We start from the raw sequence: 56,238 nt of genomic DNA on the forward strand, positions 1-56,238 counted from the left end.
ACACCTCACACCTCACACCTCACACCTCACGCCTCACGCCTCACGCCTCACGCCTCAGCTAGATAAATGCTATGATGCGCCCCAATTAATTAGCCAGCCATCACCGTTTGTGATGGGCGGAATCGAGGTGAAGTGGTGAGTGAAACGGTACCTACGTCATGGTTAGTTTACTGCCGTCCTGGGTTTGAGAGTGATGCGTTGACAGAGCTACAGCATCACGCAGCATTACAGGGCATCGCCTGTGAGTCATCTCATGGTGAGGGGTGGGTAAGCTTAACGCGTGTTGATGGTGAAGCGGTAAATGATTTACACCGCCAGGCAGCGTTTAAAAAGCTGATTTTTGCGCGCCAGAGCTTAGCGGCTTTACCTGCGCTCACTCTTTCACGTGACGATCGTCTTACCGCTATCTTGGAACAGGTCAAAGCCAGCCGTTGGAGCTTTGAAGAGATTTGGCATGAAACGCCGGATACCAACGATGGCAAAGCACTGGCCGGGCTGATTAAGGCGCTTACCAAGCCGCTGGAAAGTATGTTGAAAAAACGTGGTGCGTTAAGGCGCAGCGCGGGCGCACGACGTTTACATATTTTCTGGACTGACGGTGATCAAGTGCAGCTGGCGATGAGCTTCCCAGGCAATCGTAGTGATTTGATTAATGGTATTCGGCGGCTGCGCTTCCCCTCCCGTGCGCCTAGCCGCTCAACGCTGAAGTTGGAAGAGGCGTGGCACGAGTTTATTCCTAGGGATGAGTGGGATGTGCGGCTAGCACCGCATATGCAAGCAGCTGACTTAGGGGCCGCCCCAGGAGGTTGGACGTGGCAGTTGATTCAGCGCGGCATGTACGTGTATGCCATCGATAATGGCCCGATGGAATCACAGTTGATGAAGACTGGGCAGATTGATCATCTCAAAGAGGATGGCTTTACCTGGGAGCCACCACAGCGCTTAGACTGGCTGGTCTGCGACATTGTTGATAAACCAGTGAGAGTGCTAGCCATGGTGGAGCGGTGGCTGATTCGTAAATGGTGCAAAGAGGCGATCTTCAACCTCAAGTTGCCCATGAAAAAGCGCTGGGATGAGGTGACACGTTGTCTAACGGCGCTGGAAGAGTCGCTGGAAAAAGCGGGTGTGCATGCCAACGTATCATGCCGTCACCTCTATCACGATAGGGAAGAGGTAACGGTGCATGTAAGGCTTAGGGATTAATGCTAGTGAAACCCATGTTTAATAGCTTGGCTCGTAAATCCGGATAGTTTCATCTTCGGTTAACAGCGGTAAAATACGCTGCATGGCCATTGCCCGCGCTTCGCTTGAGTGCCACTCCTTCCAAGCGCGGAGGTCACGCCATTTGGTAATCATCAGTCGGCGATCGGTATGGCCCAGTTCTACCAATGTTTCACCACTGATAAAGCCCCTTACGCCTAGAGAAACACGCATTGCCTCTCGCGCTGCTTGCTCAAATTCTTCTTCAAGACCGGGCATAATTCGCCGTTCGATGATAACTTTAATCATACTTTCTGTTTCCTACATTGAGGATATTGATGGCTGATAATACGGGTACGTTACCCAACGTTGATGCGGTATTGGACACCACAGGACTCTACTGCCCAGAGCCGATTATGCTGATGCATAACAAAGTGCGCGACATGACCCCAGGCCAAGTGCTCAAAGTGATTGCCACAGATCCAGCCACCACGCGAGATGTGCCCAAGTTTTGTCAGTTTTTAGGGCACGAGCTGCTAGAGCAGCACACCGTCTCTGAGAGCAACTACCTCTACTTTATTCGTTTAGCATAACCTTTTGAGATAGACCTTTGAGATAGTCCGTCGAAATAGCCCTTCGAAATAGCCCGAAAAGCCATGCGAGGCTCAAATCAAAATCGTTGATGTTGGCCTCGCTCACAAAGCGACATTAAGGCACTCGATTAATCACTGGCCACAACCATCATGGCTAGCGCATCAAGCGTCGCTGGATCTTCTTCCAGGATACGGTTGGCGATATGGCGCTGGAAAAAGTAAACGGTCTGATGGCGGGCGTGAGCGCTGTACAGGCATTCATCCCCTAACAAAATCGGTGTCATCGCCGCTTTGTTCTCGTCGGCAAGGAGCGCGTCAAGGCTACCGTCGCTGTAGAGACGCCAACCGTAAACGGGCTTCATATGCCAGGGTGAATCGGGGTGATTCATGCACAGCGCGTGGGTGCCCAGAGTGTCGGGGATTTGCTGAATAAGGGTGACTTCGCCAGAAGCCTCGTAATCAAAGTATTCAGCCGCCGCAACTAGCTCGTGGTATTTGTGATCCGGTGGCGTATCAAAAATTTCTTCCGTTTCAGGATCGCGATAACCTACGAAGTAGCCATTTTCCTGGCTGTTCAGATCATGGCAGGCTGCCAGGCTTTCCATCCACGGCACCAAACCGATGACGCTACCGTCCTCTCTTAACCCCCAGGCCAAAATAGGTAAGCCATAGTAGGCGTCGGGACTCGCAGCGAGCTGGTACACCATCTCTAAGCCATCTAGCTCAGGGGCTAAACGGACAAGGCACTTTTGCGCCTGCTGACGCTGGCGCACAGTTTCCAGGTCGATGACCTGGGCAGAGCGGGGTGACAAGGATGCGCCCATTGTGTCCCTCCTTATGCTGCGTGGTCATCAGATTGGCAAAGCTGATTCATTTGCCTCTCATATCCACAAATAGCACAACTTGCTCATAAGGTTAAGGGTTCTGCGCTTTTTAATTATCTGAACAAGTTGGAAAGCGAGCTCGCAGCGCTTGATGCTCAGAGAGCGCTTGCTGAAACTGGCCCCAGGGCGCTTGGGCATTATCCAGCGAAAGCCAGCGTTCCTGGTAGCGTTGAATCGCTATTGGCTTGCCTACCTGCTGTGCGTCAATTAAGCGATTGATCGCTGTTAGCCATTGCTGGGCAGCGTTCTCCAAGCGCTCAAGCGACGGCGATTCCCAACGGCTTAAGCAACGTGTGGTATCACTCTGCCGAGCTAACAATGCATTCGCTTCTGTTAAGCGTTGAGTGGCGAGTAGCAGGGCGCGCAACACCTCAGCGGTCAATGGCCGCTCTTGCAGGGTTTTCAAATGGTTTTCAAGGGTTGAAGAGTCCTGCTGCCAGTCGAGGTCAAACTGGTGATCCGTCATTTGCTGCAAGTAATCGATCGCTTCAAGCTGGCCAGCAATAGTAGTTTCATCGATGTTAGATAAAGGCTGGCTTGCTCGTGAGAAGCTTTTAACCCACTCGCTGGAATCAAAAATAGCGTTCCAGCTTACCGCGGGTAACTGTGTCGTTTTAGTCGTGGTTAATCGGTTTAGGCGCGTTCTATCTGCATTGCTTAACTGCTCGGGAACTTCGCTATTTAAGCAGGTGCTTAGCCGCTGCCATAGAGTGCGCTCATATAACCACTGTTGGCTAGGCGGTGCTACACGCCCCAGTTGATTGTTACGTGCAGCGACTAGCGACGTGATTTGGCATTCGCGTAGCGCGTATACATTCAACAGGCTGTCCCGGGTTTCGGGGATATCTATAATTCGATCGGGGCGCTCAGGGAAGTCGCCAATATTACCCGGGTCAGCTCTTTGAATGTTTGATAGTGCAAGGTCATTGGCGAGTTGCTGATGATAACGCTGCCACTGCTGCTCAGCGGGGTTGTCCCCACAGCCAGACAGGAGGGCGCTTAGGATGATAGCTAGAGAAAAGTTTCTCCATCGAGCCATGCTTACCCCCGAATGCTAATACGCTGTAAACGCCAGCCAAGTAGCAGTGCTGCGGTGCTCAAGCCCGCAATCAACCCAATCCAGTAGCCATGAACACCTAGCGGGGCGACCTCACCCACTCCATAGGAGCCCAGCCAGTGGCCGCCACCCAAGCCTACAATCCAGTAGGAGAGCACCGTAATCACCATCACAATGCGGGTATCTTTATAGCCGCGTAAAGCACCCGCTAAATTGACCTGCAACGAGTCTGAGAGCTGAAAAATAACGGCTAAAGCAATGATCGAGAGCGCTAGCGCCTGTATCTCACTATTGGAGGTGTAAAGTGCGATTACCGGCTCGGCGCTAACCCACAGTACGAGGCTGTTAATAGCGGCAATGATGACGCTGATGACAATTCCATTCCAAGCGACTTTACGGGCTAGTGCTAAGCGCTGCTGACCCAGCGTATTACCCACTCGTACGGTCAGTGCCATACTCAGCGACAGGGGCAGCATAAACAGAATGGAGGTGAAACTTAGCGCTATTTGGTGAGCTCCCACCGTGACTTCACCAAAGCTGGCAATGAAGAGCGCAATGAGTGTGAACAGAGTCACTTCAACAAAAATGGCTACGCCAATGGGAACGCCCACCACCACTAATTCACGTATACCTAGCCACTGGGGCGGTGTCAGTTTTTGCCAAATCGCAACGCTTTTATAAGTACTTCCCCTGCGCGTGTAGTAGGCCATCGCGAGTGCCATCGTCCACATGGAGAGCGCCGTCGCAATGCCACAGCCAAAAGCGCCCAAGGCAGGTAACTGTTGCAAACTAGTGGGAACCCAGGCGCCAAATAGATCAACTAAACCATCGCCGCCGTAGATCAAGAGGTAGTTGGCAGGAATGTTCACGCTTAAACCGACCAAGCTGATCCATAGCGCCGGGCGGGTATGATTCATACCATCTGAAAACGCTCTAAGCGCCTGAAATAGGGCGATCCCCGGCATGCCAAAGGCGACGGCTGACAGATAGGCGGCAGACTGGCTGGCGACCGCTGGGGGTACACTCATTAATTCAAATATCGGCATGATAGCCGACCAAAGCAGCACAGCCGCGATAGCGCCTAGTAGCAGCGCGACCCAAAGCGCCTGATGAACGGCTGGACGAATAGCCTCATTGCGCTTCCCACCCAGCAAATGCGCCACAATTGGGGTAAGCCCCATTAAAGTGCCCGTCATAAATAGCATGAGTGGCATCCACAGGCTCGAGCCCACCGATACAGCGGCAAGTGAGGTGGCGTCATGCCGACCGGTCATCATAACGTCGACGACACTCATCCCTGCCTGAGCCAACTGAGCACCGCAAATAGGCAGTGCCAAGTGCATTAACATTCGTGTTTCTGGCCAGTAAACCGATTTAATTTGCTGAGTAAAGCCGCCCACTTGTTGGCTCCTGAAGGGGAAAAGTTGCTGTGAAAGGCCGCTATATTAGCAGGAGCGACTCACTTTTGGGGTTAGCCGTTAGCTTGTATTAATCGTGTGGGTATAATGCCCCAAAACCAGTATCAAACGAGGTCAATGTGAGTGACAGGCAGGAGCGATGGACGCTCGAGGATATTACCGCGCTTTTTGACGGGATTTTTGCTGAGCGGTATCAAACCCGGTTGATTCGGGGCGGGGATGAGCCTCTCTATCGGCCCGCTAACAGTGAAACCCCTTATCATCAGGTTATCTTTGCGCGGGGTTACTATGCCAGTGCGCTGCACGAAATCAGCCATTGGTGTATTGCGGGAGCACAGCGGCGCCAACAAGAGGATTACGGCTACTGGTACTGCCCTGATGGGCGCGATGCTGAACAGCAAAAAGCGTTTGAGCAGGCTGAGATTGCGCCACAGGCGTTGGAGTCTATCTTCGCCCGTGCCTGTGGTCGCGTGTTTCATGTCAGCGTGGACAATCTAGGCGGCGATATAGAGGTAGATATAGAGGCATTTGCAGCGCGAGTGGAGGCCCGTGCCCAGCGCTACTTGAAGGAGGGCTTTCCAGCCCGCGCAAACGCCTTCCAGGTGGCGCTTAAACGCTTCTACTCTGACCAGGCGACGCTAGCGGAAGCCGTGGCACAGGCGCATGCCACGTTGGATAAAATGGATAAAGCGCTGCCGGCTTAATCCTCTTCGGTCAGGCGCTGATGCATCGATAGCATCACTTCCAGCTCATGCTCTGGGCGCATCGGCTCTAAACCCAGCTCGCTGAACGTTTCGCGCCGTTGGCGGTGCCATTCGCCTGGGGTAAGTGAAGGGTAGAGCACCGACGCTGGGGCTAGCTCAACAAAAGGATCAAGCCCGTAGGTGTCAAAAAGGCGCGCTAGTGCCGCTTCGTCGTCGCCATTGTCGCTGGTATACAGCGTGGCGGAGAAGTGGTCGTTCTCAAGCTCGCGAATTACCTCAAGCGGACTAACCCCTAAGCTCTCCAGCTCTTCCATGCTGTAAGCGCCCATGGCATTGGTATCCTCTTTGATCCAGCTATCGTCCGGCTGAATCAATGTTTGCTTCACCCGGCCATCGGGGAGCGACCAGGCAATGGCTAGCGGGAGCCCATCGTCTTCGCCTGTTTCAATGGCTATAAACCCTGGATAATCGGCCACGCTAATACTCCTTTTAAGATTCCGTGGGAAGACGGAAAAAACGCTGGGCGGTCTGTGTGGTTGCCGCACCTAGCTCTGTTTCGCTAATACCATGCCACTGGGCGATCTCGCGGACAATCCACGGTAGCAACGCCGGTTCGTGTCGGCGACCCTTTAATTTCGCCGGTAGGTTACGGGGTAACAGATAAGGGCAGTCGGTTTCTACCATCAAGCGCTCTAAGGGTATATCGCTTACCAATGGGCGCAGGTGATGACCGCGCCGCTCGTCGCAAATCCAACCCGTCAACCCTATATGTAAGTCTAGGTCGAGATAACCAAACAGCGTATCGCGGTCAGCGGTAAAACAGTGCACCACCGCGTGGCTAATGTCGTCTCGCCATGCATGCAGGATTTCGCGCATACGCTGGCCAGCATCTCGTTCATGTAAAAACAGCGGCAAACCGCTTTCTACTGCGAGAGCCAGCTGCGCTTCAAGGGCACGCTCCTGCTCCTTGGGCGTCGAAAAGTTGCGATTAAAATCCAAACCACACTCGCCTACGGCGACCACTTCCGGCATGGCATGCAGGGCCGCCATGGCATGTTCAAGGTTCTTATCCCAGCGACTGGCATCATGGGGGTGCACTCCCGCCGTGGCGTAGAGGCCAGGATACTGCTTGGCCAGGGCAACCGCTTGCTTGGCGTGGGCAAGGTCGGTGCCAGTAACGATCATGGTCGTTACCTGCGCCGCCTGGGCGCGCTGGATAACCGCCTCAAGATCACGCTCGAAGCTTTCATGGGTCAAGTTAGCGCCGATATCCACCAAAGGAGCGCTAGGCCGAAACTGTAGTGCTTCGGGTAAAAAGTCATCGGCATCAGCAGTGGCCAAAGGTCTCTCCCGTTCAATTATACAAAGGCACCATTCATTGTAACGGCATGCGCGAGCATCGACTAATGGTGTATTGAAGAAGGTGAGCGCAAGGAAATGGCACGAATTGCAAAAAATCTGGCTCGATAGGTAAACAGCTAGGGCTTATTACCGCCTAAGATGAACGCAAGCTATTAAGTGCTAAGTCACTACGATTGATTCAATAACACCCTTTAATAACAACAAAAGAGAGTCACATAATTATGCAACAATCTTATCGTTCATCTCATCGTGCATCTTACCGCTTTGCTACTTCCACTCTCGCCGCTGCCATTCTGGTGGCCTGCTATGTGCCAACTACCGTCGCTGCTGAGGGTATCTCTGATAACGAAATCCGTATTGGCTATTTAGCCGATATGTCCGGCGTTTATCGCGACCCCATTGGCCCGTTGGGCGAAGACGCTATCCATATGGCGATTGAAGATATGGGTGGCAGTGTCAATGGGGCCAATATTGTGGTGTTTAGCGCCGATGACCGTAATAGCCCGGATGTAGGCTCAAGCGTCGTGCGTGAGTGGATCGATGAGCGCAACGTCGATATGGTCACCGGGCTGGTGGCATCTTCTGTCACTCTGGCGGCGGTGAGCCTGCTGGAAGAGGCGGATAAACTTGGGCTGATCAATGGCGCTGTCTCTTCAAGCATTACCAACGAGCACTGTTCGCCCAATCATATTCACTGGGTTTATGACACCTGGGCGATGTCCAACGGTACGGCAAAGGCGATTACTGATGAGGGCCACAAAAATTGGTATCTGTTAAGCGCTGACTACTCTTTTGGTCACGCACTGGAGGCCGACGTCACGCGCGTAGTGACTGAAAATGGCGGCACTATCGTAGGCAGCGCTCGCCACCCTTTCCCCAGTAGTGACTTCTCCTCCTTTATGCTTCAGGCGCAAGCCTCTGGCGCTGATGTCATCGCGCTGAATAACGCTGGTGGCGATACGATCAACGCGGTGCAGACAGCAGGTGAGTTCGGCATTACCCAGGCAGGGCAGATTCTGGCGGGAATGGTGCTGTTTAGTACCGATATACGCAGCATTGGCTTGGAGAACGCTCAGGGGCTGCAGTTCACCAAAGCATGGTACTACGATTTAAACGATGAAACCCGCGCATGGGCGGAGCGCTTCCGTGAGCGTACCGGCAGCATGCCCACCATGGTACATGCGGGTCTCTACTCCAGTACTCGCCACTACCTTGAAGCGATTGAAGCCACCGGTACTGATGACACTCAAACCGTTCGTCAGCAAATGGCCGATACCCCCATCAACGACATCTTCGCCACCGGTGGCTACATCCGTGAGGATGGCCGCATGGTTCACGATATGTATTTAGTAGAAGTGAAAACACCTGAAGAGTCGCAAGATGAGGATGATCTCTTTCATGTTATTCGCACCATCCCTGCAGAAGAGGCCTTCCGTCCGCTTTCAGAGAGTGTCTGCCCGTTGGTAAACAGTTAAGAAACCTCTGATTAACTATTGCGCTCGGCCATACGGCGTTAAAAATCGTCTCGTGCGCGAGTCCGATCAAAATGCTCATTTACAACCCGTAAACTCCGCTTTTTCGTTGATTTTTGCCTTGTCTGGCCTTCGCTCATTACGTTAATCAGAGGCTCCTTAAGTCTCTGCTAATAACAACTCAGAGGATTTGGCATGCCGGAAACGTCGGTTATTCAGCAAAACAGTATCGGGGCTGCTTTAAACCGCAGCGCTCGAAAATACTCACAGCAGCTGGCGCTGGTATTTGGCGAGCGCCAATGGCGCTATCAAGCGCTCAACCAGGCAGCCAACCGCGTAGCCAATGGCTTGCTGGCAGCTGGGCTTTCGCCAGGTGACCGGCTGGCGGTATATGGCAAAAACTCCGATACCTATGTCATCGCCTGGCTAGCCGCTGCTAAAGCGGGTTTGGTACATGTGCCGATCAATTTTGCCTTAAGCAGCGATGAGCTGCGTTATATCCTTGACCAGTCTGGGACAACGGGTTTGCTCAGCGATATCAGCCTCGCCGACAAAGTGAGTGTCGCGACCGAAGGCTTGGATCTAGCTCTGATGGGAACCCTGCACGCGGATCAGGGGCAGGATGCAGCAAGCTTTGATGTACTCGCTCATGCTACGTCAGGATCCAATAGTGAAGAGCCCAATGTGACGGTCGACGGTGCCAGCCTTGCTCAGTTGCTCTATACCTCGGGCACCACCGCCGCGCCGAAGGCCGCGATGATGACCCATCAGGCACTGATGGCCGAATATATGGCCTGCATGGTTGAGCTGGATATCAAAGGCAGCGACGCCATGCTCGCCGCGCTGCCGCTCTACCACTCAGCACAAATGCACGTCTTTCTCATGCCAGCACTGTTGCTCGGTGCGCCCGTCTATTTGCTAGAGGCGCCGCTTCCCGAGCTGTGTTTAAGCGCCATAGCTGATCACCAGATCGCGTCATTTTTTGCCCCGCCCACGGTCTGGATCAGCCTGCTGCGCCACGCTGAATTTGATCGCTTTGACCTTGGCGCTCTCAATAAAGCCTATTACGGTGCCTCGATTATGCCGGTGCCGGTACTGGAGGAACTCCAGCAACGTATACCGGGAGTAGGGCTCTATAACTGTTATGGGCAGAGCGAAATTGCTCCCTTGGCGACCGTGCTGCGCCCTGAAGAGCACGCCGAGCGCCCAGCGTCCGCTGGGCGGCCGATTCTGACGGTGGAAACCCGTATCGTCGATCTCGATATGAATGACGTCCCACCCGGCGAGCATGGCGAAATCGTCCACCGCTCACCTCAGCTTATGAACGGGTACTGGGATAAACCGGCGATGACTGAAGAAGCCTTCCAGGGTGGTTGGTTCCACTCCGGGGACGTGGGCTACTTCGATGAAGCGGGCTATTTATACGTTGTTGACCGTATCAAGGATGTGATCAATACCGGCGGCGTGCTGGTGGCTAGTCGTGAAGTAGAGGAGGGGCTATTCAAGCACCCGGCGGTATCCGAAGTGGCGGTGATCGGCCAGCCGGATGAGAAGTGGATTGAAGCCATTACGGCAGTGGTGGTACTGAAAGAGGGTCAAGAGGCAAGCGAGGAGGAACTGATCCATCATGCAAAAACGTTGATGGCGCCTTATAAAGTACCTAAGCGCATCCTCTTTGCCGATGCGCTACCCAAGAGTACCGCAGGCAAAATTCTCAAGCGCCATCTACGTCAAGACCTCAAGGGGTGAGCATGGACGAGCAAACGACCGACCTGTTTCACGCCATGATCAAACGCTGCCTAAGCCAGGAGGTTGCCCCGTACTACGATGAGTGGGAGGCAGCGGGTGAAATACCCCGTTCACTATGGCATTCATTGGGCGCTGCGGGGCTGCTCGGCATTGACCTTGACGAACAGCACGGTGGTTCAGGAGCCGATATCGCCATCACCCAGCTGGCGCTGGAAGAGCTCTCCCGCCAGGGGTTTGGTGGCCTTGCCAGTGCCTATAATATCCACGCCAATATCGTTATGCCCTACCTGCAGAATCTGGGGACAGCGGCTCAATGTGAGCGTTGGCTACCTGCCATGGCCCGTGGCGATGCGCTTGGGGCCATTGCCATGACCGAACCCCATGCGGGTAGTGATCTTGCGTCAATGAGAACTAGGGCGAAGCGCACTAACGATGGCTGGGAGTTAAGCGGTAGCAAAATCTTTATCACCAATGGCCAGTTTGCCGACCTGGTGATCGTGTGTGCCAAAACCGACCCTTCCGCCGGGTCAAAGGGCGTGTCACTTTTTTTGGTCGACACCCGCTTACCCGGCTTTTCGCGGGGGAAACCGATTAAAAAGATCGGCCAGCACGCCAGCGATACCGCCGAGCTTGCCTTTGATCAAATGCAGTTGCCCCATGATGCGCTGTTGGGAGAGGAGGGCGCCGGGTTCCGCTACCTAATGCAGGAGCTGCCCCGTGAACGCCTGGGCGTTGGTGCACAGGCGCTGGGCGCCGTGGAGGGAGCGCTGGTGCTGACGTTGGAGTACGTACAGCAGCGCCAAGCGTTTGGACAGCGGGTGGCGGATTTTCAAAATACCCGCTTTACCTTGGCGGAGATAAAAGCCCAGCTGGACGTGGCCCGTGCCTACTTTGAGCACTGCGTCGAAAAGTACCGCCAGGGCACCATGAGCAGCACGGATGCAGCGATTTTAAAACTGCAGCTCAGCGAGCTGCAGTGTCAAGCGGTGGATCGCTGCCTGCAGCTATTTGGCGGTTACGGCTACACCCACGAATATCTCATTTCACGCTTTTATCTGGATGCCCGAGTACAAACGATCTATGCCGGCAGCTCAGAGATCATGAAAGAAGTTGTCGCCCGCTCGCTGCTGGGCAAAGTGGCGTAACAAGACGATGCGTTTGAACACAGGAGAGAGCCATGCGGTTGGATGATGTAGTGATTTTAGGCGGTGCACGAACCGCGATCGGAAGTTTTGGCGGTTCGCTCTCAACCAAGGCGCCGTTTGAGTTGGGGGCGATAACCGCCAAGGAGGCGTTGCGCCGTGCTGGCGTTGGGGGCGGAGATATCGATCACTCGGTATACGGCCACATTATTACCACCGGCCCCCAGGATGCCTATCTGGCGCGTCATATTGCACTGGAAGCAGGCGTGCCGAAAGAAGCGGGGGCCTTCAACGTCAACCGACTGTGTGGTTCAGGTGTACAGGCGGTGGTCTCAGCCGCCCAGCAGATTGCTATGGGCGACAGCCGCTTAGCGCTGGCAGGTGGCGCTGAGTCGATGTCGCGCGGGGCTTATCTGCTGCCTCCTCAAGCGCGCAACGGCGTGCGTATGGGGGATGTGAACGTTGAGGATTTAACCCTAGGCATTTTGAGCGACCCCTTTGGCAGCGGCCATATGGGCTGCACTGCCGAGAACATCGCTAAACAGTATGGCCTAAGCCGTGAGCAGTTGGATCAGTTTGCCCTTGAGAGCCATCAAAAAGCGGCGCGTGCCATCGCGGAAGGCCGCTTTGACGAGCAAATCGTAGCGGTGGAAGTCAGTCGTGGTAAGCAAACGGTTCATTTTTCCCGCGATGAACACGTGCGCGATGGTGTCCAACTTAGCGATTTGGCGCGGCTCAAGCCTGCCTTCCAAAAAGACGGCATGGTGACCGCAGGCAATGCCTCGGGTATCAACGATGGCGCCGCCACGTTGGTGCTGGCCCATGCCGATGAAGCCTCACAGCGGGGCTTAGCGCCCAGGGCGCATCTTCGTGTTGCCACAACAGCAGGCGTTGAGCCAACGCTGATGGGCCTTGGCCCGATTCCTGCTGTGAAACGCTGCCTGCAGCAGGCAGGGCTAAGCATTAATGATATTGATGTGATTGAGTCCAATGAAGCCTTTGCTGCCCAAGCCATGGCGGTGGCCGACACGCTAGGTTTTCCGTTAGAGAAACTAAACCCTAACGGCGGCGCGGTTGCCTTGGGGCATCCGGTGGGGGCCACAGGAGCTGTTCTGATTCTCAAAGCGCTACACGAATTGGAACGTATTAACGGTCGCTACGGCTTGATAACGCTGTGTATTGGTGGAGGGCAGGGCATCGCCCTGCTTATCGAGCGCGGCTGATCCGACTTGATTGCCACAAGAACAAGCTTATAGGAGTGTTTATGCCTTCAGTTACCCCGAAAATTTTACCCGCCGCGGCCTCTGCGACAAATCCTGCCTTGATGATTGGCGACCTGCTGGAGGCAGGCGTGCGAATGGCGGGCGACAATCAGATTGTCTACCGGGATCAGAGCCGCCATAGCTACGAGCGTTTTCGTGAGCGGGTGCATCAACTGGCCCATACGCTGACATCACAGGGCGTGCAAGCCGGTGATGTTGTGGCGGTGCTGGATTGGGATAGCCATCGCTACCTGGAGTGCTTCTTCGCCATTCCGATGATCGGCGCGGTACTCCACACGGTGAATGTGCGCCTGGCTCCGGAGCAAATCCTCTATACCATGGATCACGCCGAAGACGTTTTCGTCATCGTGCACGAAGAGTTTGTGCCACTGCTTGAGCCGCTGGCCGATAAGCTACCCCAAGTACGTGGCTACCTGCTGTGTCAGGAGACCCCGCAAACAGTCGATACCACTCTGCCGCTGGTGGGCGAGTTTGAATCGTTATTAAGCCAACAGCCTACTCACTACGATTTTCCCACCTTTGATGAAAACGCCGTCGCCACACTGTTCTACACCACCGGTACCACGGGTAATCCCAAAGGGGTTTTCTTTACCCACCGCCAGTTGGTGCTGCATACCTTGAACGAGTCTAGCGCTTTCCAGGCGCCCGGTTTTGAGCTGCTCAACCGCGACAAGGTCTACATGCCGATTACCCCCATGTTTCACGTTCACGCCTGGGGTGTGCCATATACTGCCACGCTGATGGGGGCTACCCAGGTCTACCCTGGCCGCTACGAGCCGGAAATGCTGGTCAAGCTGCTGGTCAGCGAGAAGGTCGACTTCTCCCACTGCGTCCCCACCCTGCTCAACATGGTGGTCAGCGCCGAGGCGATTACCTCAAAACAGGTCGACCTCGCCGGTTGGAAAGTATTGGTCGGCGGCAGTGCGTTAACCGAGTCGCTAGCAAGCAAAGCATGGGCGTTGGGGATTGATACCCGTAGTGCTTATGGCATGTCGGAAACCTGTCCGCTACTCACCGCCGATATTCTGCCGCAGGATATCGGCGACGCTGATTTTGAGACCCAGCTACCCTGGCGCTGTAAAGCGGGCCTGCCGATACCATTGGTTAAACTTCAAGTGGTCGATGCGGACGGCGAGCCGCTACCCAATGATGGTAAAAGCGTTGGTGAAGTGCGCGTTCAAGCACCCTGGCTGACCCAGGCCTACTATAAAGAGGAGAAACGCAGTGAGGAGCTATGGCGCAACGGCTGGCTGCATACCGGGGATGTGGGCTCGCTTGATGAGCGGGGCTTTCTGACCATTAGCGACCGCATAAAAGACGTGATTAAAACCGGCGGCGAGTGGCTCTCGTCGTTAGAACTGGAGAGCTATATCAGCCAGTGTCCAGGCATTGCCGAAGTGGCGGTGATCGGGGTGACGGACGATAAATGGGGAGAGCGGCCAGCGGCGTTAGCTGTCCCCGCCGATCTGAACAACCCGCCCACCACTGAAGCCGTGCAGGCGTTTTTAGAGCAGTTTGTCGCTCAGGGAAAACTCAATCGCTGGGGGATTCCCAGCATGATTCGTTTCGTCGATGAGATACCCAAAACCAGCGTGGGCAAGCTGGATAAGAAACGTATCCGCACCGAAATATAGCCTATCGGGCTGGCTAGCGAACGTTGCCCGCCGTGCGCGCTTTGCGATACGCGGCGGGCGAATTTCCTGTCCAGGTTTTAAAGGCACGACTAAAGCAGGCAAGATCCTCAAAGCTCAACGCCTCCGCGATGCTAACCAGGGGCTTCTCACTACAGGTGAGTGCCTGAATAGCGACATCGCGGCGGTACTCATCCTTGACCGCTTGAAAGTGGGTGCCCTCCCTTTTGAGATGCCGCGCCAGCGTGCGAGCAGACATATGCAGCGCATCGGCTACGCTATGCACGGTGCCAGACGTAGTCAGATGACGTGAGAGGTGTTCGCGCACCCGGTGGGTGAGCAGGCGATCTGCAAACGACACATAGAACCAGTCTGCGGGGGCGCGCTTTAAAAAAGCGCCCAGGTGTCTCTTGGTCTGGCGGATAGGATGATCAAGAAAACCGCGATCTATATAGATCGCGGTTTGCGGCTGCCCAAAGCGTACTGTACCAGGATAAAAGTAGAGATAATCAGCGCTGTGCGGCGGCTGGGGGTAAGCGCACTCCATTAAAATGGGTGGTATTTTACGCGCTATCATCCACGACGCGATGCCGTGAAACAGCTTGAGCATCAGCTCATGAATCAGAGTGCGGCTGCCCGTCAAGGGGGCATGTTCCACCAGGGCCATACGGGCAAGATCCCCTTCGAGCGTAAATGCATAGCCAAAGTCGTCGAGAAGAATACGGAAAAACTGCGTATAGCGGTGCAGTGCTACCTGCAAATTGGGCGCATCCAGCATGCTTAAACACAGCAGCTTCAGGGTGCCACCCCGCAGCGGGCGGGAAAAAAAGCCGGGCGTTTCGTCGTCCAGTTCGTTCACCAACCCACGATACAGTTCGGCAAACTGGTCAACCGTGACGCGGCCATGGGGGGCCGAAAGTAAAAAGGGCGAAATGCCCGCCCGTTCCAGGTAGCGTGTGGGCGATGTTGAGCTGTTGGGTAAGCCTTTAAACAGCTCATTTACAAAATGCATCGAGACGGTCACCGTCACTGTCAGCCCGCCTTTAAAAGTCGTTTTTTGGTTGAGATATTGTAGTTGCTAGCAAAACGGTATCACGCTGGTGGTTTCCGCTCTACGATTCCCCTCTATATGGTTCCCCCTCCTGGGCCGCTCATGCGTTACACTGTGCGCCTCACGATTTAGGAGGACACCGCGTGACCCTGTTACGACTCGAACAGCTGCAACTCGCCTACGGCACCCATGTACTACTCAATCGCGCCGACCTGACGGTTGAAAAAGGCGAGCGGCTGGCGCTGGTCGGGCGCAACGGCACCGGCAAATCCACTCTGCTGAAGCTGGTAGCGGGGGATATCCTGCCCGATGATGGCTCAATTTGGCGGGCACCTGGCCTCAAGATCGGTGTGCTGGCTCAGGAGTTACCCGAGTCATCTGGCTTGACCATTTTCGACATGGTCGCCCAAGGCCTGCCAGAAGCCGGTGAGCTACTCTCCGAGTACGATCATCTGATCAATGATCCCGACCCCGATATGGATCGCATGGCGACCCTGCAAACGCGCCTGGAAGCCATTGATGGCTGGTCGTTCCACCAGCGTATCGACACCGTGCTGACCCGCTTAGGCCTGCCCCCCGCGGCTGAGATGAGCTCGCTCTCCGGTGGCTGGCGCCGCCGGGTGGCGCTGGCGCGTGCCTTGGTCGCCGAGCCTGATCTACTGTTGCTTGATGAGCCTACCAACCACTTGGACTTAGACACCATTGCCTGGTTGGAAGAGCAACTGCTGGCGTTTAACGGCGCGGTACTGCTGATTACTCACGATAGGGCGTTTCTTTCCAAGCTGGCCACCAATATTCTGGAGCTAGACCGTGGCCAGCTAGGGCGCTACCCCGGCAAGTACGAAGAGTATCAGGCTCGTAAGCAGCACGAGCTTGAAGTAGAGGCGCGGGAGAACGCCGAATTTGATAAAAAACTTGCCCAGGAAGAAGCCTGGATTCGTCAGGGCGTTAAAGCACGGCGTACCCGCAACGAAGGCCGGGTTCGAGCGCTCGAGGCAATGCGTAACGAGCGTAGCCAGCGCCGCGAGCGTCAAGGCAATGCCAACCTGACGGTGGATCGCGGTGAGCGTACCGGCAAGCGCGTTGTGGAGCTGCAAGGTGTCACCCAACGGTTTGGCGATGAGGTGGTACTGCGCGATATCAATCTTGAGGTACTGCGCGGTGACCGTATTGGCTTCCTGGGGCGCAACGGTGCGGGCAAGACAACCCTGCTGAAAATCCTGCTGGGCGAGTTGGAACCCACTGAAGGCAAGGTGCAGATGGGCACCAATCTGAAAGTGGCTTATTTCGACCAACTGCGCGCCGGGCTTGAACTGGAAAAAACCGTTTACGACAACGTTGCCCAAGGCAGTGATCGTGTCAGTGTGGGCGGTAAAGATCGCCATGTGATGAGCTATCTACAGGACTTTCTTTTCACCCCCGAGCGGGTGCGCCAGCCGGTGAAAGCGCTCTCCGGTGGCGAGTCCAACCGCCTGCTGCTGGCCAAGTTGTTCACTCAGCCAGCTAACGTGTTAGTGCTCGATGAGCCGACCAACGACCTCGACATGGAAACCCTGGAGCTGCTCGAAGAGCTGCTGCTCGATTTCGATGGCACGCTGCTACTGGTCTCCCACGACCGAACCTTTATGGACAACGTGGTGACCAGCATGCTCGCCTTTGAAGGCGATGGCGTTGTACGTGAATACGTGGGGGGCTATACCGACTGGATTCGCCAGGGGGGCAAGCTGCCGCCAGCACCTTGGGAAGGGGCGGCGCGTCAGCGTACCGAACCCACCTCAGAAGCGCCCAAGAAAGTGGCTGAAGCACCTGCCGCAACGGTCAAGAAAAGCGTCAAGCTCTCGTATAATTTGCAACGCGAGTTAGATGCACTGCCCGCCGAAATCGAACGTCTTGAAGAGCAAGTAGAGGCGTTAGAGAGTGAAATCGGTGACCCCGCGTTTTATCAGCAGGATGCCGACGCCGTTACGGCTAAACTGCAAACACTTGAAAAAGTGCAGAAGGCGCTAGAAGTTGCCATGGAGCGCTGGATGGAGCTAGAAGCGATGGCTGCCGGTGAGTAGCTTGAAAACGTTAAAAGGCGCCGTATGGGCGCCTTTTTTATAAACGTTATCGTGCCTTAGGTTACTCGTCGCTTTCTTCGCCTTTTTTACCGACGCGAACGGCTAGCACATCGCATTGGGCACCGTGCAATACGCCGGTAGAGGTTGAGCCGAGCAGTAGAGCAAAACCGTGGCGGCCATGGGAGCCCACTACGATTAGATCCACATCGTGCTCTTCAGCAAAACGGTGAATTTCAGTGTCGGGCATACCCACCACTACGTGCTGGTCAGCCTCGGCAATATGTGGGGCGGCGATTTCGGCTAGGCGTTTTTTGGCGTGTTCATCTAGCTGGTCTTGGATGCTGGTCAAGTCCATGGGGATATCGCCACCGTAGGCAAACCCAAGCGGTTCCAGGGTATGCATAATGGAGATTTTGGCTTGGTCGTTGCGTTCAGCGATCGCAACGGCACGTTCCAGAATCTTGTGGGAGTCTTTGGTTAAGTCAACGGCAACTAAAATGTGGTGATAGCTCATGGCGTATCTCCTTGGCAGTAGGTAACAAAGAGGCTCTTTGTTCAATAACCGTTACTTTAGATGGCGTGTCCTGTTTTAACAATAGCAAGCGTTTTAACAATGACTTGGGTCAAAACAGCGACCTGAGTCATGGTTTTTAGATTAGTTTATACAGTGTGGCTTATGTGGGAGGAAATGTAGAGATGGAATGGTTGATTATCGTGTTTATTATGCTGTTTGTAATTGCGCCGGTGATGTGGCTAAAGCCTAGCCCGCGTCAAAAACGCCAGCAGGCGCTGCGCACTCAAATCGCCAAACAGGGCGTCAGCATTAAACTGGAAAAGCCGCCACTACACCATTTTAGAGGTACCATGCCAGCTTATCGCTGGCACTATCCCCAGGAAGGGCCGGGGCCTGATTTTCTATTGGTAAGAGACAGCAATGCCAGTGAAGCCTTAACGCCATTTCATGCTGGCTGGCGCTGGCGGATAGCCCCTTTGCGGCCTTTACCTGATGCCGCCACAGCAGCGTTAAAAACACTGCTTGAACGCTTACCGCAAGACGCCTTGGTGGTGCAGTCAACCCCTTATGCATTGACGCTTTGGTGGTGGGAGTCGCAAACCGCGGAGCGATTCGCGACCTACCTACCTGAATTTCAGCAACTGCGGGAGGCGCTGCGTGGTCGTGCCGACCAGCCTTTCAGCCAGCCGTTAAAGGGCACTGAGAAGTCGTCTTCCAAAGTAAGCGATCAAGATACTGGGCTATCCTGATCCCGTGCTTGTATCGCTAAGCCGTTGGATTCAATCACCGCCAACCATTCGTTGAGTTGTTCGAGGTTCTCTTCGCTTAAGCCAGCGAACATCTCTTTGCGCGCTTGTTGCGCAACGCTGTCGATCTGTTCCAGCAGCGGCATAGCGGCAGGGGTAAGATAAATCCGCTTGCTGCGACGGTCGTTGTCGCAGGCTCGACGCTCAACTAAGCCTTGCTCTTCGAGCTGGCCCAAGGTGCGCACAAGAGAGGGCGCCTCAACGCCAATCGCACGGGCGAGATCGCACTGTGGATGGCCTTCGCCAAGACGCCACAGGTGGTACAGCGTCACCCAGCGTGTTTGGGTTAATCCCAAGGGCGCCAAGCGGCGATCCAAGATGGAGCGCCATAGGTGGGGCAAGCGTGCGATGCGAAATCCAATCGTTGAAGCCATAGGTAACTAGCTGCCAATAAATGTGAGTAGTCGAATTGTCATAAGCTACGCCGCTGAATGCAAGGCGCTTAAGCCTTCAATCTTCCGGTCGCGCCTCTTCATCGTTAGGTCGACCCGGCACAAACCGCCGTAAGTTTAATCCACTTAGACCACTAGCGCGTATCTCTCCATCTGCCAGCGTGGCTTCCTGAGCATCGTCTGAGACCTCAAAACGTATTAATCCCAAGCGCTGGCCAGTACCTGTCATGATATCAATGCGCCAATCGCCGCTAGGGTCTTCGGGAAAGTTTTGTTTGTGGCTCCATGCGCGGTAACCCTGCTCGCGTCCGCCATCGATATTAAGCTCCACGACATCCATTGGCACACCATTGTGATGCCAGGCATGGGTAATAGTTTCACTTAATCCACGCGGTGCCCGAATAGCGGTGTAAACATAAAGGCCATTTTCGCTGATGGCTTGCGGCGTTAACGCCATTGAGCCTTGGGGCAGGCGCTGCTCAACATTAAAGCCAGGAGAGAGCGCGCTACTGGTCATCCAGAGGCTGGCAGGCGGTACCCATATACGTCCAAGCCAAGCCCCGTAGGCGAGTAGCAGCGTCAACACAAAAAAAGCGCACCAGCGTTTGAGCGAGCGTTGCTTAAGCAAGTGCCAAAAACTCGGCAAGGCCACCAGAATGGTAATCCCCAGGGCCAGTAGCAGACTCTGGCCGGTGGTAAGGTGCACCATGATGGGGAGTGTGACCAGTAGTACCAGGAAGACGCACTGGGCATGAAAGACGAAATAGAGGCTGCGCCAGCGCTCCGCGACTTTGAAGTAGAGAGGATCGATAATCGACAGTATTGCCATGCCGCCCACCAGTAGCGCAAACAGCGTTTGTCCGCTATTCCACACGGTAGTGACTAAGATAAACGGCAGGGTGAAGAAAAGTGTCTCCTGGTGAATCATCTGGGCAATAAAGGTGGTTACGCCCCGGGTTGGTGTGGGGTGGCCCCGGCGCGACAGCCAGCGGCTGATCAAACCTTCCGAAAGCAGTAGCGTCCAGGCAAACAGTAATCCCAGTGCCAGCGCTGCGCCTAACCATTGTTGGCGATCAACTAAAAAGAAGCTGCTTAGCCCGGCAGCAAAGGCCATCGGAGGCCAAAGCCAGCTCCAGGGTTTGAGGCGTTCGACAATGCGTTCAATTCGCCGCTGAATGGCTTCAATACGCGTAGGCGTGAGCAGTGCGCCCATAACAAGATAACCTGCAAAGTAAAAGGAAGCGCGATTCTAACAGGCTGTCAGGCTTAACGCTGATCTAGTGTAAATCCGTGCTTCTGGCGTGATCCGTTACATTCATTAAGACGACGCTGTAGGAACGGATGCCGGAGAGCGCTGGTCTCAGTGAATAAGCAAATTAGCCAAAAGTCTGGGCTTGACGTTATCAGGCAACTCAACCAAGCTAAGGCAATCAAACGACCGTATGAAAGTCGTGTGGAAGCCGTATGAGAAATGTGGCGGGTTCTCTTTTCAGAGCCAGCCCGAAAATGTGGAGAGAGCGCGGATGATCTATCAAGGCAACGCCATCACGGTGACACGTCGTGACACCCCGAATGGTAATGATATCGCAATGCTCACTTTCGATCTGAAAGATGAGTCCGTCAACAAGCTTTCCAGCGCGGTGGTCGCAGAGCTGGGCGAAGCAGTAAAAGCCATACAAGCTGAAAATAGCTTAAAAGGCTTACTTATTGCGAGCGGGAAAGACGTGTTTATCGTGGGCGCCGATATCACCGAGTTTCACAGTCTATTTGATAAAGGTGAAGCCTACCTTGAGGAGATGAACCTTAAGGTTCACGGTATTTTTAACGCTATTGAAGATCTGCCGTTCCCTACGGTAACGGCGATCAATGGTCTGGCGCTGGGTGGTGGCTGCGAAGTATTGCTGACCACCGATTTTCGCGTGATGGGCGACAAAGCCAAGATCGGCTTGCCCGAAACCAAGCTCGGCATCCTGCCTGGTTGGGGTGGCTGCGTGCGTCTACCGCGCATTATCGGCGCCGATAATGCCATTGAGTGGATTGCCGGTGGCACCGAAAACCGTGCCGATGCCGCGCTAAAAGTGGGTGCCGTAGATGCGGTGGTGACGGCTGAACAGTTGGAAGAGGCCGCACTGGATATTCTTGACCGTGCGAATGCCGGTGAGCTGGATTACCAGGCCCGCCGTGCTGAAAAGACCAGCCCACTGAAGCTCAACCCGATTGAGCAGATGATGGCGTTTGAAACGGCGAAGGGCTATGTCGCTGGTAAGGCGGGGCCCCATTATCCGGCGCCGGTTGAGGCGATCAAAGTGATCCAAAAAGGCGCAGGTGAAGAGCGTGGCCGTGCCCAGGCCATTGAAGCCAAAGCTTTCGCCAAACTGGCGCTAAGCAGCGTAGCGTTTAACTTGGTGGGTCTGTTCTTGAACGACCAAGTGGTCAAGAAAAAAGCCAGCAAGTATGAGAAACAGGCGCAGCCGGTTAAGCAAACGGCCGTGCTGGGTGCGGGTATCATGGGCGGTGGTATCGCTTATCAGAGTGCCTCTAAAGGCACGCCCATTCTGATGAAAGATATCAAGGATGACGCCATTGAGCTGGGCCTGAAAGAAGCCCGTAAGCTATTTGCCAAGCAGGTAGAGCGCAAAAAGCTGACCACCGAGCAGATGGCGGAAAAGCTGACCAATATTCGCCCGACGCTCTCCTACGGAGATTTTGGCAATGTCGATCTCGTTGTCGAAGCGGTGGTTGAAAACCCCAAAGTCAAAGACGCCGTACTGACCGAAGTGGAAGGGATGGTGAGCGAAAATACCATTCTCACCTCGAACACTTCGACGATTTCCATCAACCGCTTGGCGCAAAACCTCAAGCGGCCGGAAAATTTCTGCGGTATGCACTTCTTCAACCCCGTACACCGCATGCCTCTGGTAGAAGTCATCCGTGGTGAGAAGACCTCGGATGCCGCCGTTGCTGCCACCGTGGCCTATGCTCGGGCAATGGGCAAAACGCCGATTGTGGTTAACGACTGCCCCGGCTTCTTGGTCAACCGGGTACTCTTCCCTTACTTTGGCGGCTTTAGCTTCCTGGTTGAACAGGGTGCTGACTTCCAGCACGTCGATAAAGTCATGGAGAAGTTCGGCTGGCCCATGGGCCCGGCCTACCTGCTGGATGTGGTCGGTCTGGATACTGCCGTTCACGCCAATGAAGTCATGGCGGAAGGCTTCCCAGATCGGATGGCCCGCGACGGTAAAACCGCTATTCAGGTCATGTATGACAACGACCGTTTAGGCCAGAAGAACGACAAGGGCTTTTACGCCTACGAAGAAGACAAGAAGGGTAAGCCGAAGAAAGTCACTGACGAAGCGGCTTACGCTTTAGTTAAAGAGGTGGTGAAAGAGCATAAAGAGTTTTCCGATGAGGATATTATCGCTCGTATGATGGTACCGCTCTGCTTGGAAACCGTGCGCTGCCTGGAAGATGGCATTGTGGCCACGCCAGCCGAAGCAGATATGGCGTTGATTTATGGCATCGGCTTCCCGCCTTTCCGTGGTGGTGCGCTGCGCTACATCGACGCCATGGGCGTTGCAGAGTTCGTCAAGCTTGCGGAAGGGCTAGCTGAGGAGTTGGGCCCGCTTTACGCGCCCACCGACAAGCTGCGTCAGATGGCTCAGAACAACGAGCAATTCTATTCCAGTGACAACTCTGCCACCCAGGCCTAACCACCACGCACAGGAGATATAAGATGAGTTTGAATCCGAGAGACATTGTGGTGGTAGACGGTGTTCGTACCGCCATGGCGAAAGCCAAAAATGGTGCTTTTCGTAACGTACGCGCAGAGAATCTCTCTGCTGCGGCTATGCAGGCGCTGTTTACCCGCAATCCTAATCTAGATCCTTCTGAAGTGGATGATGTGATCTGGGGCTGTGTGAACCAGACGCTTGAGCAGTCGATGAACATTGCTCGTAATGCGGCGATTATGACCGGCATTCCGCGCTCGGTGCCCGCGCAAACCGTTAACCGTTTGTGTGGCTCTTCAATGACGGCGCTGCATATCGCCGCCGCCAATATCAAAGCGGGTGTGGGCGACTTCTTTATCATCGGCGGCGTTGAGCACATGGAGCACGTACCCATGGCCCACGGCGTTGACGTTAACCCGGCGGCCAGCAAATACGCAGCCAAAGCAGCGATGATGATGGGCCTAACCGCTGAACTGCTGGGTAAAATGCACGGCGTTTCCCGGGAAGAGCAGGATAAGTTCGGCGTCCGCTCTCACCAGCGCGCCCAGGCGGCCATGGAGAAGGGCTACTTCGATAACGAAATTATCGGCGTCGAAGGCCACGATCAACGCGGCTTTAGAGTCATGGTTCAGCGTGATGAAGTGATTCGCGGTGACGCTAGCCTGGAGTCTATGGCGAATCTGAAGCCGGTGTTTGACCCGCGCAACGGTACGGTCACGGCGGGTACCTCCTCGGCGCTTTCCGTGGGTGCCTCGGCAATGGCAGTGATGAGCTACGAGCGTGCTCAAGCGCTTGGCTTAGAGCCTATTGCGAAGGTGCTCTCTACAGGCGTCGCGGGTTGTGATGCGTCGATCATGGGCTATGGTCCAGTACCAGCGTCTAAGAAAGCGCTGAAAATCGCCGGTCTTTCCGCGGCGGATATCCAAACCGTTGAACTCAACGAAGCCTTCGCGGCGCAGGGTATTCCGGTGCTGAAAGATCTCGGTTTCCTGGATGCGATGGACGACAAGGTTAACCTCAATGGCGGTGCAATCGCTCTGGGGCACCCGCTAGGCTGCTCGGGTTCACGTATCTGCACAACGCTGTTGAACGTTATGCAGCAGCGCGATACCACCCTGGGTTTAGCCACCATGTGTATTGGTATGGGGCAAGGTGTAGCGACGGTGTTTGAACGCTTGAAATAATCACCTAGCTTTTTATTGCTTTAAATCGGCAATCGGCATTGCAAAACGGCACCGCGATGTGCCGTTTTTATGAGCAGCGAAATTATTCGGATTGAAAAGCCGTGCGGTGGAAATCCGCCGCGGCTTGGACTTCCGCAACGCCGCAGGTATCGGGTTCAGGTACGGCATTTCCAGCTAGTACTGCTAGCACCGCTCGGGTGCCGTTCGCCAGTGACTCCAGGTTGTAGCCGCCCTCTAATACGAACACCAAGCGGCCATCGCAGTGTTGTTCGGCCAGTTGTTGCAAGAAACCGGTCAGTGCGCCAAAACCCTCATAGGAAACGTTTAAGGCTAAATCGTGCCAATGGGGGTCAAATCCTGCCGAGACTAAAATGATGTCGGGCTTAAACCACGCTGCGGCCGGGGCAAGAATGTCACGAAATGCCTTGAGATACGCTTCGTCGCCAGCGCCAGCCGGTAACGGAACATTAATCGTGGTGCCTTCAGCTAAACCGGCGCCCACCTCTTCCAGGTGACCTGAGCCGGGATAGAAGGGCGCCGCGCGGTGAATATCGAAAAACATCACGTCCGGCTCTGCCCAAAAAATATCCTGGGTGCCGTTGCCGTGATGGGCGTCCCAATCAACAATCAGCACTCTCTCACAACCCAGCGCACTGCGCGCATGGGCTGCGGCGACTGCTACATTGTTGAATAAACAAAAGCCACGGGCGCGAACGGGCTCAGCGTGGTGTCCCGGTGGGCGTACAAGTGCAAAGGCACTTTTAGCGCGTTTCTCCATGACCGCTTCTACTGCGGCAATGGCCGTTCCCGCGGCGACTTCGGCGGCATCGACGCTACCCGGTGAGACCGCTGTGGTATCCACATCCAACCAGGCATTTTTCTCGCGCAGGCTAAAAATATCGCTTAGATAGGACGTGGTATGCACCCTGGCGAGTTGTTCATGGGTGGCTGCTTTGCCACCTTCAATGTGCAGGCCCGCAATGGGCGCTTTCTCAAGCAGGTGCTGAATGGCTTTCAAACGGCCGGGGTGCTCGGGGTATTTCCATGGCACAGGGAGCCCTGCAAGCAGATGTCGAATGCGCTTATCGATCCGTTGAGGTAGAAAGTCGGCGTCAATATTGGGCTCGTGAGCGAGCACCCGATCATCATAGAAAGCAATGACTTTATGCATAATGGCTACCTAATGTACGTGCGTTAAGTCACAGCAGTAAATTCAAGCAAGTACTGCCGCCCTTTAATCGCACAATGGGCACGAAATGCTTATCTACAGTAAGGCAGGCTGGGCGAGGTTATACAATATCACTCTCAAACCATGTCACTTTCAAACAATGCCACTCTCAACACTAAACGCTAGGGTCATGCTGAGCTCTTCTACCTGATCTGCAAATGAGGGCTGCCACTCGCCGCGCAAAATGAGCGGTGGCTGTACCCATCGCCAGCGTAAGCCAGTGACGATGCTTTCTACTGCGCGTTGGGTGCCCGTGCCATCGTGCCCCGCGCGAATATAGAGCGCGCAGGGTAATCCCTGTTTCTTTTCAATGACAGAATAGTAGCTGCGATCAAAAAAATCCTTGAGGGCGCCGCTCATATAACCCAGGTTTTCTGTGGTGCCGAGCAGAATCGCATCGCAAGCAAGCACGTCGTCTGGTCCAGCTTCCAAGGGCGCTTTTACCACACAGTGCACCTGCTCAAGGTCGGGATGACTCGCGCCCTGGAAAGCCGCATCACGCAATAAGCGGGTATTCGCCGAAGGGGCATGAGCAACAATTAATAGCTGTTTTTTGAACTCAGATGTCATAGCCGTAGCCTAAATAAGCAGTGAATATGTAAAGGTTTGCGACTAGTACTGAAAATGCCACACTGCTTTAGTGTCGTTAACTAGAGAGGCTATATGCCCAATAAGACTTCTATCAATGTCTTTTACGATGCGAAGTGCCCGCTGTGCCGTAAAGAGCGCCGCCGCTATGAACGCTGGTCGGGGCGGCATGCCGCTGATATCGCTTGGCTTGATGTGAGTGAACATCACCAGGCGCTACAGCAAAAGGGCGTCGATCCCGACATGGCACTGCGTTCTCTGCATATCGAAACAGCATCTGGGCAATTGCTGGAGGGGATCGATGCTTACCGTTTATTAATGAAGCGTATTCCCTTGTTGGCGCCGGCTGCCTGGATCATTGGTCTACCGGGCATTAAATTGGGCTTGCGGGCGCTTTACGATGCCTGGGTTAAGCGCCGCCTGAAGAAACAAGGCCGGTGGAGTTGTGAGACTAGGAGCGAAAGGCACATTAGATAAACCAAGGAGATAAAACATGACATTTGCACTTTCATCAATGCAGGTTACCAGCTTGGCATTTGCTGACCATCAGGCGATCCCTGCCAAGCACACCGGGGAAGGTGAGGATGTTTCGCCAGCACTTGCTTGGCAATACGCTCCCGAGGGAACCCAAGGGTTTGCGGTGATCTGTCACGACCCGGACGCGCCGTTGGTCAAAGACGGTAGCTATGGCTTTGTCCACTGGGTGCTCTATAACCTATCCGGCGATATTCAGGAATTAACTGAAAAGACGGCGGCAGGCACCGTCGGTGCAAATGATAAAGGTGGTACTGGCTATTGTGGCCCGATGCCGCCAGAAGGGCACGGCAAGCATCTTTATTATTTCTGGGTGCTGGCGCTGGATCATCAAACCTCGCTCCCTGAAGGGCTCACGCTGGCTGAACTGCTCAAAGAAGTAGAGCCTCACCTGCTGGGAATGAACCGTTTGGTGGGTACTTACCAGCGCGATTGATCTAGCCTCTGGCTGGACATTTTGCGTAACCCGTGTAGGCTCCATCGCTTTCTAACTGTGGTGATGGAGCCGTCTGATGAGTGACCTGCCTAACTGTCCTGCCTGTGCCTCTGAGTTTAGCTACGATGATGGTCTTCAATATGTCTGCCCAGAGTGCGGCCATGAGTGGTCAAAAGTGGCAGAAGAAGAGGGCGCTGATGACGCTTCAGGCGTGCGCGATGCCAACGGCAATATGCTAGCCGACGGTGATAGCGTAACGGTGATCAAGGACTTGAAGGTTAAGGGCAGTTCACTGGTGGTTAAAGTGGGCACTAAAGTGAAAAGCATTCGCTTAGTTGAAGGCGACCACGATATCGACTGTAAAATTGACGGTATCGGCCCTATGAAGCTTAAATCCGAATTTGTTAAGAAAGCCTAGCGCTAAAGCAGGTCGTTAAAAAAATAGCCCCCTGGTCAACGCCAGGGGGCTATTGGTTTATCTAGCCTAACGTTTATTACGCAGTCGTATTAATCTGCGTACCTACGCTGCCGCTGGTAGCCAGCTGTGGATCTAAAGCAACGCTATCCATCAGGGCTGTGATTTGCGCTGCCTGGCCGTCTAATGCCTCTTTAAAAACACCGAACTGAGCCTGTTGGATCGCTTGCGCCTGCCTCATATCCAGCGTTGCATTTACCATGTTATTAACTGCTACATCCATAGTTTGCCTCCTACAAATATCGGGATGCCTCATACAGTAGGGGCATCTAATACGTTCTGACGCTATCAGAATCGGCTACTCAATGCAAAGCAGCAGATACAGAAGTAATAGCTTTTCTAAATGATAATGATTGTTGTTTTTGATGCTATCAGCGCCGAACGTGCCGATATTTTGCGTAAATTGCTATCCATTTTGCTCAGGGGCTTCACATCAAATTTATACAGGACTAAAATGGTACTCAATTGACGTGGCGACCATTTGATTTGCTGCGTACTGATGACATAAAGGGAGTCGACATGCTTAAGCTTTCTCGGCTGACAGACTATGCCGCGGTGGTCATGGCGCAAATTGCCCGCCATTCCCAGGCGTCGCATGCAGCGGCAGAGTTAGCAGAGGCCGTGCAGTTGCCCCATCCGACGGTGAGTAAAACGCTCAAAATGCTAGTGCGGGCAGGGCTGCTGGTTTCTCAGCGTGGCGCCCAAGGCGGTTACCGCCTGGCCCGGCCCGCATCGCAGATTACTGCCGCCGATATTATTGCGGCGATTGAAGGCCCCGTCGCCATGACCGAGTGCAGCCAAGCAGAAGGCGATTGTGAGCTTGTGGCTACCTGCGGTGTGGCAGACAACTGGCAGCGGGTCTCTTTGGCCATGCGTACTCTGCTAGAGAGCGTGACCCTGGCGCATCTGGCTGATACAGCGCCGATTAAGCTGCCAGTACAACTGCCTATTCAAACGATCAGCCTGTCGGCGGCGTCGGCCTAACGGCGGCGCGAGTACAGCAGGCCTAATTTATTATTAAAGGCGATGACCTCGCCACCCAACTGCCCGGAGGGTATCACCATGGCAAGCGAAGAAATGGAACAGTTGGTTCGTCGCGAATACAAAGATGGCTTTGTAACCGATATTGAGAGCGACACCCTGCCACCTGGCCTGGATGAAAACACCATCGCCTTTATCTCCAAAAAGAAGGGCGAGCCGGAGTGGATGCTGGAGTGGCGTCTGGATGCCTACCGCCAGTGGCTGAAGATGGAAGCCCCTTCCTGGGCGCATCTAGACTATCCGCCGATTGATTACCAATCGATCTCCTATTTCAGTGCGCCGAAACGCCCGGAAGACCGCCCGCAAAGCCTGGATGAAGTGGATCCCAAACTGCTGGAAACCTATGAGAAACTGGGTATTCCGTTGCACGAACGCGCCGCGCTGGCAGGTGTTGCCGTCGATGCGGTGTTTGACTCCGTTTCGGTCGCCACCACCTTCAAAAAGCAGCTTGGCGAAGCAGGGGTTATTTTCTGCTCTATCTCTGAAGCTATCCGTGACTACCCAGAGCTGATCAAGCAGTATTTGGGCACCGTGGTTCCCGTGGCGGACAACTACTTTGCGGCGCTGAACTCAGCGGTGTTTACCGATGGCTCCTTTGTGTTTGTGCCAGAAGGCGTGACTTGCCCGATGGAGCTGTCTACGTACTTCCGCATTAACGCGGCCAACACTGGCCAGTTTGAGCGCACGCTGATTATTTGCGAAAGCCGTGCCCAGGTCTCTTACCTGGAAGGCTGTACGGCTCCAATGCGCGATGAGAACCAGCTTCACGCCGCGGTGGTCGAGCTTGTCGCTCTGGACGACGCCTATATCAAATACTCCACCGTGCAGAACTGGTACCCCGGTGATGAAAATGGCGTAGGCGGTATCTATAACTTCGTCACCAAGCGCGGCGATTGCCGTGGTGACCGTTCACGGATTAGCTGGACGCAGGTAGAAACCGGCTCGGCTATTACCTGGAAGTACCCCTCCTGCGTACTGCGCGGCAAAGACAGTATCGGCGAGTTCTACTCCGTCGCCGTTACCAATGGTCGCCAGCAGGCCGATACCGGCACCAAGATGATTCATATTGGCGAAGGCACGCGTTCGTATATCGTCGCCAAAGGTATCTCAGCGGGCAGGAGTGACCAATCCTATCGCGGCCTGGTGAAAATTGGCCCGCGGGCCAAAGGGGCGCGTAACTTCACCCAGTGTGACTCGCTGTTGATAGGTGATAAGTGCGGTGCGCATACTTTCCCTTATCAGGAAATTGGCAATAGCACGGCGACCATTGAGCACGAAGCGACCACCTCGAAAATCGGTGAAGACCAGCTGTTCTACTGCCAGAGCCGCGGTATCTCTGAAGAGGATGCGGTCAGCATGATTGTTAACGGCTTCTGTAAGGATGTCTTCCAAGAGTTGCCCATGGAGTTCGCCGTCGAAGCGGAAGCGCTGCTCAATGTGACCCTGGAAGGCGCGGTCGGCTAACCGCTGCCCATTTATTCCTATTAATTATATTAGTGTCGCCGTGGCGACTCGCCAGAATCAGAAGGTAATCAATATGTTGCAAGTGAATGATTTACACGTCTCCGTCGAAGGTAATGAAATCCTCAAAGGCTTGACCCTGACCATCAAGGCGGGTGAAGTGCACGCCATTATGGGGCCGAACGGCGCGGGTAAATCGACGCTATCCGCGGTGATTGCCGGTAAAGATGGCTACGAAGTTACCCAGGGCACGATTACCTTTGAAGGCAAAGACGTGCTCGAAATGGAAATTGAAGAGCGCGCCCAGGCTGGCTTGCTGTTGGGTTTCCAGTACCCGGTCGAGATTCCTGGGGTTAAAAACATTTACCTGCTGAAGTCTGCGCTTAATGCCCAGCGCGTAGCCCGCGGCGAAGGCGAAATGCCAGCGCCGGAGTTTATGAAGCTGGTGAAAGAGAAGCTTGGTTACATGAAAATGGACGCTAGCTTCCTACAGCGCGCCGTTAACGAAGGTTTCTCAGGCGGCGAGAAAAAGCGCAACGAGATCCTGCAAATGCTGGTGCTTCAGCCGAAGCTTGCCATGCTCGATGAGATCGACTCCGGCCTGGATATCGACGCCATGAAAGTGGTCGCCGATGGTGTCAACAGCCTGCGCGCTGAAGACCGCGCCATTCTGCTGGTCACCCACTACCAGCGTCTGCTGGATTACATCGTGCCAGACCAAGTTCATGTACTGGTCGATGGCCGTATTGTCAAAACCGGTGACGCCGAGCTGGCCAAACAGCTGGAAGCCAATGGGTACGAAGGTATCGAGGAGTCTGTGGCATGAGCGATACGCAAACCTTTCTAGACACGCTGAAGGCGCGCAGCTCGAACTACACAGCGGAACCGACCTGGATTGCTGCTCGTCGCCAGGCGGGTGCTGCACGTTTTGAGGCGCTGGGTTTTCCTACGCGTCGCGATGAAGAGTGGAAGTACACCGACGTACGTTCGATTGCCCAGGGCAACTTTGCAATAGCCGACAACGCTGAGTTCTCTCCGGCCACCGCCGCGGCGCTAACGTTGCCGATTGATGCCTACCGGCTGACCTTCGTGGATGGCGTTTTCTCATCGGCGCTCTCTGATTTGGATTCACTGTCGTCAAGCGTTCAGGTATTACCGCTTTCCAAGGCGCTCGCCGAGAACCATGAAGCCGTGGGTGGCCCGCTTGGGCGCTTAACCGGTGTGGATTTTTCGCCCTTCGCCGCGCTTAACACAGCGTTTATGGAAGAGGGCGCAGTGGTTCGCATTGCGCCGGGAACAGTGGTTGAGAAACCCATCCTGTTGCAGTTTTTGTCCCGTGCTGGTCAGCCGGTAATGTGCCACCCGCGGGTGCTAGTGGAAGCGGGAGGCCGCAGTGAGGCCACGCTGATCGAGCATTACACCGGCGAAAGCGAAGCGGCTAACTTCACCAATGTGGTTGGCGAGCTGATGCTTGACCGTGGCGCGATCCTGGCCCACTACAAGCTGCAAGAAGCGCCGCTGGGTGATTTGCACGTGGCGAGCATTCACGTAGAGCAAGGCCGCGATACGCGCTATACCTCCTATAACCTGAGCCTGGGCGGTGCGCTGGTGCGCAACGATCTGATCAGTGACTTGAACGGCCAGGGCGCTGAAACCAACTTCCTGGGTCTGTTCTTTGGTCAGGGTCGCCAACACGTCGACAACCATACTAAGGTCAACCACAATGCGCCGCTGACGTTCTCCAATGAGAACTACAAGGGCATTCTGGATGATCGCGCCCACGGGGTGTTTAACGGCAAGGTCTACGTCAAGCGCGATAGCCAGAAGATCGAAGGTTTTCAGAGTAACCAAAACCTACTGCTATCGGATCGTGCCCACATTGATGCCAAGCCTGAGCTTGAAATCTACGCCGATGACGTTAAGTGCTCACACGGCACGACTACAGGCCAGCTAGACGAAGAGGCGATTTATGCGCTGCGTACCCGCGGTATCGATGAAGCCACCGCTCGAGGTCTGCTAACGCTCGCTTTCGCTGGCGAGGTGTTGGACAAAGTCACCCTGGATGCGATTGCCGAGCGCGTTGAGTTAGCGGTCGCCGGTAAGCTGCCAGAGCGCTTCAACCTTGCCGGGCTTGTCGAAGCGGCGGTTTCACTTAACGACTAGCGCCACTACCCAATCAGGAGCGTCTGATGCCACATTCCGTTATTGAGCCAACGTCTAGCCCTTCTCAAACAGGCACTGTGCAAACAAGCCCTGCGCAAGCGACCTTTGATGTTATGCGCCTGCGCCAGGACTTTCCGGTGCTGGCCCGTGAGGTGCACGGCAAGCCGCTGATCTATTTAGATAATGCGGCCACTAGCCAAACGCCTCAGCAGGTGATTGACGTGTTTAGCGATTACTACTCGCGCTATAATGCCAATATTCACCGCGGGCTGCATACTCTCGCCGATGAGGCGACGGCGGCGTTTGAAGGCACGCGCCACCGGGTTAAGGCGTTCCTTAATGCGGAAGATGCGCGTCAGATCATCTTTACCCGCGGCACCACGGAAGCGATTAATCTGGTCGTGCATAGCTGGGGGCGTGCAAATCTTGCGCCTGGCGATGAGGTGTTGATTTCGATGTTGGAGCACCACTCCAATATTGTTCCCTGGCAGCTGTTGGCCGCCGAGATTGGTTTTACCATTAAGGTGATTCCCGTTGAGGCCAACGGCGCGCTGGATATGGCTACCTATCGCTCGCTGCTGAGTGAGCGCACTAAGCTGGTGGCGGTGAACCATGTCTCTAATGCCCTGGGAACCATTAACCCGGTGCAAGAGATGGCAACCCTTGCCCATCAGCAGGGTGCGCTGATTCTGATTGATGGTGCTCAGGCAGCACCTCACCAAGTGGTCGATGTGCAGGCAATCGATGCTGACTTCTATGCCTTCTCTGGCCACAAAGTGTATGGGCCGACAGGCGTTGGCGTGCTCTACGGCAAGCAGGCGCTGCTTGAAGCGATGCCGCCCTGGCAGGGGGGCGGGGAGATGATCAGCACGGTCTCCTTTGATGCGGGTACCACTTTTGCCGCTATTCCGCATAAGTTTGAAGCGGGCACGCCCGCTGTTGCGGAGGTCATTGCCCTGGGGCGAGCGCTTGAGTGGATGGAGAGCATTGGCATAGATGCCATCGGCGCCTGGGAAGGCCAACTGCTCGATCACGCTACCCAGGCGGTCGGTCAAATCGATGGTCTACGTATTTTAGGCACTGCGCCGGATAAAGCGGCCGTTCTTTCCTTTATTGTGGAAGGGGCGCATTCGCAAGATATCGGCCTGCTGATCGATCAGCTCGGCGTCGCTATTCGTACCGGCCACCATTGCGCACAGCCCTTGTTGCATCATTTTGGGGTCGACGCGACGTGCCGTGCTTCATTTGCGGCGTATAATACCCTCGATGAAGTGGATCGCTTTGTAGAAGCACTCCAACGTGTCATTGGTATGGTGCGTTAAGGTCGATTCTTTAGGAATCGTCATTTAAGGACAGTTATGGATCTTGAGCAAGTTGCCAGCCTCGAACGTGGCCAACAGTTACCGCTCCAGCGTGATGTGGAAGCCATTGCCATTCCGTTTGGCAGTACGGAAACACTGGCTGAAGATAGCGTTGTTAGCGTTATGCAGGCGAAAGGCAGTACGGTAAGCGTCGGTTTTGAGGGGCGCCTCTATTTGATTGAGGGGCAAAACCTGGATGCCCTGGGGCTTGAGTCGCTCCCGCGTCCTACGCTGCCCGAAACGGCTACCGAGGAAGAGATTGAGCAGTTCGTGTGGGATCAACTGCGCACCTGCTTTGACCCGGAGATACCGGTCAATATCGTTGACTTAGGGCTTGTCTACGGCTGCCGTATCGAGCGCCTTATCAGTGGTGAGCGTATGGTAACTATCCGCATGACGCTGACCGCCCCTGGGTGTGGGATGGGCGATGTAATCGCGGCGGATGCGCGCAATAAGATCCTCGGTGCGCCGCAGATCAGCAAGGTTCACACCGAAATAGTCTTCAGCCCGCCCTGGAGCCGTGACATGATGAGTGACGAGGCCAAGCTTGAACTCGGCATGTTCTAACCCCGGCTGGGGAGCTGGATGCATAACCTTTTGTTGAAATGGCTAAAGCATTTATTAATGTCGCTAGGAGCACTGTCGCTGCTGGCGACATTGCTGTTTATAGGCGGCAATTTTTGGGTGCTCGCGACGACCGCCGCTTACATTGAGCGTCAGCCGCAGCAGTGTCGTCCAGCAGAGGTGGGGATTGTCTTCGGTACGTCTCACTGGACGCGTAGTGGGGTGAGAAACCCGCACTTCCATGCGCGCATGCGAACCGCTGCTACTTTAATTGAGCAGGCTCAGGTCGAGCATCTTTTGCTCTCTGGGGATAATCGTACCCAGGCGTATAACGAGCCGCGCGCAATGTGGCGTGAGCTGTATCGACGCGGTGTCGCGTCTGAACAGCTGACCATGGATTTTGCTGGTTTTAGCACCTACGACACGCTAGCGCGTGCCCGAGACGTTTTTCAGCTGGATAAAGCCCTGCTGATCACCCAGAGCTGGCATCTTCCCCGCGCGGTATTTATTGGTCGTGCGCTAGGTATCGATGTCACTGGCTGTGTGGCGGATGATCCTACCGTAGCAGTGGGGTGGCGTTTAAAGCTGCGCGAGTGGGCAGCACGCGTAGCCACCCTGGGTGATCTCTATGTATGGGGGAGGGAGCCCTATTTTCTCGGTACGCCTGAGCCCATCGAATTACCCAGGCGGACGCCCATAGACCTTATTCTGCCATCACTAAACGAGCGCTTTAGCCCTCCATAGCTCTTTTATTAGCCCTTGCCATAGATAGTTTCAAGCCCCTAGCAGCGTGTCTATAGGGCGTTAGCGGTGGGTTTTGCGCTTTTGCAGCGCATACAGCTCGCGGATAAGCTTACGGCACCCCTGCATGCACTCTTCTACCACCGGTTCAATCGGATCGGGTAACGGGTGGGTATACAGAGAGGAGAGCGCCTGCATTAATACACGCTCTTGCTCCAATAGCTCATTGATGAGTACTTGGCTATCGTTGCCGACAAAGCTTTTTAGACGGCTCCACAGCCATAAAAAATCATCGCGCTCAACGTCTGCATCCCGGGGCAGCATTTTTAAATGCGCACGGGCCAGATCCTGCAGCTGGCGCATCTGCTTGAGCCGCGCAGCATAATGCGGCTTTAAAGCGTCACGCAGCGACGGGCGCAGGCGTTCAATATTGTCTTGGAAATAATCAATGCTATCGGCCAGCGCTTCCAATACGCTGTCCATCGCCACTTGGCGATTATCGAGAAACATGAGCGTCTACCTCCTTCGGTGACGCAGATTGTGGGGGTGACAGCGACTATTTGCCACCCCCGAAACGGATTATTTTAATATTTTGCCTTAGCCTTTAGGCTTGGGCGGTGCTTTACGGGCTGGTGAAGCGTTTCTTTCAATGTGCTCAATGATCATTCCCGCAATATCTTTGCCGGTGGCGTTCTCAATGCCCTGCAAACCAGGCGAAGAGTTAACCTCCATAATCACCGGGCCGTGATTGGAGCGTAGCAAATCGACACCGGCAACGCGCAGGCCCATGGCTTTGGCTGCACGGATCGCCGTTGAACGCTCTTCAGGGGTGATGCGGATCACGGTGGCGGTGCCGCCGCGGTGTAGATTCGAGCGAAACTCACCGTCCGCCGCCTGGCGCTTCATTGAAGCCACCACTTTATCGCCAATCACGAAGCAGCGAATATCGGCGCCACGCGCCTCTTTGATGTACTCCTGCACCATGATATTGGCTTTCATACCCATGAACGCTTGAATGACGGATTCAGCGGCTTGGTTGGTTTCCGCCAATACCACACCAATCCCCTGGGTGCCTTCGAGCAGCTTAATGACCAGCGGCGCACCTTTGACCATGGTGATCAGGTCGGGAATGTCATCGGGGGAGTGGGCAAAGCCGGTAATTGGCAGCCCCAACCCCTTACGCGACAGCAGTTGCAGTGAGCGTAATTTATCCCGCGAACGGGTAATCGAGACGTTATCGTTGATAACGTAGGTGCCCATCATTTCAAACTGGCGCAGCACCGCACAGCCGTAAAAGGTGACCGATGAACCAATGCGCGGGATCACCGCATCGAAAGGCTCAATCTCTTGGCCTTTATAGTGGATCGAAGGGTGGTGCGAGGTAATGCTCATATAGCAACGCAGCGTGTCCACCACGCGGGCGGTATGCCCACGCTGCTCTGCGGCTTCAACCAGGCGGCGGGTAGAGTACAAATTGCGATTGCGTGACAGCAGAGCGATATGCATTTAGGAGACTCCGAGCTGAGATTGAAGCGACTAATAAGGGGTTAAGGCTCACCGTGCAAGAATGCGGCACCGGGGGCCACCAGGAGGCGGCGCATGGCACTTCGGCCTAGTAGCATCGGGTGGCGCATATTGCTGCGGTCAGTAAGGGTCAGTTCAATGGGGAAATTCAAATCGCCCATCTGCATCGGGGTACGTATAACATAGCGCCACTCGCTATGACCGTTGGAACTGGTGACCCGGCGTCGATCATGCAGGTGCAATCGGAAACGATGCGCTGGCGTGTCTGGCCCTCCGCTATGGGTGATAAAGCTAACCCACAGTTGACCATGGTCATCTTCATCGGTCTCTATCTCTTCTGCATGCAGAGCAGATGTTCGTGCGCCAGTGTCAGCTTTACAGCATAGGTGAAGCCCTAGTTCAGGTAGCGTCACCATCTCGCGGCGGCCAATGACCGCTTTGGCCTGATAGGGTAATTCCTTCACGGCTCACTCCTTGCAATTAAAAGTGACATCGGATCAAGCGTTCCTCTGTGACATCATCAGTGTCAAACGGCGTTGGGTTGCGGAGCCAGCAGGCGCATCCCGCAGTGCCATCATGACCGGTAAGCGTAGCCGTGGTATTAACGCAATATCACGCACTACGGCGGCAAAATCGCTACGCTCATCTTCTGCTAAGCGTTGCAGAAAAAGAGGCAGGCGCTGCGCGTCTTCCAGATAACCCCAGCCGCGCCCGGCGATGGCCGCCAGAACATCCGGCCCACAGGCCGCTGTGTCATTGAGTAAGGCCGTGTACCAACTGCCCACCGCTGATGCCTCCGTATTACCCACTGCGCGCAGACAGGCACACAGGGTTTCAATGTCGCCCGCTTGGGCGGCGGCTTCGCCACGACGCTGCAGTGCGGGGACTAACGCCTGTGGCAAGGGCTTGTGCTCTAAACAGTAGCACAGGGAGTGAATAACGGTGGTCGGCAGGTCAGGCAGCCGCAGCGCTAGCGATTCAGCGTCAGCCGTTTCCATACGCACAGCGTAATCGGCAATCCCCTGTAACCCCAAGGCCTGCCAATCAATCGTTTGCTGGCCGCTCAAGTAGGCCTCAACCGGCTCAAAATGCTGGCTGGCGGGTAGCCCACGCGCATGGGTGGCGCGTGCATTGAGCATGGCTTGGAAGGTGACACTAGGCGTGAAGGCGAGAGGATTATCCTTCATTAAGTGATCCACGTCCGCTGTTTCTTCACGGCCTACCTGGGAAACTGCGCGTCCTAGCGTTTCCAACAGGCGATTTAAAAACGCATCGCGCTGGGCGGGAGCAATCATTCCCTGCTCATCCAGCGGCAAGGCCAAGAACCAAATGGCCGGTTCGGGCATATCGCCAAGGCGAAACACAATGGCTAAGCGCGCCTGGCCCTGCCATGGCTCTGGCCAGGCCATTTCGCCACTTTCAAAAGTCGCCAGTGATTCCCGCGGGCAGGGAACGACGTGTCGCCCCATATGGTAAAGGGAAACCTCGCCGCCGCTGCGGGTAAAAAACTCATCAAGGGTTTGAATCGGTTGCATGACATCCTTCCGCGTTGCAAGCCTGCACTCTACCTTGCTGATGTGGCACTGTCAGCCGCAGTGACTGATAAACATGGTGTTAATGACAGTGCCTTAAGGCATTAGCATTAATGACAATGCGGTTAAAAATTAATCAACTTTGCCAAAGCCCCATGAGAGCAGGCGCTGCGACACCTTTCCATAGTTTATCCACAGGCTCGTGCAGGTTTTCTGTGAGTGTATGGATAACTTCCCGCAAGCGTTGATAGGTGGCAAGGCGCCCGCTGAGTGGGGATAATGGGCAGACGATACACTTACTTCATTTTCCAAGGTAGTGACAAGCGACTTTATGAGTACTTATCAACCGCTTCAGACAGCGCTTCTAGAGCTTGAGGCGTCGATGAAAGCCGCCGATTTATGGCGCATGCCAACACCCGATGCAGAAGCATTCGCCAGCCAGCAGCCGTTTTGCATCGACACCATGTCGCTGCCGCAATGGATACGCTTTGTGTTTATTGCCCGCTTGAATGCCTTGATGGATGCGCGTGCAGCCATGCCCGCAAAGTGCGAGGTAGCTCCCGCCGTGGCAGCCTACTTGCAGCAGGAAAAAACACCCGCTCACCACCAGCTGCTGATTGTGCGTGCGGTAGAGAAGGTCGACCAGATCGTCACTGAAAGCACTTAAAGCGACATGCGGCTAAACGCACAAAGCCCACCGTGAGGCAGGCTTTGTGGATAACATCCGCTAGCGGTTTTGCAAGTGGCTTAGAAGCGGTAACTGAGGCCTGCCATGACCACGAGAGGATCGATCTCAACGGTACCTGCCGCCGCACCGTTAACGCTCGCATCGGTATCGATATCGATGTACCAAGCAGCGGCGTTCAGCGCCCAATGGTCATCAATTAATAGATCAACACCTACCTGGCCTGCCGCTCCCCAGGAGTCATCCAGGTCTAAATCACCAATCGTCAGCTCCTCATCGGAGAAAAAGGTGTAGTTAATACCGGCGCCGACATAGGGCTGTACGCGTGACTGAGTGCCGCCCAGCGGGTAGTACTGCAGTGTTAGGGTCGGCGGCAGGTGCTTGGTTGAGGCAATGTTATCGCCGTTTAAATGGATGTCGTGTTCAAACGGCAGCGCCGCCAGTAGTTCCACGCCGACTTTATCGTGGAAGCGATAGCCCAAGGTGAACGCGAAATCGGTTTTATCCTGTACATCCACTGATAGCGCACCGTTGGCCAGTGAGCCGTTGTCGCTGGTGGGGGCGACTTTGGCCACACCCACGCGGGTGAAGAAATCGCCAGCGCCGTAGGCGAATGCCTGGCTGCTGGTCATCATTGCCGCAGCGGCAACAGTGGTGACGAATAATGTAGGCAGGGCGGCTTTACGCATGGGATCACTCCAGGTGTTAACGCAGATAGTAAGATTAGACGGCTTTCCGATAGCCGCTTAACGATGAAACCAGTGTAACGAGACCCAGGGAGTGGATTATTGATCCAGGGCAAGAGTTATTAGACATGGGGGGTTAGGGGGAGGGGCGGCTGGAGAGACCTAATTCAGAAGCGGGCTGCTAGCCATTTGGCTGGCCCATTTGTATGGATGCATGCGCAGTGATATGAAGTATTTTTAGTCTGTAATGCGTGTTTTTCTGATACGCTCAGCAAGAGGTATGATCAAATATTGCCAGAATATTGTTTATAAAAATAAATTAAAACAGCGAGTTGTAAAACATCTGCTCGTGTTTATAGGCAATGCGAAAAGATGGTCAGGAATGAGCATGCGCATTTTTCTAGCGAGCATTTGAATGGGAGTTGGTAATTTGCCCATTACTATTAACACATTGGAGTTTTTTTATGGTGTTACGCTTTCTAGGAAAATACGTATGCGCAGAAATAAACTGCTATGCAATACGAGGCAAGAAATGAAGAAAGGAGTGTTGACATTTTTCTGCGGGAAAATGGGGGCAGGGAAAACTACAAAGTCTCTTGAAGTTTCCCAAGAACGAAACGCCGTACTGCTTTCAGAAGACGAGTGGCTTGCGTCGGTTTATCCCGATAGCATTAAGACACTGGAAGATTACGTAAAATATGCTGGACGGCTCAAGCCTCAAATGAAGAAGCTGGCTCAGTCGATCTTGGCGTCAGGCACTAATGTGGTAATGGACTTTCCTGCAAATACGATTCCGCAACGAAAATGGCTTAGAAGTGTCTTTTCAGAGATTCAGGCTCCCCATGAGCTAATTTACATTGACCAGCCAAATGATACCTGCTTAGAGCAGATAGCCAAAAGGCGTGCAGAACAACCGCAGAGAGCGGCAACGGATACTGAAGAGATGTTTGAGCAGGTTACAAAGTACTTTGTTGCGCCCACACCTGATGAAGGGTTTAACATAACTGTAATTTCGGCAAATGGATAATAGCCGCAGGTACAGCGACTGCTTGTACGTTGCGGCTGCGCCTTTATTACAAAGCCGCGCACGTTGCAGCGTTATGTCATTTTGGTGAATTATGAAACTTGATTTGTTCGTACTACGGTGCAGCGATTTGCGGGCCAGCAAGCAGTTCTATGAGCAGCTCGGTTTCAGCTTCGTGGAAGAGCAGCATGGCTGTGGGCCAGTGCATTACTCGTCAGAAAATGCGGGGTTTGTATTCGAGTTGTATCCATTGGTTAGCAGCGAATCAGTAGATAACACGCGACTAGGATTTTCAGTGGAAGGTCTGGGCAATATCATCCCTGACTTAGAATTAGTGGACCAGTATAAGTTTGGCGGAAGGGTTTTGCCAAAAGGTTGGTTTAAAAATTTCAGTTCTATCGATGAGGTCTATGAGGCCTTATTTGGGGCAATATGTTACAAGGCCGCTACCACGAAACCGGGAGAAAAGGCTCAATGAGTATCAGGGCCATACACGCGAAAGACGTATTCTGACGGTGTTATGCACAACGTTCGTCTTGACGTACGTACCCAAAGGCGTACATTGTTAGAAAATTGAATGTGCAAGAGGGCGTCATGACCGGAATCACAGCAACTGAGGCGCGCAGCAATCTTTATCGGTTGATCGACGAAACTGCCGAGTCTCACCAGCCCATCGTCATCATGGGCAAGCGGAACAAAGCTGTCTTGGTATCCGAGGAAGACTGGTCGGCGATTCAGGAAACACTTTACCTGCTCTCCGTGCCAGGTATGCGGGAGTCTATTCGTGAGGGGATAAATACCCCCCTAGATGAATGCGGTGAGGAGCTGGACTGGTGACATGGAAGTTGGTTTACACCAAACAAGCCCAAAAAGATGCGAAGAAACTGGCCTCCAGCGGCCTCAAGCCAAAAGCCCAGGATTTACTGGTACTGATTGCAGAAGACCCCTACCGTAAGCCGCCTCCGTTTGAGAAGCTCATTGGTGATCTTGCTGGCGCCTACTCACGCCGGATCAACATCCAGCATCGCCTAGTCTACCAAGTGCTTGAGGACGAGCGAGTGATAAAAGTTCTTCGGCTCTGGAGCCACTTCGAATAATGCATCACCAGCCGCTATTGCCAAAAAAACCGTTCGTTAGATAAAAAAAGCCACTAACAAGTAGTGGCTAACTATTGATTCCTGGGACAGTCTGGGAGGAGGGCGAGCGAGCTCAATGAGTCGCTCACCTCCTAGGCACCGATCCCTAAGCACCTACCATTTAGCGCCGACCTATTCAGCCGTTGCCAGCAGGCTGGCGTTACCGCCCGCTGCGGTTGTGTCGATGCACAGATGGCGTTCCACCACGTAGCGATCCGGCGAGATGGTCTGGGTCTCGAGTGGTATGATGGCGCCGTCGCGCTTGGCCAGCGCAATGCGCAGTTCACGCGTCCAGTCGCTGTTGCCAGCGGCGGTGACCGCCGCAATGCCTTTGACTTCGCTCAGTGTCTCGGCCGAGACGCTTCCATCAAGCCCGGCCACCGGTACTCCGGCATCGATCAGCGGCTTCACGGCTTGTTCGGCACCTGGTGCGACTATGACAGCGGCACAGCCCGCGCCTAGGGCCTGTGCTGCTTGAGCAATGGCGATATCCAGCGTCGGCCCTAGGCACAGAACCACTCCCTTCGGATACATGGCCAGGCGGTTGCTTTCACCTGTCGGTCCCGGCAGTGTCTGTGGCGTCATGTCCAACGCTGCTGTTTCGGCAAGTGCCTTGCGGATCACGCCGCCTTTGCCGGAGAGTGCCTTGCGCAGTACCTCGATGCGATTGGGACGTACCGCCCAGTTACGCGCATCCAGCCCGTCGATGGCCGATTGGAGATCGCCGAGTGATACGGTTTTCCCCTCAGGCGTCTCGTGGCGCTCGGCGTCAGCGGTGCGGCGGAAGCGATTGACGTAGAGCGGGCCGCCAGCCTTGGGCCCGGTACCTGAGAGGCCCTCGCCGCCGAACGGCTGAGAGCCAACGATAGCGCCGATCTGGTTACGGTTGACGTAGACGTTACCGACATGGATGCGCTCGACGATCTGCTGCACGCGGTCGTCGATGCGGGTATGCAGGCCGAAGGTCAGCCCGTAGCCCTTGCCATTGATGTCGTCGACGACCTTGTCGATATCCCGCGCCTTGAAGGTGGCCACGTGCAGCACCGGGCCGAAGATTTCACGTTCGAGATCTTCAATACCTCCAACCTCGATCACCGCCGGGGTGACAAAGGTACCGGTGTCCGGCGCGGACAGCTTCTTCAGCACTTTGCCAGCTTTCTCATTCGACGCCACGTAGTCGCTGATTTCCTGTTGGGCATCGACGTCGATCACTGGCGAAACGTCGGTATCGGTGTTCCAGGGGTCGCCAATGGTGAGCGCGTCCATGGCACCGTAGAGCATGTTGAGCAACCGGTCGCGGGCCTCTTCCTGGACATACAGCATGCGCAGTGCCGAACAGCGCTGGCCAGCCGACTGGAAGGAGGAGATCAGGATATCGCGCACCGCTTGCTCGGTCAGCGCCGTGGAGTCCACGATCATGGAGTTCAAACCACCGGTCTCGGCGATCAGTACGGCGTCGGGGCCTGCGTTGTCCGCCAGAGCCTTGTGGATGATCTGTGCCACCGGGGTCGAGCCGGTGAAGCAGACGCCAGCGATACGTGGATCGCTGGTTAGCGGGCCGCCCACCGTTGGGCCGTCGCCAGGAAGCAACTGTAGTGCCGCTTCCGGTAGGCCAGCCTCACGCATCAGCTCGACGGCGCGGGCGGCGATCAGGGGCGTCTGCTCGGCGGGCTTGGCGAGCACCGCGTTGCCAGCAACCAAGGCGGCAGCGATCTGGCCGGTGGTGATGGCCAGGGGAAAGTTCCACGGGCTGATGCAGACGAAGATGCCGCGGGCGCTGCCGGGCTCTTCCGCTTCCAGCCGCTCGCCCTCGTTGGCGTAATAACGCAGGAAATCCACCGCTTCGCGCACTTCGGCAATACCATCGAACATCATCTTGCCCGCTTCGCGGGTGGCGATCACGGTCAGCTCGGCAATGTGTTCCTCGTAGAGGTCGGCGGTGCGTCGGAGTACCGCGGCGCGTTCGGCTGCCGGGCGCGCCGACCACTCTTTGAAGCCTTGCTCGGCGGCGTCGAGGGCAGTGGCGACCTCTTCCGGGGTGGCTTCATGCACCTTGCCGATCACCCGAGAGCCGTCGGCGGGGGAGACGGCATCGCGCGCCGGGCCCTGGGGAGCGGGGCTGCCCACCAGCATGGGGCCTGCGGTCCAGGTGGCGTCGGCAAATGCTTCGCGGGCATTGAGCAGCGGCAAAATCGAAGCGGGTTCGTTGATGCGGTAGCCCTTGGAATTCTTGCGGTCGGGCTCAAACAGCTCGCTGGGCTGGTGGATCAACGGGCTTGAAACGTCGTTGCCGAGTTGCTTAAACCCTTCAATGGGATCTTTTGAGACCTCGCTGGGCGGAATCGAGCTATCCACCACCTGGTTGACGAACGAGGAGTTTGCGCCGTTCTCCAGCAGGCGGCGTACTAGATAGGCCAGCAGGTCGCGGTGCGCGCCGACCGGGGCGTAGATGCGGCAGTGGGTGCCTTCCGACTCTTTAACGATGTGGTGCAGCGATTCGCCCATACCATGCAGGCGCTGGAACTCGTAGCTGTCCTTATCGCTGCCCGCCATTTCTACAACGGCGGCGCAGGTGTGGGCGTTGTGGGTCGCGAACTGCGGGTAGATGCGGTCGCGTCGGTCGAGAAGCATTTGCGCGCAGGCCATGTAGCTGACATCGGTGTTGACCTTGCGGGTGAAGACCGGGAAGGTCTTGACCCCCATCTCCTGGGAGAGCTTGATCTCGGTATCCCAGTAGGCGCCCTTAACCAGCCGCACCATGATTTTGCGGTCAAACCGCTCGGCCAGCTCGTAGAGTGTCTCGATCATCGGCGCGGCGCGGCGCCCGTAGGCTTGCACGACGACCCCAAAGCCGTCCCATCCGTCCAGGCTGGGGTCGGCCATTAGGGCCTCGATCACGTCGAGGGAGAGATCCAACCGATCCTGCTCTTCGGCGTCGATATTGAAACCGATATTGGCCTTGGCCGCCTGCTGCACCAACTCCTTGGCGCGTGGCACTAGCTCTGTCATCACCGTGTCACGGTGTGTGTACTCATAACGCGGATGTAGCGCCGAGAGCTTCACCGAAATGCCGGGGCTACCGCGTACATCGCCCTTGGCCTGCTCGGCAATCGCGGTGATCGCCTCTGAATAAGCTTGGTGATAGCGGACGGCATCTTCGTCGGTGCGTGCCGCTTCACCCAGCATATCGTAGGAGTAGGTATAGCCCTGTTTCTCAAGTTCGCGGGCATTCTTCATGCCTTCTTCGATGGTCTGGCCAAGCACGAACTGGCGGCCGAGAATCTTCATCGACTGGCCAACCGCCTTGCGTACCACCGGTTCGCCCATCCGGCGCACCAGGCCGCGCAGCGCTCGGGTCGGGCCCTTGGGGTCTTCTTCCAGCACCTTACCGGTCAGCAGCAGTGCCCAGGTAGAGGCATTGACCATTGATGACGAGGACTTACCCAGGTGGGCGCCCCAGTCGGAGGGCTCGATCTTGTCGTGGATCAGGTCGTCGATGGTTTCTGCATCGGGCACGCGCAGTAGCGCTTCTGCCAGACACATCAGGCCAACGCCCTCAGTGGTCGAGAGCCCGTACTCGGCAAGGAACGCCTCCATCATCGAGGGCGACCTTTCCTTGCGCACACGCTCCACGTAGTTGGCGCCAACGGCGGCAACCTTCTTGCGGTCATCCTCCGACAGCTTGATACGCTCGACCAGCCCGTGCAGCACATCTGCCTCGTTGGCGTCGTAGTTGGTGCGAATGCGTGAGCGTAGATCACTCACGTCGCTATGCAGATGGTCGTTCATACAGGGTCTCTCCTTGCTAGCCGACACTAAGGCGTTGCTGCGTCGGTTAGGGTGTAGTCATACTTTTTGCAGTCAACACAAAATAACTAACCTAAAGAGGGCTCCCGCGGGAGCCCTCTTGATACGCTCAATGTGGCTGAGCGCTTACTTGCGTTCGATATGCTGATATTCACCGGCATCGTCAGTCGCATTGCTGACTACGATGATGGCGATGAAGGACGCGATGAAGCCAGGAATAATCTCGTACACGCCAGGACCACCCAGGAATTCACCGTTCCAGCCCAGTGAGATCCAGATCATGACGGTGAGAGCACCCACGACCATGCCTGCGATGGCGCCATTGCCATTGGTGCGTGACCACATCAACGACAAGATAATCAACGGGCCAAACGCGGCGCCGAAGCCTGCCCAAGCGTTACTGACCAGCCCCAGAACCTGGGAGTTTTCGTCAGAGGCAATAACCGCTGCCACAATGCCCACAAGTACTACACAGACACGGCCTACGGCGACACACTGCGCTTCCGTTGCGTTCTTGTGCAGGAACAGGCGATAGAAGTCTTCGGTTAGTGACGAAGAGGCCACCAGAAGCTGGCTTGAAACGGTGCTCATAACCGCTGCAAGCAACGCCGCATAGAGGAAGCCGGTAATCAACGGATGGAACAGTAGGTCTGCCAGGATGATAAAGATCGTTTCCGGATCTTGGACATCAATACCGTTGCGGATCGCATAGGCCCGGCCGAAGATGCCCAAAGAAACGGCACCAATCAGCGAGATGAGCATCCAGCCCATGCCAATGTTGCGGGCAATGGGCACATCCTTGAGTGTGCGGATCGCCATGAAGCGCACAATGATGTGCGGCTGACCGAAATAACCCAGGCCCCAGGTCACAGCCGACAGCCACCCGATGAAGGTCAGCCCCGACGTCCAGGAAAGCAGGGTGGGATCGACTTCATTCAGGGTCTGTGTTGCCTGCGATAAGCCGCCGCCACCTTCGCCAAACAGCACCACCGCTGGCATGATCACCAACGCTAGCATCATGATGCAGCCTTGCACGAAGTCCGTCATGCTCACTGCCAGGAAGCCGCCGACAACCGTATAAATAAGCACCACGCCCAGGGTGATCATGACCCCCATGGCGTAGTTGCTCATATCGCCGAAGTTGTAAATGCCAGTAAACGCGCTTTCAAACAGCTTGCCGCCTGCCACTAGGCCTGACGCGGTATAGACTGCGAAAAAGATTACGATGACGACAGCGGAGACTGTCCGCAGTGACATTGACCGCGTTGGGAAGCGGTTTGCCAGGAAAGCCGGAATGGTGATCGCGTTGCCGTAGTGAACCGTCTGTTCACGTAGACGAGGGGCGACTAGAATCCAGTTGAATAACGCCCCCACGAGCAAACCAATACCGATCCACGCCGAGCCTAAACCCGAGACGAACATTGCACCGGGCAAGCCCAGCAGCAACCAGCCGCTCATATCTGACGCACCGGCCGACAGGGCCGCTACTTTTGGGCTGAGGGTACGACCACCCAGCATGTAATCTTCAGAGGAAGAGGTGGATTTGCGCATCGCATAAATACCGATGGCAACCATTAGCGCAAAGTACGCAATGAGACTGATCCAAACACCTATAGCCATGTAACTTCTCCAATTATTCAGGACGGAGCTAGCTCCGACAGGTTAGTGCGCATACCGAGAAGAGTACGGTAGTGGCGCAGTCTTGTTGTTGTTAGCCCCTTTTCATATCCATGTTATTGGCCCTGGTGAGCCCGCTATAGATGAAGACAGAAAGGTCTGTGGTGCCTTTGTATGTAACGATCCCTATATTATTTTCGACCATGAGATAGTTTCCTGTTCAGGAGTTCAGGTTAGTGATGTTGATGAGTAGTTCACTCATCGCCTAGCGCCAACAGCGACGCATTCCCGCCTAAGGCGGCGGTGTTATTAGTAATCGTTTTCTCGGTGACAAAGCGCTGCAGATAGTGAGGGCCGCCGGCTTTTGGGCCAGTGCCTGAAAGGCCTTGACCACCAAACGGCTGCACGCCCACCACGGCACCGATGATATTACGGTTGATGTACACGTTACCCACGCGCATTTTCTGGGCGACTTCAGCGGCAAACGATTCGTTGCGGCTGTGCACGCCAAACGTCAGGCCGTAGTTGCGACCGTTGATGTCGTTGATGACCTTATCAAGCTGGCTAGATTTGTAGCGCACGATATGCAGGATTGGCCCGAACTGCTCGCGGGTCAGCGCATCGATGCTGTCGATAGTGAAAGCGACGGGGGCTACGAAAGTACCCTCCTGGGTATGCTCAGCGGCCATTGGCGTTTCAGCGACAAGGCGATTTTCAGCCTTGAGTTTTTCGATATGCTCCAGCAGGCCTTTGCGGGCGTCTTCGTCGATGACAGGACCAACATCGGTTCCCAGTTCGCGGGGGTCGCCAATGTGTAGCTCGCTCATGGCGCCTTTGAGAATTTCGATCACTCGGTCGGCAACATCGTCTTGCAGATACAATACGCGCAGTGCCGAACAGCGCTGCCCGGCGCTCTGGAAGGCTGATTGAACCACATCCACCACGACCTGCTCGGGCAGGGCAGTGGAGTCGACAATCATGGCGTTCATGCCGCCGGTTTCGGCGATTAACGTGGGCAGCGGGGCGTTCTCCCTTGCCGCCAGGGCGCGGTTGATAATTTGTGCGGTGTCAGTGCCACCCGTAAAGACCACGCCGGTAATCCGCGAGTCGGAGGTCAACACGCTGCCTACCGTCGGGCCATCGCCGGGCAGTAGCTGAACCACATCCCGGGGCATACCGGCTTCGTAGAGCAGCTCTATGACCCGGTGGGCAATAATGGAGGTCTGCTCCGCCGGTTTGGCCAGTACGGTGTTACCAGCCACTGCCGCGGCCACTACCTGGCCACAGAAAATTGCCACTGGAAAGTTCCAGGGGCTAATCGCCGCGAATACGCCTTTGCCGCCCATCATCAAGCGGTTGGATTCGCCGGTGGGGCCGGGCAGCACAATCGCTTCGCCAAAGTCCTCTTCTGCGCGCATGGCATAGAAGCGGCAGAAGTCGACGGCTTCTCTGATCTCATCGACGCCATCGGTAAGTAGCTTGCCACCTTCCCGGGAGCAGAGTGCCATTAGTTCCGCCATATGCTCTTCCATCAAATCGCCCAGGCGACGCACGATAGCGGCACGTTCAGCCACGGGCGTAGCATCCCAGCGGGGGAAGGCGGCCCAGGCAGCATCCAGGGCCTTGGTTGCCTGCTCTTTGCTAGTCCACTGCACGCTGCCCACGGTTTTGCGGCGGTCATAAGGGCTGGTGACGCTATGGGTATTAGCCGTGTCGTCGGCAACATCAAAGGCCAGCAGCGGCTTGGCCGGGTACTGCCTGTCCATAAACGCGGCCATCTTCTCCATCAGCGGGTAGTAGTGGCTGCGAATGTTCAGGTTGACCCCGCGAGAGTTGCGTCGTTTAGGGCCGTAAATATCTTTGGGCAATGGAATGTTCGCATTGGCCAGGTTTTTCTGCTGATGCAGGGTCTCAACCGGGTGCTGACACAGCGACTTGACCGGTACATCCGGGTCGACCAACTGGTGAACAAACGATGAGTTGGCACCGTTCTCAAGCAGGCGACGAACCAGGTAGGGCAGTAGGTCTTTATGTGCTCCCACCGGGGCATAAATGCGGCAGTAGGTGCCTTTCGGTGCGCGCTCAAGCGCGGCGTCATAAAGGGCTTCACCCATGCCGTGTAGGCGTTGAAATTCGAACGGACGGCTGTCGCGGTTGGCGAACTCCAGAATCGTCGTCACCGTGTGAGCGTTGTGGGTCGCGAACTGCGGGAAAATACGCCCACGGGTATCGTTAGAAAGCAGGAACTGTGCACAGGCGAGGTAGGCAACATCGGTGCCCGCTTTACGGGTAAACACTGGGTAGCCGTCAACCCCGAGCTGCTGGGACTCTTTGATTTCAGTATCCCAATAGGCGCCTTTGACCAAGCGTAGCGGAATCTCATCCCCCTGCTGGTCGGCCAAACGATTGATGTAGTGCAGCACCGGCAGGGCGCGCTTGGAGTAAGCCTGGACGACCAAGCCAAAGTGCCCCCAGCCTTTGGCGGCTGCGCTTTCGTAAACCGCGCGGAAGACCTCTAGGGAAATCTCAAGGCGATCAACCTCTTCAGCGTCAATCGTAACGGCCACATCCAGCTCGCGCGCCTTGCTCACTAGCTTTATAACGGTGTCGACCAGCTCGGCTAGCACCTGCTCACGGCGGCCAAACTCATAACGGGGGTGGAGCGCAGAGAGCTTGATGGAGACCGACGGCGCCGGGGTCTTATCGCTTAAGGTTTTGCAGGTTTTTCCCACTTGCTCGATCGCGCGTGCGTAGTCGTCAAAATAGCGCTGTGCGTCGTCCCGGGTGCGCGCAGCTTCACCCAGCATATCGTAAGAGTAGGTGTAGCCTTTATTGAACAGTGGCTTGGAGCGCTTGAGGGCTTCATTGATATCGCGGCCCAGCACAAACTGTTTGCCCATGATCTTCATCGCTTCGTACATGGCACGGCGAATAACCGGCTCGCCCATGCGATTGACCATGCGATTAATAAAGCTGGCGGGCTGCCCCTCTTTGGGGTGATCCATTTTCAGCACGCGGCCAGTCATCAATAAGCCCCACGTAGAGGCATTGACCATCCAGGATTCGCTCTTACCTAGGTGAGACTGCCAATCGGCGGGGCCGAGTTTGTCCTCGATCAAGGCGTCGGCGGTGGCTTTATCGGGGATGCGCAGCATAGCTTCCGCAAGGCACATCAGCATCAGGCCTTCATGGGTATCCAGGCTGTACTGCTGTAACAGTTCGTCGATGGTATCGACAGCCGTGTCCATCTTACGGACGTCCTCAACCAGCGCAGCGGTATTGGCTTCAATGCGGGCGAAATCTTCGCGGTTGGCATTCAGCACCTCGATCAGTTCACTGACGTAACTATTTTCGTCCACTAGGTAGTGGTCGCTAACGCACGCCATGAGGGTGTCGAGATCGGTTTGCCAGATGGCAGGGTCACGCATGTGGTTGGCATTGAGCATTGAAGCCCCCGAAAGTCTGAACAGAACAAATGGGTAACAGGGCATTTCGCCCAAGCAAATAAGCGAATGTAGAGTGCAGCTACCTTTGGTGTATGTTGATTTCAGGGCAAAACGTGTCAATTCCGCGGCAAGAGTAGCCTTTATACGACTTTAGTAGAGTTTTTACTGGCCTGCTACTGACCCTAAAGCAGCGTTTGATGGGTTAATTGAGATCGGTGGTACATCTGCCTGGCGTAATTTCCGCGGCGATAATCCGTAACTGCGGCGAAATGCATGAGAGAGCGCGCTTTGGTTGGCAAAGCCGGTTTGAATCGCAATATCGGTGAGGGGCAAGCGGCTTTGCAGGATCAGTTGACGGGCCGCATGTAGACGTTGGCGCTTGACGTACTGCCAGGGCGAAAGCCCCGTTTGAGCGCGGAAGCAGTCGGAAAAATGCGCTTCGCTTAGACAGGCTAGCCGCGCTAGATCAGCGACGCGCAGGTCTTCGGCGAGATGTTGACGAATAAAGCGGTTAATACGCGTCAAATCCAAGCGCTGCTGCGTACTGTTGGCGGTAGTACCTAGGCGCGCTTTTAGTGAACCCAAAAGTGTGGCGGCTAAACGGTCTTGCTGAAAGGAGTTTGTCGATGTATCCAACCCTTGAGCAAGTTCGCTCTGCATAAACGCTAGGTAGTGGCGTAGTGCGTTATCCAGGCCAAAAAAGCGTGGGGCATCGAATAGTGCTACCAGTTCGCGGTTCTCACCGGTTAGCGCAGGGGCGTCTTCGGGAAGATCGAAAATTAACTGCCGGTTATGGCCGTAACCTGAGTAGTAGTGTTCGTGGTTAGCGGGCACGATACAGCCCGAGAATGCATTTACTCGCCCACCCAAGCCTTCAATTTCAAATTCTGAAGAGCCGCATAGCGTAATCACAATCTGATGAAAATCATGTGTGTGGTGATGTGTAGCGCTAGCTAGCGGTATTTGTCGAATGGTACTGGGCATGCAGTTCTCCTGAATTGCATTAGGTCTCCTGAACCGCAATACGCCTTCAAAACACAACAGCTACTGCTGGCGAAGGGCAGTGTGGGCGGATAAATGGTCGCGAAGGGCCTGAAGCTCTGCCTGTCCCTCTTGATTGAGCAACGGCTTGCCCTGGGCAACCATCCAACGGCGGCCGTGCTGTTCCATCAGGTGTGCGGCACGGCGTCTGATGCCGTCCAAGTACTCGTTGTGCCGAATAGGGTAACCGATTATCGCGTTCCACTCGGTTTCGCTCACTTGGCTGCTGAGCGCTTTATCAAACAGCGCCAGTAAATCTTTAGGCTCAGTACGGTAACGTGGGGTGCTTGACGTCATCAGCACCAGCATTACCGCACCAATCACGAGTAAGCAGACTCCAAACACTAATAAATACAGCGCCATTCGCTCTGCTCCTGGGCGTCGTCCGTTAATAAATAGCTACGTTATTATACGCTTGGCGCCGCTAGGGTCGAAAATTTTACTTTTTTGCGAACTTTTACTTCATAGCGTGTCTGAGTATGTACAGGCAGCATCGCGATAGCAGTCGCTAAAGTTGTTGTCCTGGCTCTTTGTTTTGATCCCTTGCTTCCGCTACTTCTTGAGTAGCGGCTTTTTTTTGTCTAAAGCTCAACTGTTCTTCGACACCTGATTTGAAACCGTTAAGCACTCTGCTAGTGGCGACGTATAGCCAGCAGCGCTACCAGGATATCACGTCGTGTCACAATTCCTATTAGACGCTGCTGTTCCACTACTGGGTAGACTTTGGGTTTAGGGCCTAGCATCTCCTGGGCTAGGTCGGTAATGCTTTTATTGGGAGAGACGCTGAGCACTTCGTGGCGCATCATCTCTTTCACCAGGGGCGCTTCATCGTCATGATAAATGCTGTCCAGCACACGTCCCATGACATCCTGCTCCGAAATAAAGCCGATTAAACGATCACTCTCATCCACAACCGGTGCGCCAGGCAGGCGATGCAGTGCCAGCCCCTTGGCCAAGGTTGTTATCGAGGCGTTGGGTGAAACGCGGTAGCAATCACGGGACATGATATCGCGGACGATGCTAGGGGTTGCTCTATTCATGGTGGGCGCTCCTCGCTCATCGTATTCAGCGCTATGGCAAATCGGGTATCGCAAATTATGCGAACTGATAAGTCGTCGCTAAGTGCTAAAGTAGCTTCAACACTTTCACTGTAGGCGATTTAAGCCGCTGTGTTCTAACTGCAAGCCGTGTTTTTTCAACGCTATAAGTACTGAATTTTCTAAGCTGTTAATTTTCTAACTGCTCAAATGACCTGCAAGTTAACGAAATAAGGAGCTACTCATGGATGCACGTGAGTACTTAAACCGCAAAGGGGTAGGGCTCGACCGCGACCCTGACCGGCCAAATACCTTGGAAGAGAAGGCCTGGGAGCGTGCGCGGGGTTCCGGTCACCAGCGGCCAAAATCGGGGACGCCTCACGACTGGGAGGATTGGGAGCGTTATCACGATGACCTGGCAGAAGGGGCTGAAACCCTAGAGCAAAAAATTGATAAAGAAGCCCACCGACTTGCCCAGGAGCGGGCAGCTAAGGCCGCGGCTGAACCAGCCTCCAGCTCAGTGGAGCACTTCACTCCGACGTCTAACGTTGATCCAGCGCCTGCCGAAGCCGCGTCTGCCAAAGCCACGCCGCCTAAAGCGACGCCCTTAGAGCAAGTGGAACAAACTGTCCCGGAGCCTGGAGCGTTAAAATTCGCCTACTATGCTCTTGCGTTACTATTGCCGCCGCTGGCGGTGGGGCTAACTAATGGTGGTCGTAAGCGAGTAGGGGTAGCTGTGTTGCTAACCCTAGCGGGCTGGCTGCCCGGTGTCGTGTATGCTTTTTGGTGGTTGCAGCGTTAACTAAAGACCCTTGCAGACGTTAACTACTTGGCAGCCTGATCCAGGTGCGTATAATCCCGGTAAACTAATTTACAAGCCGGGGTTTACGATGGGTTATTTGATAGGCGTCACGGCGCTATGGGCGTTCTCATTTTCGCTGATAGGCGTCTACTTGGCGGGCCAGGTCGACAGCTACTTTGCAGTACTTTTGCGGGTAACGCTTGCTACCCTGGTCTTCCTGCCTTTTTTAAGACCCAGCCTTCTGCGGGGTAAGCACCGGCTGGCGCTTATGGGCTTAGGTGCTATACAGCTGGGAGTAATGTACACCTTCTTCTATCAATCCTTTCTGCTGCTGTCGGTACCTGAAGTGCTGCTGTTTACTATCTTCACGCCTATTTATATCGCGCTACTGGATGATCTGCTGTTTGGGCGTTTTACGCCGATTTATATCGTGACTGCACTGCTCGCCGTCGTTGGGGCGGGGGTGATTCGCTATGACGGCGTTGATAGCGGTTTCTGGGCAGGCTTTTTAGTTGTGCAGGGGGCCAACCTCTGTTTCGCGCTTGGTCAGGTAGGCTATCGCCGTTTAGCCGCTGATTTGCCACCTACCCTGGCGTGGCACAACGTGTTTGGTTGGTTCTTTATTGGCGCGATGGTCGTGGCCCTGCCTGCTTATTTACTCTTTGGTAACAGCGCAGCACTGCCTACCACGTCACTACAGTGGGGCGTGCTCGCATGGTTGGGGCTAGTGGCTTCTGGCGTGGGCTATTTTGCCTGGAACCAGGGCGCCACCAAAGTAGATGCAGGCACTTTAGCGATTATGAATAATGCGCTGGTGCCGGCGGGGCTAATCGTCAATCTAGTGATTTGGAACCGCGATGCGGATATTCCGCGTTTGCTGTTGGGGGCACTTATCATGGCCGCCTCCCTATGGCTCAATCACTGGTGGTGCCAGCGTCGTCAGGTAGCCGTTAGCTAAGCCTATTTGCCCGATAGCTGAGGTGTCCCCATAATGGCGACTTATGTTAGCGAGAGTCGGCCCATGAGCAACACCTTATCAGCAGACGCTAAGTCAGCGCCCTCCAGCGATCAATCAAGCAGAACCTTTAAAACTATTGGGCTGATTGGTCGGCTGGGGAGTGACAAAGTGGTCGACTCCCTTCAGCGGTTGGTAACCTACCTGGTCGCCCATGACTACTCGGTATTAGTGGAAGATCGCACCGCTACTGTCATACCGCACCATGGTCAGCCGGAAGCCAGCCGCCGCATGCTGGGCGAGCTGTGTGACTTGGTGATTGTGGTAGGGGGCGATGGTAGTCTATTGGGCGCGGCGCGTGCGCTATGCCGCAGCGGTACGCTGATTTTAGGCGTTAATCGGGGCCGCTTGGGGTTTCTTACCGATATCTCCCCAGATGAGTTGGAAACCCGCGTCAGTGAAGTGCTGGCGGGGGAGTTTGAGGTTGAACAGCGTTTTTTGCTCGATACTGTGCTCTACCGTAATGGCGTTGCCGTAGGTAATGGCGATGCCTTGAACGAAGTCGTGCTGCACCCTGGTAAAGCGGTGCGCATGATAGAGTTTGAGCTGTTTATCGATGGTCAGTTTGTGTATAGCCAGCGCAGCGATGGCTTGATCGTTGCCACTCCTACCGGTTCTACGGCCTACGCACTCTCTGGCGGCGGGCCGATCATGCACCCCAAACTGGATGTTGTGACGCTGGTGCCGATGTTCCCGCATACGCTGTCGAGTCGCCCCATTGTGATCGATGCCGCTAGTGAAATACGTATTCACATTGGCGAAACCAACCAGTCCTACCCGCATATCAGCTGCGATGGACAAACTCGCGCGGTAGCCAAGCCCAACGATGTGCTGGTGATTACCCGCAAGCCTGAGCGTATCCAACTGGTGCACCCCATCGGGCATAATTTTTACGAAGTGCTGCGCAGCAAATTAGGCTGGAGCCACCGGTTGGGGGATTGAGCATGGAGGGATACGACCTCATTGGGGATGTCCACGGCTGCGGTGCTACGCTCGCCTCTCTGCTGGAAAAGCTGGGTTACCACCAGCGCAACGGCGTCTATCGCCACCCGCGTCGCAAAGTGATTTTCCTCGGTGATTTGATTGATCGTGGCCCGAGAATTCGCCTGGCAGTGACCATTGCCCGGCGAATGGTCGAGCAGGGCGAAGCGTATATCGTCATGGGTAATCACGAGTATAACGCCCTGGCGTATACCCATCCTGGGCCTGCAGGTAGCCACAAACGCTGGTTGCGCGAACATACGCCGCGGCATAATCGTATTATTCAGGACACCCTAGAGCAGTATCGCGACTACACCAACGAGTGGGAAGACACCCTGGCGTGGTTTAAAACCATCCCTTTGTGCTTGGAAATCGATGGTATCCGCGTGGTGCATGCCTGCTGGGATGAGGCGCTGATTGAAGAGCTGAAACAGCGCCGCCCTGATTACTGCATGGACACACAGTTTCTGATTGAGTCCACCAACTCCAAAACCCAGGCGTTTCGAATTTTAGACCGCCTCACCCGGGGCCCTCATGTCTCACTACCCAAAGGTATTGCGATACACTCTGGCGATGGCTTTACAAGACAAAGCTTTCGCGCCCACTTTTGGGCCCAGGCACCTCAGCAGTGGGGTGATGTCGTCTTTCAACCGGATAACTTGCCCGGCGACCTTGAAACGCGCGCATTGACCCACGAAGAGCGCCAGAAACTTAGCTACTACGGGCCAGAGCAGCCGCCGTTGTTTATCGGCCACTACTGGTGTGAAGGCATACCGGCACTGCCGACACATAATATTGCCTGCCTAGATTACAGTGCCGTGAAATATGGGCGTTTAGTGGCTTATCGCTGGAGTGGTGAGAGAGTATTAAATGCCGACCATTTTGTGTGGATTAAGGTACCAAAAGAGGAAAGGGCGCTGCCCAAACCCTGGGAAATCGACTTTGATTAACAGTTGTTTCATTTTGTTACATAAAATTACATATTTTTTTCAAAACGGCTGAACTAACCCTGCCGCTGGCCATCTGAGTAAGTGTTCCCTTGAATGATCCCTTGCTTTTATTCTCCGGCGGTTCCCACCGCCG

At 55.0% G+C, this 56,238-nt stretch carries 55 protein-coding genes; 31 read left to right on the forward strand and 24 right to left on the reverse strand.

The annotated features are described in order from the left end of the window. The first annotated feature begins 132 nt into the window (after positions 1-132). Positions 133-1,203: a 23S rRNA (cytidine(2498)-2'-O)-methyltransferase RlmM gene (gene rlmM, locus HALA3H3_RS17955; RefSeq protein WP_027958876.1), complete on the forward strand. Its 1,071-nt coding sequence runs from the start codon at positions 133-135 to the stop codon at positions 1,201-1,203. Positions 1,204-1,221: 18 nt separating this feature from the next. Here rlmM and HALA3H3_RS17960 read toward each other — a convergent pair whose 3' ends face one another. Beyond that, on the reverse strand, positions 1,222-1,509 hold the full coding sequence (locus tag HALA3H3_RS17960) for an antibiotic biosynthesis monooxygenase family protein (RefSeq protein ID WP_022522948.1): 288 nt from the start codon (positions 1,507-1,509) through the stop codon (positions 1,222-1,224). A gap of 29 nt (positions 1,510-1,538) precedes the next feature. On the opposite strand from HALA3H3_RS17960, the gene tusA reads away from it, so the two are divergent. Beyond that, complete coding sequence (gene tusA, locus HALA3H3_RS17965; RefSeq protein ID WP_022522949.1) at positions 1,539-1,793, forward strand: sulfurtransferase TusA; 255 nt, start codon at positions 1,539-1,541, stop codon at positions 1,791-1,793. Between the two features lie 128 nt (positions 1,794-1,921). Here tusA and HALA3H3_RS17970 read toward each other — a convergent pair whose 3' ends face one another. The 3 genes from HALA3H3_RS17970 to HALA3H3_RS17980 form a co-directional block, all read right to left on the reverse strand. Continuing rightward, positions 1,922-2,617, reverse strand: coding sequence for a hypothetical protein (locus HALA3H3_RS17970; RefSeq protein ID WP_009288633.1), 696 nt, complete (start codon positions 2,615-2,617; stop codon positions 1,922-1,924). Positions 2,618-2,726: 109 nt separating this feature from the next. Continuing rightward, on the reverse strand, positions 2,727-3,716 hold the full coding sequence (locus HALA3H3_RS17975) for a DUF3080 family protein (RefSeq protein WP_022522950.1): 990 nt from the start codon (positions 3,714-3,716) through the stop codon (positions 2,727-2,729). A gap of 2 nt (positions 3,717-3,718) precedes the next feature. Next, positions 3,719-5,134 (reverse strand): MATE family efflux transporter, encoded by a 1,416-nt coding sequence (locus HALA3H3_RS17980; RefSeq protein WP_022522951.1) that lies wholly within the window; start codon positions 5,132-5,134, stop codon positions 3,719-3,721. 137 nt (positions 5,135-5,271) lie between these two features. On the opposite strand from HALA3H3_RS17980, the gene HALA3H3_RS17985 reads away from it, so the two are divergent. After that, a complete protein-coding gene (locus tag HALA3H3_RS17985; protein WP_022522952.1) occupies positions 5,272-5,856 on the forward strand; it encodes an elongation factor P hydroxylase in 585 nt (194 codons plus the stop codon). Here the strand turns inward: HALA3H3_RS17985 and HALA3H3_RS17990 are convergent. Next, positions 5,853-6,332 carry a hypothetical protein gene (locus HALA3H3_RS17990; RefSeq protein WP_022522953.1) on the reverse strand — a complete coding sequence of 160 codons (480 nt, stop codon included), beginning with the start codon at positions 6,330-6,332 and terminating at the stop codon, positions 5,853-5,855. The two genes, HALA3H3_RS17985 and HALA3H3_RS17990, sit on opposite strands and share 4 nt — an antisense overlap. Positions 6,333-6,345: 13 nt before the next feature. Next, positions 6,346-7,197 carry a TatD family hydrolase gene (locus HALA3H3_RS17995; protein ID WP_022522954.1) on the reverse strand — a complete coding sequence of 284 codons (852 nt, stop codon included), beginning with the start codon at positions 7,195-7,197 and terminating at the stop codon, positions 6,346-6,348. Positions 7,198-7,439: 242 nt separating this feature from the next. Between HALA3H3_RS17995 and HALA3H3_RS18000 the strand changes: the two genes are divergently transcribed. From HALA3H3_RS18000 to HALA3H3_RS18020, 5 genes are all read left to right on the forward strand, one after another. Next, positions 7,440-8,693 carry an ABC transporter substrate-binding protein gene (locus tag HALA3H3_RS18000; protein WP_022522955.1) on the forward strand — a complete coding sequence of 418 codons (1,254 nt, stop codon included), beginning with the start codon at positions 7,440-7,442 and terminating at the stop codon, positions 8,691-8,693. Positions 8,694-8,885: 192 nt separating this feature from the next. Continuing rightward, entirely contained in the window at positions 8,886-10,439 is a 1,554-nt protein-coding gene (locus HALA3H3_RS18005; RefSeq protein WP_022522956.1) for a fatty acyl-CoA synthetase, read from the forward strand. 2 nt (positions 10,440-10,441) lie between these two features. Further along, the gene (locus HALA3H3_RS18010; RefSeq protein ID WP_053857036.1) at positions 10,442-11,584 is read left to right on the forward strand and encodes an acyl-CoA dehydrogenase family protein; all 1,143 of its coding nucleotides are present in this window, start codon (positions 10,442-10,444) and stop codon (positions 11,582-11,584) included. A 32-nt stretch (positions 11,585-11,616) separates the two neighbouring features. Then, entirely contained in the window at positions 11,617-12,804 is a 1,188-nt protein-coding gene (bktB, locus tag HALA3H3_RS18015) for a beta-ketothiolase BktB (RefSeq protein ID WP_022522958.1), read from the forward strand. Positions 12,805-12,845: 41 nt separating this feature from the next. Further along, entirely contained in the window at positions 12,846-14,498 is a 1,653-nt protein-coding gene (locus HALA3H3_RS18020; RefSeq protein ID WP_022522959.1) for a fatty acid--CoA ligase, read from the forward strand. A 13-nt stretch (positions 14,499-14,511) separates the two neighbouring features. Here HALA3H3_RS18020 and HALA3H3_RS18025 read toward each other — a convergent pair whose 3' ends face one another. Then, complete coding sequence (locus HALA3H3_RS18025) at positions 14,512-15,507, reverse strand: AraC family transcriptional regulator (protein WP_053857228.1); 996 nt, start codon at positions 15,505-15,507, stop codon at positions 14,512-14,514. Between the two features lie 182 nt (positions 15,508-15,689). On the opposite strand from HALA3H3_RS18025, the gene HALA3H3_RS18030 reads away from it, so the two are divergent. Further along, positions 15,690-17,606 (forward strand): ATP-binding cassette domain-containing protein, encoded by a 1,917-nt coding sequence (locus tag HALA3H3_RS18030; protein ID WP_022522961.1) that lies wholly within the window; start codon positions 15,690-15,692, stop codon positions 17,604-17,606. Positions 17,607-17,667: 61 nt separating this feature from the next. Here the strand turns inward: HALA3H3_RS18030 and HALA3H3_RS18035 are convergent, their stop codons facing one another. Further along, positions 17,668-18,120: a universal stress protein gene (locus HALA3H3_RS18035; RefSeq protein ID WP_022522962.1), complete on the reverse strand. Its 453-nt coding sequence runs from the start codon at positions 18,118-18,120 to the stop codon at positions 17,668-17,670. A 182-nt stretch (positions 18,121-18,302) separates the two neighbouring features. Here HALA3H3_RS18035 and HALA3H3_RS18040 point away from each other — a divergent pair, with 182 nt between their 5' ends. Beyond that, positions 18,303-18,869, forward strand: a complete 567-nt coding sequence (locus HALA3H3_RS18040; RefSeq protein WP_022522963.1) for a hypothetical protein — start codon at positions 18,303-18,305, stop codon at positions 18,867-18,869. Here HALA3H3_RS18040 and slyA read toward each other — a convergent pair. Together slyA and HALA3H3_RS18050 are read right to left on the reverse strand one after the other, a co-directional pair. Next, positions 18,848-19,300 (reverse strand): transcriptional regulator SlyA, encoded by a 453-nt coding sequence (gene slyA, locus HALA3H3_RS18045; RefSeq protein ID WP_022522964.1) that lies wholly within the window; start codon positions 19,298-19,300, stop codon positions 18,848-18,850. The genes HALA3H3_RS18040 and slyA overlap by 22 nt on opposite strands. Positions 19,301-19,376: 76 nt before the next feature. Then, positions 19,377-20,531 (reverse strand): DUF5924 family protein, encoded by a 1,155-nt coding sequence (locus HALA3H3_RS18050; RefSeq protein ID WP_022522965.1) that lies wholly within the window; start codon positions 20,529-20,531, stop codon positions 19,377-19,379. A gap of 310 nt (positions 20,532-20,841) precedes the next feature. Here HALA3H3_RS18050 and fadB point away from each other — a divergent pair, with 310 nt between their 5' ends. After that, on the forward strand, positions 20,842-23,028 hold the full coding sequence (gene fadB, locus HALA3H3_RS18055; protein WP_022522966.1) for a fatty acid oxidation complex subunit alpha FadB: 2,187 nt from the start codon (positions 20,842-20,844) through the stop codon (positions 23,026-23,028). A 23-nt stretch (positions 23,029-23,051) separates the two neighbouring features. Further along, positions 23,052-24,230 (forward strand): acetyl-CoA C-acyltransferase FadA, encoded by a 1,179-nt coding sequence (gene fadA / locus HALA3H3_RS18060; protein ID WP_022522967.1) that lies wholly within the window; start codon positions 23,052-23,054, stop codon positions 24,228-24,230. 82 nt (positions 24,231-24,312) lie between these two features. Here fadA and HALA3H3_RS18065 read toward each other — a convergent pair whose 3' ends face one another. Together HALA3H3_RS18065 and HALA3H3_RS18070 are read right to left on the reverse strand one after the other, a co-directional pair. Beyond that, positions 24,313-25,401: a histone deacetylase family protein gene (locus HALA3H3_RS18065; RefSeq protein WP_022522968.1), complete on the reverse strand. Its 1,089-nt coding sequence runs from the start codon at positions 25,399-25,401 to the stop codon at positions 24,313-24,315. A 150-nt stretch (positions 25,402-25,551) separates the two neighbouring features. Continuing rightward, on the reverse strand, positions 25,552-26,028 hold the full coding sequence (locus HALA3H3_RS18070; RefSeq protein ID WP_022522969.1) for a flavodoxin family protein: 477 nt from the start codon (positions 26,026-26,028) through the stop codon (positions 25,552-25,554). Positions 26,029-26,121: 93 nt separating this feature from the next. Between HALA3H3_RS18070 and HALA3H3_RS18075 the strand changes: the two genes are divergently transcribed. The 3 genes from HALA3H3_RS18075 (at position 26,122) to HALA3H3_RS18085 (ending at position 27,434) form a co-directional block, all read left to right on the forward strand. Continuing rightward, positions 26,122-26,523: a thiol-disulfide oxidoreductase DCC family protein gene (locus HALA3H3_RS18075; protein WP_022522970.1), complete on the forward strand. Its 402-nt coding sequence runs from the start codon at positions 26,122-26,124 to the stop codon at positions 26,521-26,523. A gap of 16 nt (positions 26,524-26,539) precedes the next feature. Beyond that, a complete protein-coding gene (locus HALA3H3_RS18080; protein ID WP_022522971.1) occupies positions 26,540-27,016 on the forward strand; it encodes a YbhB/YbcL family Raf kinase inhibitor-like protein in 477 nt (158 codons plus the stop codon). A 76-nt stretch (positions 27,017-27,092) separates the two neighbouring features. Beyond that, positions 27,093-27,434, forward strand: coding sequence for a zinc ribbon domain-containing protein YjdM (locus tag HALA3H3_RS18085; RefSeq protein WP_022522972.1), 342 nt, complete (start codon positions 27,093-27,095; stop codon positions 27,432-27,434). Positions 27,435-27,510: 76 nt separating this feature from the next. Here the strand turns inward: HALA3H3_RS18085 and HALA3H3_RS18090 are convergent, their stop codons facing one another. Beyond that, positions 27,511-27,714: a putative motility protein gene (locus HALA3H3_RS18090; RefSeq protein ID WP_022522973.1), complete on the reverse strand. Its 204-nt coding sequence runs from the start codon at positions 27,712-27,714 to the stop codon at positions 27,511-27,513. Between the two features lie 296 nt (positions 27,715-28,010). Between HALA3H3_RS18090 and HALA3H3_RS18095 the strand changes: the two genes are divergently transcribed. The 7 genes from HALA3H3_RS18095 to HALA3H3_RS18125 all read left to right on the forward strand — a co-directional run bounded on the left by HALA3H3_RS18095 (position 28,011) and on the right by HALA3H3_RS18125 (position 34,825). Continuing rightward, a complete protein-coding gene (locus HALA3H3_RS18095) occupies positions 28,011-28,475 on the forward strand; it encodes an SUF system Fe-S cluster assembly regulator (protein WP_022522974.1) in 465 nt (154 codons plus the stop codon). Positions 28,476-28,553: 78 nt separating this feature from the next. Beyond that, positions 28,554-29,996, forward strand: a complete 1,443-nt coding sequence (gene sufB, locus HALA3H3_RS18100) for a Fe-S cluster assembly protein SufB (protein WP_022522975.1) — start codon at positions 28,554-28,556, stop codon at positions 29,994-29,996. Between the two features lie 73 nt (positions 29,997-30,069). Beyond that, positions 30,070-30,819 carry a Fe-S cluster assembly ATPase SufC gene (sufC, locus tag HALA3H3_RS18105; protein ID WP_022522976.1) on the forward strand — a complete coding sequence of 250 codons (750 nt, stop codon included), beginning with the start codon at positions 30,070-30,072 and terminating at the stop codon, positions 30,817-30,819. Further along, a complete protein-coding gene (gene sufD, locus HALA3H3_RS18110) occupies positions 30,816-32,156 on the forward strand; it encodes a Fe-S cluster assembly protein SufD (protein ID WP_022522977.1) in 1,341 nt (446 codons plus the stop codon). The genes sufC and sufD overlap by 4 nt, the downstream gene beginning before the upstream one ends. 26 nt (positions 32,157-32,182) lie before the next feature. Then, positions 32,183-33,478 carry a cysteine desulfurase gene (locus HALA3H3_RS18115; RefSeq protein ID WP_022522978.1) on the forward strand — a complete coding sequence of 432 codons (1,296 nt, stop codon included), beginning with the start codon at positions 32,183-32,185 and terminating at the stop codon, positions 33,476-33,478. A gap of 36 nt (positions 33,479-33,514) precedes the next feature. Beyond that, positions 33,515-34,084, forward strand: a complete 570-nt coding sequence (gene sufT / locus HALA3H3_RS18120) for a putative Fe-S cluster assembly protein SufT (protein WP_009287114.1) — start codon at positions 33,515-33,517, stop codon at positions 34,082-34,084. An 18-nt stretch (positions 34,085-34,102) separates the two neighbouring features. After that, the gene (locus HALA3H3_RS18125; RefSeq protein WP_022522979.1) at positions 34,103-34,825 is read left to right on the forward strand and encodes a SanA/YdcF family protein; all 723 of its coding nucleotides are present in this window, start codon (positions 34,103-34,105) and stop codon (positions 34,823-34,825) included. Positions 34,826-34,885: 60 nt separating this feature from the next. Here the strand turns inward: HALA3H3_RS18125 and HALA3H3_RS18130 are convergent, their stop codons facing one another. The 4 genes from HALA3H3_RS18130 to HALA3H3_RS18145 form a co-directional block, all read right to left on the reverse strand. Next, entirely contained in the window at positions 34,886-35,332 is a 447-nt protein-coding gene (locus HALA3H3_RS18130; RefSeq protein WP_009287112.1) for a hypothetical protein, read from the reverse strand. 87 nt (positions 35,333-35,419) lie between these two features. After that, positions 35,420-36,328, reverse strand: coding sequence for a 30S ribosomal protein S6--L-glutamate ligase (gene rimK, locus HALA3H3_RS18135; protein WP_009287111.1), 909 nt, complete (start codon positions 36,326-36,328; stop codon positions 35,420-35,422). A gap of 41 nt (positions 36,329-36,369) precedes the next feature. Continuing rightward, on the reverse strand, positions 36,370-36,810 hold the full coding sequence (locus tag HALA3H3_RS18140) for an ATP-dependent zinc protease family protein (protein WP_009287110.1): 441 nt from the start codon (positions 36,808-36,810) through the stop codon (positions 36,370-36,372). 33 nt (positions 36,811-36,843) lie between these two features. Next, positions 36,844-37,881 (reverse strand): DUF3549 family protein, encoded by a 1,038-nt coding sequence (locus HALA3H3_RS18145; protein ID WP_022522980.1) that lies wholly within the window; start codon positions 37,879-37,881, stop codon positions 36,844-36,846. A 328-nt stretch (positions 37,882-38,209) separates the two neighbouring features. Between HALA3H3_RS18145 and HALA3H3_RS18150 the strand changes: the two genes are divergently transcribed. Next, positions 38,210-38,545, forward strand: a complete 336-nt coding sequence (locus HALA3H3_RS18150) for a YqcC family protein (protein WP_022522982.1) — start codon at positions 38,210-38,212, stop codon at positions 38,543-38,545. Between the two features lie 80 nt (positions 38,546-38,625). Here HALA3H3_RS18150 and HALA3H3_RS18155 read toward each other — a convergent pair whose 3' ends face one another. Beyond that, positions 38,626-39,252: an OmpW/AlkL family protein gene (locus tag HALA3H3_RS18155; RefSeq protein ID WP_022522983.1), complete on the reverse strand. Its 627-nt coding sequence runs from the start codon at positions 39,250-39,252 to the stop codon at positions 38,626-38,628. Positions 39,253-39,781: 529 nt separating this feature from the next. On the opposite strand from HALA3H3_RS18155, the gene HALA3H3_RS18160 reads away from it, so the two are divergent. The 4 genes from HALA3H3_RS18160 to HALA3H3_RS18175 all read left to right on the forward strand — a co-directional run bounded on the left by HALA3H3_RS18160 (position 39,782) and on the right by HALA3H3_RS18175 (position 41,370). Beyond that, positions 39,782-40,276, forward strand: coding sequence for an AAA family ATPase (locus tag HALA3H3_RS18160; RefSeq protein ID WP_022522984.1), 495 nt, complete (start codon positions 39,782-39,784; stop codon positions 40,274-40,276). 91 nt (positions 40,277-40,367) lie between these two features. After that, complete coding sequence (locus HALA3H3_RS18165; RefSeq protein ID WP_022522985.1) at positions 40,368-40,751, forward strand: VOC family protein; 384 nt, start codon at positions 40,368-40,370, stop codon at positions 40,749-40,751. Positions 40,752-40,867: 116 nt separating this feature from the next. Beyond that, entirely contained in the window at positions 40,868-41,110 is a 243-nt protein-coding gene (locus tag HALA3H3_RS18170; RefSeq protein ID WP_022522986.1) for a type II toxin-antitoxin system Phd/YefM family antitoxin, read from the forward strand. Further along, on the forward strand, positions 41,107-41,370 hold the full coding sequence (locus HALA3H3_RS18175; RefSeq protein ID WP_022522987.1) for a Txe/YoeB family addiction module toxin: 264 nt from the start codon (positions 41,107-41,109) through the stop codon (positions 41,368-41,370). The genes HALA3H3_RS18170 and HALA3H3_RS18175 overlap by 4 nt, the downstream gene beginning before the upstream one ends. A gap of 171 nt (positions 41,371-41,541) precedes the next feature. Here the strand turns inward: HALA3H3_RS18175 and putA (HALA3H3_RS18180) are convergent, their stop codons facing one another. From putA (HALA3H3_RS18180) to HALA3H3_RS18205, 6 genes are all read right to left on the reverse strand, one after another. Continuing rightward, complete coding sequence (putA, locus tag HALA3H3_RS18180) at positions 41,542-45,198, reverse strand: bifunctional proline dehydrogenase/L-glutamate gamma-semialdehyde dehydrogenase PutA (protein ID WP_022522988.1); 3,657 nt, start codon at positions 45,196-45,198, stop codon at positions 41,542-41,544. 144 nt (positions 45,199-45,342) lie between these two features. After that, the gene (putP, locus tag HALA3H3_RS18185; RefSeq protein WP_009287104.1) at positions 45,343-46,836 is read right to left on the reverse strand and encodes a sodium/proline symporter PutP; all 1,494 of its coding nucleotides are present in this window, start codon (positions 46,834-46,836) and stop codon (positions 45,343-45,345) included. 251 nt (positions 46,837-47,087) lie between these two features. Further along, positions 47,088-50,279 carry a bifunctional proline dehydrogenase/L-glutamate gamma-semialdehyde dehydrogenase PutA gene (gene putA / locus HALA3H3_RS18190; protein ID WP_022522990.1) on the reverse strand — a complete coding sequence of 1,064 codons (3,192 nt, stop codon included), beginning with the start codon at positions 50,277-50,279 and terminating at the stop codon, positions 47,088-47,090. 162 nt (positions 50,280-50,441) lie between these two features. Then, positions 50,442-51,263: an AraC family transcriptional regulator gene (locus HALA3H3_RS18195; protein WP_022522991.1), complete on the reverse strand. Its 822-nt coding sequence runs from the start codon at positions 51,261-51,263 to the stop codon at positions 50,442-50,444. Positions 51,264-51,323: 60 nt separating this feature from the next. Next, entirely contained in the window at positions 51,324-51,683 is a 360-nt protein-coding gene (locus tag HALA3H3_RS18200) for a hypothetical protein (protein ID WP_022522992.1), read from the reverse strand. A gap of 269 nt (positions 51,684-51,952) precedes the next feature. Beyond that, on the reverse strand, positions 51,953-52,360 hold the full coding sequence (locus HALA3H3_RS18205; protein ID WP_022522993.1) for a CBS domain-containing protein: 408 nt from the start codon (positions 52,358-52,360) through the stop codon (positions 51,953-51,955). A 241-nt stretch (positions 52,361-52,601) separates the two neighbouring features. On the opposite strand from HALA3H3_RS18205, the gene HALA3H3_RS18210 reads away from it, so the two are divergent. The 4 genes from HALA3H3_RS18210 (at position 52,602) to HALA3H3_RS18225 (ending at position 56,105) form a co-directional block, all read left to right on the forward strand. Further along, positions 52,602-53,159: a YqaE/Pmp3 family membrane protein gene (locus tag HALA3H3_RS18210; RefSeq protein WP_022522994.1), complete on the forward strand. Its 558-nt coding sequence runs from the start codon at positions 52,602-52,604 to the stop codon at positions 53,157-53,159. Positions 53,160-53,247: 88 nt separating this feature from the next. Then, positions 53,248-54,117 (forward strand): carboxylate/amino acid/amine transporter, encoded by an 870-nt coding sequence (locus tag HALA3H3_RS18215; RefSeq protein ID WP_022522995.1) that lies wholly within the window; start codon positions 53,248-53,250, stop codon positions 54,115-54,117. A 63-nt stretch (positions 54,118-54,180) separates the two neighbouring features. Beyond that, entirely contained in the window at positions 54,181-55,116 is a 936-nt protein-coding gene (locus HALA3H3_RS18220; protein WP_039859209.1) for an NAD(+) kinase, read from the forward strand. 2 nt (positions 55,117-55,118) lie between these two features. Beyond that, positions 55,119-56,105, forward strand: a complete 987-nt coding sequence (locus tag HALA3H3_RS18225) for a metallophosphoesterase (RefSeq protein ID WP_027958679.1) — start codon at positions 55,119-55,121, stop codon at positions 56,103-56,105. Positions 56,106-56,238: the final 133 nt, after the last annotated feature.

Source organism: Halomonas sp. A3H3 (genome assembly GCF_000982975.1).
GTDB lineage: Bacteria > Pseudomonadota > Gammaproteobacteria > Pseudomonadales > Halomonadaceae > Vreelandella > Vreelandella titanicae.

Bases quoted from the DNA above. Each gene is read 5' to 3' on its own strand.
- HALA3H3_RS18195 (WP_022522991.1), bottom strand. From the start codon at position 51,263: ATGCCCAGTACCATTCGACAAATACCGCTAGCTAGCGCTACACATCAC.
- HALA3H3_RS18150 (WP_022522982.1), top strand. From the start codon at position 38,210: ATGAGTACTTATCAACCGCTTCAGACAGCGCTTCTAGAGCTTGAGGCG.
- HALA3H3_RS18165 (WP_022522985.1), top strand. From the start codon at position 40,368: ATGAAACTTGATTTGTTCGTACTACGGTGCAGCGATTTGCGGGCCAGC.
- putA (WP_022522990.1), bottom strand. From the start codon at position 50,279: ATGCTCAATGCCAACCACATGCGTGACCCTGCCATCTGGCAAACCGAT.
- HALA3H3_RS18220 (WP_039859209.1), top strand. From the start codon at position 54,181: ATGAGCAACACCTTATCAGCAGACGCTAAGTCAGCGCCCTCCAGCGAT.
- HALA3H3_RS18075 (WP_022522970.1), top strand. From the start codon at position 26,122: ATGCCCAATAAGACTTCTATCAATGTCTTTTACGATGCGAAGTGCCCG.
- HALA3H3_RS18155 (WP_022522983.1), bottom strand. From the start codon at position 39,252: ATGCGTAAAGCCGCCCTGCCTACATTATTCGTCACCACTGTTGCCGCT.
- HALA3H3_RS18000 (WP_022522955.1), top strand. From the start codon at position 7,440: ATGCAACAATCTTATCGTTCATCTCATCGTGCATCTTACCGCTTTGCT.
- sufD (WP_022522977.1), top strand. From the start codon at position 30,816: ATGAGCGATACGCAAACCTTTCTAGACACGCTGAAGGCGCGCAGCTCG.
- HALA3H3_RS18170 (WP_022522986.1), top strand. From the start codon at position 40,868: ATGACCGGAATCACAGCAACTGAGGCGCGCAGCAATCTTTATCGGTTG.
- fadB (WP_022522966.1), top strand. From the start codon at position 20,842: ATGATCTATCAAGGCAACGCCATCACGGTGACACGTCGTGACACCCCG.
- sufC (WP_022522976.1), top strand. From the start codon at position 30,070: ATGTTGCAAGTGAATGATTTACACGTCTCCGTCGAAGGTAATGAAATC.
- sufB (WP_022522975.1), top strand. From the start codon at position 28,554: ATGGCAAGCGAAGAAATGGAACAGTTGGTTCGTCGCGAATACAAAGAT.
- HALA3H3_RS17960 (WP_022522948.1), bottom strand. From the start codon at position 1,509: ATGATTAAAGTTATCATCGAACGGCGAATTATGCCCGGTCTTGAAGAA.
- HALA3H3_RS18130 (WP_009287112.1), bottom strand. From the start codon at position 35,332: ATGTTTCTCGATAATCGCCAAGTGGCGATGGACAGCGTATTGGAAGCG.
- tusA (WP_022522949.1), top strand. From the start codon at position 1,539: ATGGCTGATAATACGGGTACGTTACCCAACGTTGATGCGGTATTGGAC.
- HALA3H3_RS18090 (WP_022522973.1), bottom strand. From the start codon at position 27,714: ATGGATGTAGCAGTTAATAACATGGTAAATGCAACGCTGGATATGAGG.
- HALA3H3_RS18040 (WP_022522963.1), top strand. From the start codon at position 18,303: ATGGAATGGTTGATTATCGTGTTTATTATGCTGTTTGTAATTGCGCCG.
- HALA3H3_RS18065 (WP_022522968.1), bottom strand. From the start codon at position 25,401: ATGCATAAAGTCATTGCTTTCTATGATGATCGGGTGCTCGCTCACGAG.
- HALA3H3_RS18005 (WP_022522956.1), top strand. From the start codon at position 8,886: ATGCCGGAAACGTCGGTTATTCAGCAAAACAGTATCGGGGCTGCTTTA.
- rimK (WP_009287111.1), bottom strand. From the start codon at position 36,328: ATGCATATCGCTCTGCTGTCACGCAATCGCAATTTGTACTCTACCCGC.
- HALA3H3_RS18080 (WP_022522971.1), top strand. From the start codon at position 26,540: ATGACATTTGCACTTTCATCAATGCAGGTTACCAGCTTGGCATTTGCT.
- HALA3H3_RS18020 (WP_022522959.1), top strand. From the start codon at position 12,846: ATGCCTTCAGTTACCCCGAAAATTTTACCCGCCGCGGCCTCTGCGACA.
- HALA3H3_RS18095 (WP_022522974.1), top strand. From the start codon at position 28,011: ATGCTTAAGCTTTCTCGGCTGACAGACTATGCCGCGGTGGTCATGGCG.
- HALA3H3_RS18215 (WP_022522995.1), top strand. From the start codon at position 53,248: ATGGGTTATTTGATAGGCGTCACGGCGCTATGGGCGTTCTCATTTTCG.
- putA (WP_022522988.1), bottom strand. From the start codon at position 45,198: ATGAACGACCATCTGCATAGCGACGTGAGTGATCTACGCTCACGCATT.
- HALA3H3_RS18160 (WP_022522984.1), top strand. From the start codon at position 39,782: ATGAAGAAAGGAGTGTTGACATTTTTCTGCGGGAAAATGGGGGCAGGG.
- HALA3H3_RS18125 (WP_022522979.1), top strand. From the start codon at position 34,103: ATGCATAACCTTTTGTTGAAATGGCTAAAGCATTTATTAATGTCGCTA.
- HALA3H3_RS18070 (WP_022522969.1), bottom strand. From the start codon at position 26,028: ATGACATCTGAGTTCAAAAAACAGCTATTAATTGTTGCTCATGCCCCT.
- HALA3H3_RS18145 (WP_022522980.1), bottom strand. From the start codon at position 37,881: ATGCAACCGATTCAAACCCTTGATGAGTTTTTTACCCGCAGCGGCGGC.
- fadA (WP_022522967.1), top strand. From the start codon at position 23,052: ATGAGTTTGAATCCGAGAGACATTGTGGTGGTAGACGGTGTTCGTACC.
- HALA3H3_RS18115 (WP_022522978.1), top strand. From the start codon at position 32,183: ATGCCACATTCCGTTATTGAGCCAACGTCTAGCCCTTCTCAAACAGGC.
- HALA3H3_RS17975 (WP_022522950.1), bottom strand. From the start codon at position 3,716: ATGGCTCGATGGAGAAACTTTTCTCTAGCTATCATCCTAAGCGCCCTC.
- slyA (WP_022522964.1), bottom strand. From the start codon at position 19,300: ATGGCTTCAACGATTGGATTTCGCATCGCACGCTTGCCCCACCTATGG.
- HALA3H3_RS18225 (WP_027958679.1), top strand. From the start codon at position 55,119: ATGGAGGGATACGACCTCATTGGGGATGTCCACGGCTGCGGTGCTACG.
- HALA3H3_RS18010 (WP_053857036.1), top strand. From the start codon at position 10,442: ATGGACGAGCAAACGACCGACCTGTTTCACGCCATGATCAAACGCTGC.
- HALA3H3_RS18050 (WP_022522965.1), bottom strand. From the start codon at position 20,531: ATGGGCGCACTGCTCACGCCTACGCGTATTGAAGCCATTCAGCGGCGA.
- sufT (WP_009287114.1), top strand. From the start codon at position 33,515: ATGGATCTTGAGCAAGTTGCCAGCCTCGAACGTGGCCAACAGTTACCG.
- HALA3H3_RS17970 (WP_009288633.1), bottom strand. From the start codon at position 2,617: ATGGGCGCATCCTTGTCACCCCGCTCTGCCCAGGTCATCGACCTGGAA.
- putP (WP_009287104.1), bottom strand. From the start codon at position 46,836: ATGGCTATAGGTGTTTGGATCAGTCTCATTGCGTACTTTGCGCTAATG.
- HALA3H3_RS18025 (WP_053857228.1), bottom strand. From the start codon at position 15,507: ATGCATTTTGTAAATGAGCTGTTTAAAGGCTTACCCAACAGCTCAACA.
- HALA3H3_RS18200 (WP_022522992.1), bottom strand. From the start codon at position 51,683: ATGGCGCTGTATTTATTAGTGTTTGGAGTCTGCTTACTCGTGATTGGT.
- HALA3H3_RS18085 (WP_022522972.1), top strand. From the start codon at position 27,093: ATGAGTGACCTGCCTAACTGTCCTGCCTGTGCCTCTGAGTTTAGCTAC.
- bktB (WP_022522958.1), top strand. From the start codon at position 11,617: ATGCGGTTGGATGATGTAGTGATTTTAGGCGGTGCACGAACCGCGATC.
- HALA3H3_RS18035 (WP_022522962.1), bottom strand. From the start codon at position 18,120: ATGAGCTATCACCACATTTTAGTTGCCGTTGACTTAACCAAAGACTCC.
- HALA3H3_RS18210 (WP_022522994.1), top strand. From the start codon at position 52,602: ATGGATGCACGTGAGTACTTAAACCGCAAAGGGGTAGGGCTCGACCGC.
- HALA3H3_RS18205 (WP_022522993.1), bottom strand. From the start codon at position 52,360: ATGAATAGAGCAACCCCTAGCATCGTCCGCGATATCATGTCCCGTGAT.